A 57,671-nucleotide genomic window follows, 5' to 3' on the forward strand; every position below is an offset into this window, starting at 1 on the left:
GCTTTTGTAGCGCCCACGGTCTTTACCAACTGCACCGATGACATGCGCATCATGCGCGAGGAGATTTTCGGTCCGGTCATGTCCGTCACCACCTTTACTGACGAGGACGAGGTGGTGGCACGCGCCAACAACACCGAATTCGGTCTGGCCGCCGGCATATTCACGCAGAATCTGGCACGCGGGCACCGGGTCATCAGCCGTCTGGAGGCCGGAACGTGCTGGATCAACAACTATAACATCACACCAATTGAAATGCCGTTTGGTGGCGTAAAGCAGTCGGGGCTTGGGCGGGAGAACAGTCGTCTCGCCCTGGAACACTATACACAGGTGAAGAGTGTATATGTCGCATTGGGCAATGTTGATTCACCTTACTGATCAAAAGGAAATTCATTGTGTCCGAATTCGATTACATCATTGTGGGCGCAGGGTCGGCGGGCTGCGTTCTGGCCAACAGGCTGACCGAGACCGGTAAGGACAAGGTTCTGCTTCTCGAATTCGGTGGCAGCGACCGCTCCATTATTGTCCAGATGCCAAGCGCGCTGGCCATGCCCATGCATGACCGCCGCTTCAACTGGTTTTATGAAAGTGAACCCGAACCCCATCTTGGCGGCCGCCGTATGAATACCCCACGGGGCAAGGGGCTGGGTGGTTCTTCATCCATCAATGGCATGGTCTATGTCCGGGGAAACCCGCTGGACTATCAGGAATGGGAAGATTCCGGTGCGCAGGGGTGGGGATACCGTCATGTCCTGCCCTATTTCCGGCGCGCCGAAGGGTGCGATGATGGGGACGGGGTCTATCGCGGCCGTTCGGGGCCACTGCACACCCAGTACGGCACGCTGGATAATCCGCTACATGAAGCATGGATGAAAGCGGGTGAGCAGGCAGGCTATGTAAGGACATCGGATTATAACGGCTTCCGGCAGGAAGGCTTCGATAAAATGGCCATGACCGTCAAGAACGGTCGCCGCTGGAACACAGCCAACGCCTATCTGCGCCCTGCCCTGTCACGCCCGGGCCTGAAGGTGGAAACGCATGCGCGCGTCACCCGCATCCTGTTTGAAGGCAGGCGTGCGGTGGGGCTGGTCTACCGTCAGGGCGGGAAGGAAACAACCGTCCGGGCGCGCAGGGAAATCATACTCAGTGGCGGGCCGGTCAATACGCCCCAGCTTCTCAAACTGTCGGGTATCGGTCCGGCGGCGGAATTGCGCGAACATGGCATTTCCGTACTGGCTGACCGCCCCGGCGTAGGCGAAAACCTTCAGGATCATCTGGAGTTTTATTTTCAGGTCGCGTGCAGAAAACCGATCACGCTCTATTCCGCCATGAGTACGCTCGCCAGGGCGCGGATTGGCCTGCGCTGGCTGCTGCGCAAGGATGGGCTGGGGGCAACCAATCATTTTGAAAGCTGCGGTTTCATACGCAGCCGACCCGGCATCCGCTACCCGGATATCCAGTTCCATTTCCTGCCGCTTGCTGTCACCTATGATGGCAAAAGTCTGGCTACGGGCCATGGCTATCAGGCGCATGTCGGGCCCATGCGCTCGAAAAGCCGGGGATGGGTGCGCCTGCGTTCCGCCGATCCGGAAGACAAGCCAAGGATCTTTTTCAATTATATGAGCCACCCCGAAGACTGGCAGGATATGCGCAACTGCATCCGCCTGACGCGTGAAATCTTCGCCCAGCCCGCTTTCGATCCCTATCGTGGACAGGAAATACAGCCCGGCGCGCAATGCCAGACTGATGAACAGATGAATGCCTTCATCCGCGATAAGGTCGAAAGCGCCCTGCATCCCTCGTGCACCTGCAAGATGGGACGAAGCGATGATCCGATGGCCGTAGTAGATGCCGAAACGCGGGTCATCGGGGTGGACGGACTGCGTATTGTGGATTCATCCATCATGCCGCGCATCACCAACGGCAACCTGAATGCCCCCACGGTCATGATAGCGGAAAAAGCCGCAGACCATATCAGGGGCATACCGTTGCTGGCGGCCTCCAACGCTCCCTTTTATGAAGCCCCGGACTGGCAGACCCGACAGCGGTAAGGCGGATACGGCCCGCCCTGAATACCGTTGGAAAAGTAGAGAAGTTTTGGGTGCCGTCTTTATTTTAAAGGCGGCACCCAAAAACTTTTATCCATACATGCCTATCTGGTCCTTACTGCGCCAGATAGCCGCCATCCACGGGCAGGACCGCGCCGGTGATGAACGATGCCTCGTCCGATGCAAGGAACAGGATGGCGCTGGCCACTTCCTCGGGCCGTCCCATCCGGCCCAGCGGGTGCATGGACACGACCTTCTCAATCCCTTCCTTGCCCATCTTGGCCACGGCTGGCGTATCGATCGTGCCCGGTGCGACTGCATTAACGCGCACACCCTTGTCAGCAAGGTCGATGGCCAGATGCTTGGTCAGGCCGGACGCCACGAATTTCGCCGGTCCATAGACCGCCTGCCCCTTCTGGCCCGCGAATGCGGAAATTGAGGACAGGCAGACGATCGCCCCCTTTCCTGCCTTCACCATCTCGGCTGCCGCGTATTTGCAGCTCAGGAACATGCCACGTCCATCAACGGCCATGGTGTGATCCCACAGATCGGCGGTAGCCGATGCCAGATCGGCTTCGGGAATGACACCGGCATTCGCGATCAGGATATCAATCCGGCCAAAATGGCGCACGGCCTCGTTCATCAGGCGCTGGACATCGGCCTCACTGGCAATGTCGCCAGCAACCGCCAGAACGTCACAGCCCCGCGCCGTCAGTTCACCCGCAACGGCATCCAGTTTTTCCTGATCCAGATCCGCGAGCACGAGTTTTGCACCCTCGGTCGCAAAACGTTCCGCCGTGGCCCGTCCCATCCCGCTGGCCGCACCGGTTATCACGGCAACCTTGTCCTGTATCCGGCCGCCGGTGGAAACTGTGTTGGGACGTGAGTGTTCTGACATCCGTTTCTCCTGATATCTGTTGTGCACAGCCCCCCAACGAACGGGAGGCCGAGACGTTGACTGCTATTTTTCCCATGCCTTTATGAAACAGGTCGTGCCAAAGCACGCATTCCGTAGACAGCATGGACCGGAAGGGTGGATTTTCCCAACGTCCCCCGGATGCCTACAACACGGTGCGGCCAAACGCCATACGGGCAGATCGTGCCGGTGCCCGTGACGCGATGCCCGATGACGCCTGTTTACGGGGCGCGTGGGCTGCGTAATAAGGGCGGAACTTTCCGTCTCTCCCTTTCAGCATCCGGGGTTCCATGATCCGTCTCGACAATATCAGCAAGCATAACGGCCATCGCGTGATCTTTATCGAGGCGTCGGCTGCGCTTCAGAAGGGGGAGAAGATCGGTCTGGTCGGGCCGAACGGCGCGGGCAAGACCACCCTGTTCCGCCTGATTACAGGGCAGGAAGAACCGGATGAAGGGCACGTCCTGACCGACCGGGGCGTGACAATCGGTTTCTTCAACCAGGATGTAGGCGAGATGGCGGGCCGCAGTGCCGTAGCCGAGGTGATGGATGGCGCCGGACCAGTCGCCGAGATCGGAACGGAACTGGCGGCACTGGAAGCCGCGATGTGCGACCCGGAGCGGTTCGACGAACTCGAAACCATTCTGGAGCGTTTTGGCGAAGTTCAGGCACGGTTTGAGGAACTGGGCGGCTACGCCCTTGAAGGCCGCGCGCGTGAAGTCCTGCACGGGCTTGGCTTCAGTCAGGAAATGATGGATGGCGATGTTGGCCGTCTGTCCGGCGGGTGGAAGATGCGTGTGGCGCTGGCACGCATCCTGCTGATGAAGCCTGATGTGATGCTGCTGGATGAGCCCAGCAACCATCTTGATCTGGAAAGCCTGATCTGGCTGGAACAGTTTCTGGCTACATATGACGGTGCGCTGCTGATGACATCGCATGACCGGGCCTTCATGAACCGGATCATTAACAAGGTGATCGAAATTGACGGCGGCGTCCTGACAAGTTTTTCGGGCGACTATGAATTTTATGAACAGCAGCGCGCCCTGAACGAGAAGCAGCAGCAGGCCCAGTTCGACCGGCAGCAGGCGATGCTGGCGAAAGAAGTCGCCTTTATCGAGCGTTTCAAGGCGCGTGCCTCGCATGCAGCGCAGGTACAGAGCCGGGTGAAGAAGCTGGACAAGATCGACCGGGTCGAACCGCCGAAGCGTCGGCAGGCGCTTTCCTTCACCTTCCCGCAGGCACCGCGATCGGGCGACGCGGTGGTCAACCTGCGTAACGTGGACAAGCGTTATGGCAGCCGAGTGATCTATCAGGGACTGGATCTGCTGATCCGGCGGCAGGAACGGTGCTGCGTGCTTGGCGTCAATGGTGCGGGCAAATCGACACTTCTGAAGCTGGTGACAGGTACGACTGAACCCGATGCCGGGACGGTGACGCTGGGGGGGAGTGTCAAAATGGGCTACTTCGCCCAGCACGCCATGGATCTTCTCGATGGCGAACGCACCGTGTTCGAAACATTGAACGACGCGTTCCCCCTGGCGGGTCAGGGTTCGTTGCGCGCGCTGGCGGGTGGGTTCGGTTTTTCGGGTGATGACGTGGAAAAAAGCTGCCGGGTATTGTCGGGCGGCGAGAAGGCGCGGCTGGTAATGGCGCTTATGCTGTATGATCCGCCGAATTTTCTGGTGCTGGATGAACCCACAAACCATCTGGACATTGCAACCAAGGAAATGCTGATCGCAGCGCTGTCGGATTATGACGGGACAATGCTGTTTGTCTCCCATGACCGGCATTTTCTGGCCGCGCTGTCAAACCGGGTTCTGGAACTGGGTCCGGACGGACTTCACCGCTATGACGGGGGCTACACGGAATACGTGGCCCGGACCGGACGCGAAGCGCCGGGGCTGCATCAGTAAGGCGTGATAGAACGGGATTTTACAGACAGCGGGCTGTAAGCCCTGTCGCAGGGAATACTACGGCAGCATCACAACCAGACGAAATGGCGCTACCCGGCCCGGTGTTCTGGCAGGACAATAAAACCTGTTATCCTGCCGGACATCCCGACGCTTGCAAGGGCCGTGATCGGGCCTGTAAAGACATAATACGCGGTTGTCACCTGCGGTATCTGATCGCATTCAGATACCGCGATCACAACCGTTCCCTGCCAGCTACCATCTGCGGTATGGCGCTGCCATCCTCAATGTCGGCGAGATGACCACTGCCCCAATAAGATGAAGGGCGTATCGGGAAGTGAGGTAACGCCCCCCTCCTCTTCTCTTATATGAGAAGGCAAGAGTAAGCGCAGGGACGCAGTGAAGCGGTCAATGCCTATCCGGTACCACATGAATGTATGAAACATTCTGGATCATTGCGCCGGTACGAAAAACTGATGATGATGATCGCCCCATCACTCATAACCGTTTAAAATCAATCAGTTCGTTTTTTGATTATCGATAATTGCAACGGTGCAATTCCTGCTTATGAAATCTCCTTCGGACGGATGGCGCATAAAAAATACCATCACTCAAACATTGGGTACGGCTCAGGACAACAGGCCATCGCGGACTGCGCTGTATTTCCCTATCTCGCACCTGCCCCGAGGGCGGCATTGACTGTACATCTTGCTCTGCCCTGCGACGCGACCTCGACCGGGTCCGTGCGCTGCCCGGTTTCATACCGATGCCGGGCCTGTCATGATGCAACATCATCAATGCTGGCGCATGCCGGGCAGGTTGGTTAGCGATTACATCCCGAAGCTACGTGCCTCTTGCAGTTCGTCCTTCAGTTTGCCCATGAGCTGGTCTACTGGCATGGCCCGGGCCAGAGGCGCTCCCTGTCCGGCCCAATAAGCACCAAAACCGCTTTCACCACAGTTTCTGGCAGCTTTATTAAGTGCTTTTCCCGCATCATAGGCAATGGGGTAGTCTGGAAGCGGTGGTATGCCTGCACTGTCACCCAGCCGAGTAAACCGGTTTGCAAGACAGCGCGCAGGTCGTCCTGAAACAAGATCGGTCATGCGTGTATGAAACGCGGCTGGTCCCTCCAAGACCTTTCGGTAAGATTCATCCGCGCCTGTCTCCGGGCAAAGAATGAAAGCCGTGCCCATCTGTGCCGCGACGGCGCCCAAAGCAAGGGCGGCCGCAATCCCTGCACCGTCCATGATACCGCCCGCAGCAATCACAGGAATGCGGCATTTCCGCACAAGAAGACGGATCAGGGCAAATGTTCCCAGCGCATCGTCGCGACCCGCGGGATCGAAAATGCCGCGATGACCCCCCGCCTCAATCCCTTGCGCTACAATCGCGTCCATCCCTGCGGCCTCGGCGGCGCAGGCTTCCTCCAGACTGGTTACCGTTGCCACCAAAATTGCACCTGTCGCCTTCAGGACCGAAATTTTCTCGGCCACAGGCAGTCCGAAATGGAAACTGACGACCGGTGGCTTCATATGCACAAGCATGTCGAGCATTTCCGGGTCATCATTGAAGCTTCGGTATATAGGATGCAGTCTGGCCGGCGGTACTGCATTGAACTCGGTGAACAGCGGTTTCAGCCACGCCAGCCACGCTTTGTCGCAGACAGGATCAACTTCCGGCGTCTTGTGTACGAACAGGTTGACGTTGAAGGGAGCCCCTGTCTGCTGCCTTACCTGGCAGATCATCTCGTGCGCGACTGTCGCACCGGCAGCCCCTACGCCAATTGAACCAAGACCCCCGGCCTGAGATACAGCAGCAGCAAGTGCTGGAGTAGAGACGCCTGCCATCGGTGCCTGCACCAATGGAATCGTCAAGCCGAGTTGTTCAGGCCAGTTCATCACCACGTCCCATCGTGCAGGCAGTTTTCTGCCTGTTCTGATGGTAGCCCATATCGCTGATCATAATATTCAAAACCATATTATCGCGCTTGCCTCCACTATGGCTTATGCGCAGGGAGGATGGACCGATGTTCGCCCATCCGGGACAGAACCGTGGCTCAGGACTCATTCTTTGATAGGGAAGATGAAGGTCGCTACGCTCTGGATGGCAGACATGAATGTATGAGCGCGCCGGTCGTATCTGGTCGCAACACGTCACTGGTCTTTGATTTCTGCAAACATGTTTCCGATAAGGCGGCGCTTTTTATATCAGGTGTCCGTTGTAAGACCGCTTTAATTTTCTGTTCTTCTTCGGTGGAATGCTGGCGGAATGGTCCAGTCTGCAAGCGCCCGCCTGTCCCGTCAGGAGGGCTGCCAGCCGAACATCGGCCCCTTTGAAATCACCGATCATCGCTCAGTCCAATAAACTGAGGAACGCCAAGCCTAAATTGCGATGTAGCTTTTATACGGAGCATTGTCTGGATGCTTGGACGGCCAGTGGCCGACCTCATAATTCCCGGCCACTCCAGAACCAGTTCTTTGCGAAACCTGCCCCGCTCTATCGTATTAGAAGTCAGAAATGCGGAAGACCAGTCGGGTTTCTGTCGTTAATTGCACCGGTGCAATTAGCATCTCACAAACGCCATCTGTCCTGCCCGTGCGCTAAATGAAACGTGGACAGATCATCTCACTTTCTATCGTCACAATCTCCCGCACAGGCTGAAGATGGCTTCCAGACGGAATAGCCCGATGCCCGGAAGCCCTGTTCCTGGCAAAACCGGGTCCGTCGTCTCAATTCCACATCGCCTGAAATCATATGGCCTATCCTGTTATGACAGGATGCGGCCAACCAAACGCACTGCCACAGAAGATTTTATCGCGGTCATTATTCTCTCTACCTTCCTGCACCCATCACTTTCATTCTTCATGGTGCCGTCACCATAATGTCCATTCCGCACCCGGATCTGGTAAGGGTTTTATTCGGCATCTTCAGCACCCACCCTGACAGTAGTTTCCAAATCTCCAGACCAAAGCTTCAGGGCTGAAGCAAACTGAATTAAAACGTTGCCGGTTTGAATGTTTTATGAGACAAAAAATATCTAAAACATTCAAATCATAATGGTCCCTTTAAAATGAGCGAATTTATCAGCCATATAGGCGGACTGGCCGAAGCAGGTGAGCGCATGATCGAGCGCCTGCGGAAGAAAGCATTCCTGCCGGAAAGCCGAAAAGGGCTGAGTGTTCGCATCGGGATCGCCGAGGTCGCATCGCTACTCGGCTGCTCGACCAATCGTATCCGGATGGCTGAAGAAGATGGTCGCCTTCCCAGCCCCACACCGACAACAAATGGCCGTCGCCCTGGTTACAGCATCGAGCAGATCCTTCATATGCGCAAGGTACTGGGCGCAAGCCCGGCACGCAGCCCTATGGATGAACCCGCGATCATCGCCGTGCAGAACTTCAAGGGGGGCGTAGGCAAGTCCACGGTCACGACCCATCTGGCCCATTACCTGGCGGTGCAGGGTTACCGTGTTCTGGTCGTTGACTGCGATAGTCAGGCTTCCACCACCACCCTTTTCGGTTTCAATCCGCATTTCAATATTACGCGCGACGAAACACTATATCCGTACCTGTCCATTGATCCCACGCAGGAAGATCTGCGCTATGCGGTCAAGCGCACGCCATGGCCCAATGTGGACCTGATCCCGTCCAATCTTGAACTGTTCGACGTGGAATATGAACTGGCTGCCGCCGGTGCAGATGGTCAGTCGGTGCTGACAGCGCGCTTTCGCAAACTGAAGCAGGGGCTGAACGAACTTGCACGCGACTATGATGTCGTTCTGCTTGATCCCCCACCTGCTCTGGGCACCATCTCCCTTGCCGTCATGCAGGCGGCAAATGCCCTGCTGGTGCCGCTGGCCGCAACCACGCCCGATTTCTGTTCAACAGTACAGTTCCTTTCCATGATGGATCAGGTCCTGCAGCAGCTTCTGGCGGCAGGCATTGCTATTGATTACAGTTTTGTGCGCCTGATCTGTTCCAAATTCGACAGCAATGATCCATCCCATGCCCTCGTCCGGGCCTTTATGGAACAGACCTTTGGCCCGGCGCTGCTGCCTGTGCCCATTCTGGAATCAGCCGAAATCAGTCATGCTGCAATCCGCATGATGTCCGTTTATGAACTGGCAAAACCCATTGGCACATCCAAGACACATAAACGGTGTCGCGCCAATCTGGACGAAGCACTGGGACAAGTGGAGCAGCTTATCCGGCAGAGCTGGGGCAGGGTGGCTCCCGCAAGCGAGGCAGAGGCCATCTATGCTGTCTGATAATATAAGTATGTGCGGCAGTCCTGCTGCCTGTGAACGGGATGCCGTCTGATGGCCCGTAAACAGAGCGACTATCTGAAAGAACTTCTCAGTTCCGAACCCGATGGTCCCGCCACACCTCCTGCCGCCGAAAGGGTAAGGCCAACAACCCTGCTGAGCAGGGAGTCAGCGCTTGCACGCGTACAATCCGGCCAGACCCGGCAGGTGACGCAACATCTTCTGGACCCGGCACGCGTTCGCGTCTGGCCCGGAAACGCCCGTATTTATGCGCAGCTTAATGAGCAGAACTGCCGCGAACTGATTGATTCAATCATCGCGGAAGGCGGCCAGAAAGTGCCCGCAGTCGTAAGGCGCGTTACCGACGATCCCGCTTACGATTATGAAGTGGTCGCCGGAACCCGGCGGCACTGGTCCGTGCAATGGCTGCGCAATCATTCCTACCCGGACCTCAGGTTTCTGGCCCAGGTTGCCAATCTGGATGATGAAGCCGCCTTCCGTCTGGCTGATCTGGAAAATCGTGCGCGACAGGATGTATCCGATATCGAACGGGCACGGAATTACGCATCGGCCCTGACCCTGCATTATGATGGCAAGCAGAAACGGATGGCCGAACGCCTGCGGGTCTCCCCCGGATGGCTTTCCAAGATGCTGCAGGTCGCCAATATACCTGACAACATATTGGCGGCATTTTCCAGTTGGCATGATGTCCAGCTCAAGCCGGCCTATAACCTTGCGCGGGCGCTAGGGAATACGGATGCCGCGGAACGGATAGCCGTGGCCGCGACCCGACTTGCACAGGAACAGGCCGAAGCCAGAAAGCAGGGACACGAAGGACCGAGTGCATCCGAAGTCATGCGTCGGCTGCTTCATGCTGCCCGGAACGACGCCGCATCCATGAACGAAGCCCCCATAGAAATCCGTTCGGCTCTCGGCCGCGTGGCCATGAGTGTGCAGAGTGTAAACCGGCAGGGGATTACGGTCCGGCTCCATACCGGTGCTGGTGCCGATACTGATGAATATCTTTCGGGCCTGAAAGATATCCTCGAACGGCTCAGGGCATCGGGGAAAATATTCTGAATGCGTGCCGGTTTCCCCGGGGAAATTTCCATGCGGGCCCTATCCCCCCTATCGGGCCAAAGTTTCCCCGGGGAAATTCAATTGCGCCACTTCATTAAACTTCCTGTCGGCCCTTCCTGATAATTTCCCCGGGGAAACTTCCATGATGAACAAGCGTGAGGAACCGAAAACGGATCAGATTGATCTGTTCCTCCCCTATCTCGCGGATCTGCCACTGCGCGACCAGCGGGAAATGATGGAGCGGCCTTTCTTCAGCCTTGCAAAATCAAAACGCCTGAAACCCATCGATTACAAAAGCCCCGATGGAAAGCTCTGGGTGCATGTTTCCGCCAATCCGGATTATGGAATGGCGACGATCTGGGATGCGGACCTGTTGATCTACTGCGCCAGCATTCTGGCGGATATGGCCCGGCGCGGACAGAATGATATTCCCCGCAGACTTCATCTGATGCCCTATGATGTACTCAGGGCAATCGGCCGTCCTACAACCGGGCGGGCTTATGAACTGTTGGGGCAGGCACTGGATCGCCTTGTCTCAACAACCGTCAAGACCAACATTCGGGCCGAAAACAGGCGGGAAGCAACATTCTCATGGCTGGATGGCTGGACCCAACTGGTGGACGAAAAAACCGAACGCAGCCGTGGCATGACCATAGAACTGTCGAGTTGGTTTTATGATGGCGTACTCATGAACGGGGGCGTCCTGTCGATAGACAAGGCCTATTTCAACATCACCGGGGGACGGGAACGATGGTTATATAAGGTCGCCCGCAAACATGCAGGTGGCGCGGGCGAAATCGGGTTCTCCATTTCCCTTCCCACCCTGTTTATCAAATCCGGAGCTGAGGGAAATTACAGACGGTTCAAATTTGAAATCGGCAAGATTGCCGCGCGCAATGAGCTGCCCGGCTTCGCACTTGAAATCGAGATACCAGCCGGAAAATCCGAACCCCTGCTCCGGATGCGAAGAAGACAGGATAACCCGATCCCGGATACATCACCGCTTCCGAGCGTGAAACGCCGCACGACTTCAAGGAAAAAAGAAAGTCCATCCCTATCTTCCGGCGAACCGTCGCATCTGGATGGGGCAGGGACGGGTTCCTTTGCCGATGCGGACCTGACTGCGGATACTTTGGCCCTTTTGCGGTCTGAATGTCCGGGATGGGATTTTGAATCCTTGCATCAGGAATTCCGTCACTGGCTTTCCCAGGACCAGAGCCGGACCCCTGCAAACTATCAGGCCGCCTTTATCGGCTTCGTCAGACGTTACCATTCTAACAACAAGCACCAGCTCGGTCTTTAAAGACATTGGCAAGGCCCATCGCGCTGACCTGTTTCTTTTTTTGGAATATCCAACGGTTTCCTTATCCCATTAGCTGGTCTGTATCCCTGTATCATACGGATATGGCCGCCAGACCTGATCACGGCATTTCTGCCCCCATAATCAGGCAGCAGGCCGGGATTCCGTAGCAGGGGAGGCATTTCCCTTGATCGGATTCTGGTTCATCTACCGATATCAGCGCAAGAAAAGCCTTCCCCGATGATCAGGATCTCGCTCCCCGGATCAGATGGCCCTTGATATTGACCCAGCCGCCCCCTGTTCCAGACCAGAATTCCATGCAGGTGTTCCCGAAGTGTCGGGTCTGCTCTTGCCACCTGCAATACGATGCGAATGGAGTGATATCAGCTTGAAAAAATTGAACGTGGTTTTTGCTTCTTCCTGAAAAACTGATTCAAGTGAGCGGATAAAATAGCCCCTTGATCCATGCTTTCGACATATTGGGAACGGCCCTCGATCCTTCGGGAACAGTAACCCGACACTTCAGGAACACCAGAGCCGACACTTCAGGAACGGATTCACGACACTTCGGGAACAGCCAGACCTCTCTATCCCGCTGTGTTCCGGGCATTTTTCAGCCTGTTTGTTCCCTTAACCTTTAAACTCTTTCTTTTAACCTTCTAACTTTCTTGTGGGCGTTCGACAGAACAGGATTTCAAGAGGGTTTATCTGTGTTTAAAACGCGACATGTGGACGCCAGCACAGCGGGGCCATATGGCCAGCATTCCCGCAGGACGAGATGCTGGCCCTCTAAATCCGACCGATAAGGAATAAAGGCGCATAACATCCTGCTGACGACAACGAACCGGTTTGGCCGGAAACAAGCGACCTATGTCCGTAAACCGTCAATACGCTTCGCTATCTTGTCCGATCAGGTTCTGGCTGGGAAATGTTATGGTTCATTTTCGTCCATTGCAGACTATCTGTTCGTGGTTTCGTAGACTGATGCGCCGTTTCCTGCTTCAGCCCATCCATGATGTTCACACTGATAGTCAGAGCATCAAGACACCCCATGCAAAGAAAGGTGGTTGGCGCTCTATCAGCGATCCCATCATTGGATGGATGCGGACTGCTTCGAAGTGTGGGTGTCTAATTTTCGTATTGCCTTTAACCGCAGGGCGGTACCAATGGCAGCCACTCTGAACAGTCAGACGTTACATCCGACGCCAAAAAGTGATCCTTACTCCGAACATGCTGGAAGCATGCGTTGGGACACTACCTTACAGATGAGAGGTCAGAAATCTACCCGGTTTGCCCAATAAGGATCTCGTGACACATCAGCACAGTGGGAAATGAACCCATAGCGTTATGGTTTCATTTAATCACGCATTCAGTTTCCTATGACCAGAACTGTGAATATAACAGAGCTGCGAGAAGTGCCCGATCGGCATGCCTCATATCCATATGAATAACAGAGGTAGCTGGAAACAGGAGATAACGGCCAAATATTTCTCGTGTGGGTATCAATATTTTTACCTGTCTATATTCATCCATAACCAGACATGGCCTGCTTATATTCCACTTATAAACGCAGGTTATGATCTTATGTATAATCTGTCTTGGACGTCATATGTCTGATTGATCTACTACCATTTCCAAGACACCTGAGCATGTATCTGTCTTTCAGGCCAGAGCATTGCTTACGGGACCACTATGCTGGGAAGTATTTATTTCTCTCGCATAAGTTTTGGAAAGTATCGATGCAGTACGCACATGACCCGGCGCTCCTTCTGGCGCGCTTTCAGTTCGCCTTTACCGTAGGCGTCCATATCATCTTTCCAGCCTTTTCAATCGGACTGGCCGCCTATCTGGCGGTTCTGGAAGGGCTGTGGCTCAGGACAGGACGGCCTGTATTCCTTGATCTGTACCGATACTGGATCAAGGTGTTCTCCATCGTTTTTGGCATGGGCGTCGTCTCGGGACTGGTCATGTCGTATGAGTTCGGCACGAACTGGTCGATCTTTTCCAAAAAGGCCGGGCCAATTACAGGCGTGCTTCTGTCCTACGAAGTCATGACCGCCTTCTTTCTCGAAGCAGGCTTCCTTGGCGTCATGCTGTTCGGCATGAACAAGGTGGGGCGCAAACTCCATTTTGCGGCCACATGCTGCGTATCGGTAGGCACCCTGATTTCCATGACGTGGATACTGTCTTCCAATTCATGGATGCAGACGCCACGCGGCTACACAATTGACCCGGCCACGGGACGGTTCATGCCGGCGGACTGGCTGGCCATCATCTTCAATCCGTCCTTTCCGTTCCGTCTGGTGCATATGGGACTGGCGGCTTTTCTGTCCGTCGCCTTCATCGTGGGCGCCACGGGGGCGTGGCACATGCTCAGGGCACGCAAGGCCGGGAAGATTTCCAGCGAACCCGTGCGGGTCATGTTTTCCATGGCCATGTGGATGGCGGCCATTGTAGCACCCCTGCAGATCCTTGCAGGCGACGCGCATGGTCTTAATACCCTGAAGTATCAGCCGGTGAAAATCGCGGCAATGGAAGGGGACTGGGATACAGAGGGGCGTGCCCCGGAACTGCTGTTCGGCATTCCCAACATGAAAACCGAACATACGGATTATGCCGTCAGGCTGCCACTGGCCGGATCGCTGATCCTGACACATAGCCTGAATGGCAAGGTGCCGGGCATGAAGGATTTCCCGCGCGACCAGCGGCCGCCTTCGCCGGTCATCTTCTTCTCTTTCCGCATCATGGTCGCCCTCGGCATGCTGATGATGCTGGTGGGGCTGTGGTCCCTGTGGCTGCGGCGGAACAGCACCCTGTTCACCAGCCCGGTTTTCCACCGTGTCGCGCTGTGCATGGCCCCTGCGGGGTTTCTGGCGCTGCTGTGCGGCTGGGTTACGACGGAAGTCGGCCGCCAGCCGTGGACGGTCTATGGCCTGCTGCGCACGTCTGACAGTGTATCACCCGTCGCCCTGTCCTCCATGGCGTTTTCGATGACGGCGTTCGTGGTGGTCTACGTGCTCGTATTCGGTTCCGGGATGGGCATTCTCGTCCGCATGCTGGGCCGCGCGCCACAGGAAGGCGAGCATGATGCCAGCCCTGCCCACGCTCCCGAGATTCTGGCAGCCCGCATGCATCCGGGCGTGATTGACCCCTCTACTGGCAAAGGAGCCTGAGGCATGATGGACTTCGCATACTGGCTCCCCATCGTGTGGGCCGTCATACTGGTGGCCGCCATTTCGATCTATGTCGTCCTTGACGGCTTTGACCTCGGCATCGGGATGCTGTTCGCACTTGAACGCCATCCGGGCCGTCGGGATGTGATGGTCAACACCATCGCACCCGTATGGGACGGGAACGAGACATGGATGGTGCTGGGTGGGGCCGTGCTTTACGGGGTTTTCCCCGGCGCATACGCCACTTTGCTGCCCGCCTTCTACCTGCCGATCGTGCTGATGCTGCTGGCGCTGATCTTTCGCGGCGTGGCGTTTGAATTCCGTGTCATGACGCGTGGAACGGGAAGGGAAGGGGTGTGGAATGTCGGCTTCATGGCAGGTTCCGCCATCGCCGCATTCTGTCAGGGCGCGATCCTGGGCGGCGTGGTGCAGGGGATCAGGGTCGTTGACGGGGCCTTTGCCGGCGGCCCGCTCGACTGGCTGACGCCGTTCAGCATTCTGTGTGGCCTGGCGGTCATGTGTGGTTATGCCCTGCTGGGGGCGACATGGCTGATCTGGCGCACCACTGGCGTGCTGGAAGCATCATGCCGCCGCTGGGCTGCCCGGCTGGCTGTGGGGCTGTTCCTCGGCATCGTGGCGGTCAGCCTGTGGACGCCGCTGCTGCACGCGCCTTACCTGCGCCGCTGGACCGACTGGCCGAACATTCTGTTTGTCGCTCCAGTGCCCGTTCTGGTTGCCGTGCTGGCCGTCCTGTTTGCCATCGGGCTGCGCAGGGGACATTCCAGGGGGCCGTTCCTGTGTGCGCTGGGCTGGTTCTTCCTGTGCCTGTCCGGTCTCGGGATTACGCTGTGGCCCTATGCCGTGCCGCCGGGCCTGACGTTGTGGGATGTGTCTTCTCCGCCATCCAGCCAGTTCTTCCAGTTGATCGGCACCGCCATCCTGCTGCCGATCATCCTGACCTACACGATCTATTCCTATCACGTCTTTCGCGGAAAGGTGACGGAAACCGATGGGTATCACTGAGATTGTCCATGGGAACGGAGATGACGCACCCCCGCGTACCGGTGCCCGGATCGCATGGTTCGTTGCGATCTGGTCGCTGAGCACCACTGTATTTTTCGGGGCGGCGTCCCTGCTTCACCTGATCGTTCCCAGATAAACCGGGCGGCATGACCGCCTGACACTTTCCTCCCTCCAATAAGGGATATGGTTCAATGCTTTTCGACTTTGAACGTGACTTTGCAGGCTCCCTGCGGTGCATTCCAATGATCGCGCGGCAGAAGCTTGATATCGTCGGCATCAAACTGAGCCTGCGTCAGTGGAGCCGGTTTACGCGCGACGAAAGGGGCCAGCTTGCCGACCTGCCGTGCGAAACCGCGCCCGAACAGGCAACCTACCGCGAACTGGTCGCACACCTGATCGCAACCCGCAGTGACGAACCGTTGCGCCCGCTTGCAAGTCGTGGGCTGGAAGCCTGGCGTGATGCGGACCGGATGCCCGATACCGTAAAGACCCAGGCACAGGCTGATGGGGTCGCGCCGCCTACGGCTGCGCAATGGGCAAGCCTGCAACCACTCCAGCGATTTGCTTTGGTGAAGCTTGCCCGCTCGAAGCATGAAAACGAAAATTTCGTGCCCGCAATGCTGGAGTTCGGCCTGCTGCAACCGCATGCCGGGCTGCTGCATGACGCAGGTGCTTCCCCCAATCCGACAGTCGTATCGCGTGGCCACACACGCATGCCCAACTGAATAAGCCACGAGGGTTGAGATCATGAGCAACGAAAAAACGCCTGAATACAGACCCTATCATCATCCGGCTGGCGGGTGGGGTGCGGCAGGGGCGACCGCGAAAGTGCTGATGGAACAGAGCGTGCTGGTCAAGGGATCACGCGGGCTGCTGTCCATGAACCAGCCGGGCGGTTTCAAATGCCCCAGTTGTGCATTCCCTGACCCCGACCATCGCAAGACGCTGGAGTTCTGTGAAAACGGGGCCAAGGCTCTGGCGCATGAAGCGACAAAGGGACGTGTGACGCGGGAGTTCTTTGAAAAATACACCGTCACCGAACTGATGCAGAAAAGCGATTACTGGCTGGAAATGCAGGGCCGCCTGACCGAGCCGATGCGCTATGATGCACAAAGCGACCGTTACGTGCCGGTGGCGTGGGATGATGCGTTCGCGCTGATCGGTCAGCACCTGCGCGCCCTCGACAGCCCGCATCAGGCGGAGTTCTATACATCGGGCCGCACCGCGAACGAGACCGCGTTTCTTTATGCAATATTCGTGCGTGAGTTCGGGACCAACAACTTCCCCGACTGTTCGAACATGTGCCATGAGCCGACCAGTCGGGGCCTGCCACCCGCCATCGGTATTGGCAAGGGCACGATCGTCATGGACGATTTCGAGCATGCAGAGGCGATTTTCGTCATAGGGCAGAATACAGGCACCAATTCCCCCCGGATGATGACAAATCTGGTCGAAGCCCGTAAACGCGGCGTGCCGATTGTCCTGATCAACCCGATGCCCGAACGCGCGCTGATCCGCTTTACCGAACCGCAGGACGTGCTTCAGATGGGCACGTTTGGTTCAACCCCCATTTCCAGCGAATTCGTGCATGTGCGCATCGGTGGCGATCTGGCCATCTTCAAGGGCATGATGAAGGCTCTTTTTGAGGCGGAAGCCCGTGGCGAGAAGGTGCTGGATCTTGATTTCATCCGTGAGCACACGGCTGGCCTGGAAGCCCTGCGTGATGATGTCATGGGGTGTAGCTGGGCGGACATCACCCGTATTTCGGGCATAGCCGAGGACCAGATCCGCCGGATTGCGGATATCTACATGAAGTCCAATGCCACGATCATCTGTTACGGCATGGGGCTTACGCAGCATCAGGAAGGCTCACGCCTGCTGCAGCAGGTGGCGAACCTGCTTCTGCTGCGCGGCAATTTCGGCAAGCCCGGCGCCGGTATCGCGCCGATCCGTGGCCATTCCAACGTGCAGGGCGACCGCACGGTCGGCATCGACGAAAAACCGACCGATGCCTATCTGGACCGCGTGCGTGACGCCTTCGGGTTTGAACCGCCGCGTGAACATGGACATCACGTGCTGGAAGCGATCGAGGCCATGGAAGCGGGCACCGCCAGGGTGTTCTTCGGCATGGGTGGCAATTTCATCCGCGCCGTGCCGGACACGGACCGTTCCTATGCCGCCATGCGCAACCTCAACCTGACGGTTGGCGTGGCGACCAAGCTGAACCGGGGGCATCTGGTGCATGGCAAGGATGCGCTCATCCTGCCGGTTGTCGCCCGCTCGGAAATCATCCGCACGGAAGCGGGCGAGCAGTTCGTGACCATTGAGGACGCCATGGCGAATGTCACGGCATCGCGTGGTGTGTTCGAACCCGTGACCGAACATGTGCGGCCGGAAACGGAGATCGTCTGCCGCATGGCCATGGCGACGCTGCCCGCCTCCCGCACGCCATGGGCGGATTATATGGTCGATTACACATTGATCCGGGACAAGATTGCCGAGGTTTATCCTGAAATTTATGCTGATTTTTCCGAAAGGATCAAGAATCCGCATGGGCTGCACCTCGATATTCCGCCCCGTCGCCGCGTATGGCAGACGCCCAATGGCAAGGCGAATTTCCTCGTGCTGCCGGGGCTGGAAGTCAACGTGCCGGTCAGGGATACGGCCATGCTGCGTCTGGCGACCATCCGTTCGCACGATCAGTACAACACGACCATCTACAGCAACAGCGACCGTTACCGCGGGGTGTACAATACCCGTCTTGTCATCTTCATGAACAGGGATGACATGGCCGAACGCGGCCTGGCGAATGGTGATGTGATCGGGCTGGAAACCTACAGCGATGACGGGGTCAGGCGGTATGTCGATGGCCTGAACGTGCTTGATTACCCGATGCCGCGCGGCGCCATTGCGGGATATTACCCGGAACTGAATCCATTGCTGCCGTTGGATTACTTTGACGGGATCAGCGGAACGCCCGCGGCGAAATCCATTCCGGTAAAGGTGGTGGAAAGTGTTGCATTCGCGCCCGCAATCCGGATTGCGGGCTGACAGGGCAGGGGGCCATGAATGACGAGAACAGCAGCCGGTCGGTCAGTCCCGTGCCGCCTGTCGACAGGCATGGCCGCCCGCTGCGTGACCTGCGCATTTCGGTCATGGACCGGTGCAACTTCCGGTGTCCCTACTGCATGCCGGAAGCCACCTATCATGAAGCCTTCCGGTTTCTTGGTCCCGGGGAACGGCTGGATTTTAACGAGATCGAACGGGTGGCGCGTATCGCCGCGGAACTGGGTGTCACGAAAATAAGGCTGACCGGTGGGGAACCCCTGCTGCGGCCCGGCCTGCCTGATCTGGTCAGTCGCCTGCGCGCCCTGCCGGGCATTGAGGACATCGCCCTGACAACCAATGGTATCCTGCTGCCACGCTTTGCGCCAGCGTTACACCAGGCGGGACTGCGGCGCGTGACGGTCAGTCTCGACAGTCTTGATCCAGCCGTATTCGCCCATATGAGCGGCGGCAGGGGGGAACTGTCCGCCGTGCTGAAGGGCGTTGATGCCGCCCGTGCCGCCGGATTTGAAGGCGGCGTCAAGATCAATACCGTGGTCCAGCGGAGCGTGAATGACGCGGGTGTGCCGGATATCCTTGCACGCTTCCGTCATACTGGCGTTGCAGTCCGCCTTATCGAATATATGGACGTTGGAAATCGCAACGGGTGGGACCGTGCCGATGTCGTGCCCTCAGGCGAACTGCGCGCGCGTATTGCAGCCCTCTGGCCCCTTGAACCATTGCCGCCCAGGTATCGTGGTGAGGTGGCGCGCCGCTATCGCTACGTCGATGGGGCGGGCGAGATCGGGTTCGTCTCATCAGTCAGCGCGCCGTTTTGTGGAGCATGCTCCCGTGCGCGCCTGTCTTCAGACGGGAAGCTCTACACCTGTCTTTTCGCAACGACTGGCACGGATCTTCGCGCGCTTTTGCGTGACAGTGCCGGTGATGCCGAAGGCGACCAGCAGTTGCGGGCCACCCTGTCACGGATATGGCGACAGCGGACGGATCGCTACAGTGAGGAACGGGCGCGTCATCGCATATCCCCACACGGCGAAGAAAAACCATCCCGTCGGGAAAAAATAGAAATGCATTATATCGGGGGATGAGGTGAGAAGATATTCGCCCGTTCAAATACCCGCCTGCCTGATCTGAACAAAACAGGGGTGCAGGGAGCCACAAACATGCCCGACCGAACGGGTCCGGATGCCATGTTGCCTTGTGCCCAAAAAACAGGAAGTAAAATGCTGAATATAGATCTACAGTATTTCGCGCAATTGCAGGACGCCGCAGGGCGGGCGCATGAAATACGCACGACATCGGCCCCTACGGCAGCCGCCCTGTATGATGAACTGCGTGATGTATACAGCTTTGCGCTGGAACCCGCCTGCATGCGTGTCGCCATTAATGCGGCGTTCTCCCCATGGGAGCAGCCGCTTCGTGATGGGGATCATGTTGTCTTTATTCCGCCGGTTACTGGCGGATGAGTGACTTTATCATGGCAGATGCGCCGGTGGATATCACCACCCTGCGCAGGGTGCTGCTTGTTCCCGAAGCGGGCGGGTTCTGCGCCTTTGAAGGGTGGGTAAGGCAGACCAATGACGGGCGTGCTGTTACCGGCATTGATTACAGTGCGTTCGTGCCACTCGCCCGGACGGAAGGGCAGGCGATCGTGCAGGAGGCAAAACAGCGTTTCGCAATCTGTCATGCAACAGCCATGCACCGGACCGGCTATCTGTCCGTAGGGGAAACGGCGGTATGGATTGGCGTGGCTGCGGCACACCGCGACGCCGCATTCAGTGCATGTCGCTATATTATTGATGAAATCAAGCAGCGCGTCCCGATATGGAAAAAAGAGCATTACGCCACCGGTGTAACCGAATGGGTGCCCTGCCACACCCGCTGACCATTGAACAGTGCCCACGTGACTGCCCGAGGCTGCCGTAATGTCCGCTCTTTTCTATCCGTTAGATGTTGCTTCCCTGTCCTGTCCGGATGAAAAATTCAGTCTGAATGTGGCCGAGGAAGTGCCGGTCAGCCTCATGTTCAACGGAATGTTTCCGTACGGCACGATGATGATGACGCCAGCAGACCTGAAAGATTTTGCCTACGGCTACTGCATAACCGAACAGATCGTCAGTTCGCCTGCGGAAATCCGCTCGGTGGATGTTGTACCGGCGGAAGATGGTCTGACCATCGATATTTTCATAAAGGGAAGGGCGTTGACGCGCCTCATGCGCCGGAATGTCCGCATGCAGACTGGTCATTCCAGTTGCGGCATATGCGGGAGCGAAACAGTGCCGGCCTGCGACGCCGTGGCGGGCGCACCGTTTGGGGATGGTCCCCGCCTGTCCGTAACGGCAATACGCAATGCGCTACATGAACTGCGCAAATGGCAGACACTGAATGCAGCAACACGTATGGTCCATGCGGCTGCATGGGCAAATAATAGCGGCAATATTCATATGATCCGTGAAGATGTGGGAAGGCACAATGCGCTGGACAAGCTGATTGGTGTACGCGTCTGCCATCCTGAAGTTTTCAACGATGGCTTCTGTCTGCTTACGAGCCGGTATTCATTTGAAATGGCGCTCAAGACGGTGCGGGCGGGTATTGCAGTAGTGGTCGCAATTTCAGCCCCGACACATCGCGCCTTCCGCACGGCTGAAAAGATGAACCAGACCCTGATCGCGATTGCGCGTCATGATGAGCAGACGCTGTTCTGCGGTGGAAAGCGCCTTGTCATGTAGTATATCGATATTTCTATAAAATAAAGACTCTCCCTCTTTCTGGTCATTCACGAATAGGGGGATCATAACATTCACATATGAAAATGACCCGGCATGGCAACTGTGAGACAGACAAGGGCACCGTATCATGGCCCCCGTTTCCGCATGCCACATTCGTCGCGACGGCAGCTTTGACGCAGGCTGGGAAATGCCAGCGCAGTTTCTATTAGTCGAAGCACGCGTTACAGGCGGTTTATCGATGTCAGTTTCCAGATTGCAGACTTAAGTCCGGCTTTTGGATCACCCCTGCCGGTATAGTTTCCAAAAAATAAAACTACTTAAAAAATCCATAAATGGAGCAGTCAATGCCTGAGTCCTGTCCTGCGTTTCCTGATGGTCATCATGATCTTCTGAAGCGAACGGTAAAGATCGTTGTATCATATATAAGTAATAACAAAATACCGGTGCAGGATATGGGTAAGCTGATCAAATCCGTTTACGATGCCCTGAACGGCGCTCATTCGGTGGAACACGAAAAGGAACCCCAAAAGAAACCTGCTGTTCCTGTTAACCGGTCAGTTTTTCCGGAATATATTATTTGTCTGGAAGATGGCGTCAGGCGCAAGATGCTGAAACGCTACCTGCGTAATTTCCATGGCATGACAGTAGATGAATACCGTAAACGGTGGGGATTGCCACAACATTATCCCATGGTCGCACCAAATTACGCAATACGACGGTCATCCATAGCGCGGCAGGCCGGTCTGGGTCAGACGGTTACGCACGACAGCACTGACCGCACGGGACCAGACAACTGATCTTCGATGGCTGCCCGGTGTCCAGTCACTGATGTATTGTCCATGATCCGTTTGCCCGCGTGTTCAGGTGCCCTCAATAACCCTGTTTTCAGCGTGATCGGTGCTCTGGCGCATCATGCCTGTGTTGTCGGGATCGGCAGTCCGATCCCGCAAAGCCCGCCCTGTAACGCCCCGTCAGTGGATGCTGGCCCGGTAACCGAACCGGGCGAATAAAGGGCGTCTTCCCCTTAAAGACCACAGGTCGGGCGGGCATGCAGCGCCATTACCGCCATGCGTTAACTGGACGACACAACCCGGTTCTATTGAGCAGTCTCAAGCCTGTACGCACCGGATGGAACAGTATCCAGTGCGGCAATCGGTTGCGTGGGTATGGGATGCGGCGTGTCCTTTCCCGCCCATACTTCTGGATTGGCCTGAAGGGTGAAGGACTCAATAAGCGTATTGAGTTGTTCAGCCTCGGTGGCAAGGCTGCGGCCTGCGGCCGAGGTCTGTTCCACCATGGCTGCATTCTGCTGTGTGTTATGGTCTATGGTGCTGACAGCGGCGTTCACATCCTGCAATGCGGCGGCCTGCTCGGTGGATGCTTCTACAATGACGGATATATGCCTGTTGATCTCGGCAACGTCGGTGATAATTGTCTTGAGCGCCTTGCCGGTTTCCCCGACCAGCGCCACACCGGACCTGACCTCCTCCCGGGACTTTGCAATCAGCGCCTTGATTTCCCGCGCCGCATCGGCGGAACGCTGGGCCAGAACGCGGACTTCAGCGGCGATAACCGCAAACCCCTTGCCCGCATCGCCCGCACGGGCTGCTTCCACGCCTGCGTTCAGCGCCAGAATATTGGTCTGGAAAGCCACTTCGTCCATGACATCGGTAATGCTGCCAATGGAACCGGACGACTGCTCGATTGCCCCCATGCTGGCGATGGCTTGATGAACAATGGTTTCCGACTGCTCTATACCTGTCTTTGAACGGTCCACCAGCATGCCCACTTCCTCGGCACGCTGCGCGGTGGAACGGACGGTGGCGGTGATCTGGTCAAGGGCTGCAGCCGATTTTTCGACCGATGCCGCCTGCTGGAGAGTACGGCGCGACAGGTCATCGGTGGCGCAACTGATTTCCCGGATGGCAACGTCAATCGACGCTGTAACCTGGGCCACGGATTGCAGCGACTGGCGCAGGGTACCCATCGCATTATTGAAATCGGCGCGTAGCGGATGGTACGCTTCCGGCAGGGCGGTATTGATCTCGCTGGTCAGGTTCCTGTCCGCGACTTCCGCCATGGCCTTGCCAAAGCTTTCACATACCAGACCCTGTTCAGCGGCGATGGCCGCCGCCTGACCGGCAAGCTTGGCTTTTTCCGCTTCGTCCATATAGACGGAAAGGGCGAGATCCATGTCCAGAACCACAGCCTTTACCAGACTGCCCAGCGTGTGGCCGAATTCTTCACTACTCATGGTGGCATTGGCGAACAGGCGGCGTTTGGGAAACACTTCCCTGACGGCGGCCTTGATCAGGTGGTCAAGGATGATGGCGTAACCGCCCATATACCACCGGGGTTCAAGTCCGATACGCGCATGCACGGTGCCAACCGTTTGTGCCCTGCGGGCATAATCCTGACTGAAGTCGCCGTTGGATATATTGTCCCAATGCACGGCCTGCGCGCTTTTTGCGGTATCAATATCCTTTTCAGATGAGAAAAATCTCATCATTTCCGGTGTCTTGCGCACCTGCGCGTAGAACTGGTCCAGTGCGACAGGCAGTTCGCGCTGCAGCATGTCCTTGAGCGAGCGGATCGCCATGCAGTCCTGTGGGGAAAGCTGCATGAAATCCAGCCGTTCGCTGACGGCACGGATATCGGCCTGGGTTCTGTCTGCCGCGGTCGTGCGGTGCGGGTGTGGCATGAGACACTCCGAAAAAGGTTTCGAATGCTCGGGGCAGGATCGCAACCCATCATCACCGTCACCATAAGGCGGCCATGATGGGGCACTTGCCGGTATCCGTTGCGATCAGATCGTGCTGGGGCCGTTTCTGATCATCTTCGGCGAACACATTAATGAGAGTATCGGGTAACGCAGTAAAATTATGAACGCAAGGTGGAGGGTTCGAAAAACCCTCTGGTATTGAGGTCTGCTCTGTGATTCCATTTTCCTTGCGTTGATTGGAGTATGGATCATGAAGCAGGCGGGATTTTTTGACGTTGAAGAGCGGCTTGCCCGGCTGAGCGGGCTTGGTGATCAGCTCGAAGCATTTTCCCGGACTGTGGATTTTGAAATCTTCCGCCCTGACCTGGAGAAGGCTCTGGCGTATTCTGACGGAAGCAAAGGCGGACGACCGCCATTTGATCCGGTGCTGATGTTCAAAATTCTGGTGATCCAGACGCTCAACAATTTGTCTGATGAGCGGACGGAATATCTGATCAACGATCGCCTCTCCTTTATGCGTTTCCTTGGGCTGGGACTTTCAGATCGGGTGCCGGATGCCAAAACGGTCTGGCTGTTTCGCGAGCGTCTGACCCAGGCGGGTGCGATCGATGGGCTGTTCAACCGCTTTGATGCGACCCTGCGCAACGCCGGGTATTTGCCGATGTCAGGCCAGATCCTGGATGCCACACTGGTAGCGGCTCCAAAGCAGCGGAACACCAACGCAGAGAAAGCCGATCTTCGGGAAGGACGTATGCCTGAAGACTGGCAGGACAAGCCGTCAAAGCTGTCGCACAAGGATCGTCATGCGCGCTGGACGCTAAAGTTCACCAGAGCGAAGCGGCAGGATGATGGAACCATGCCATCCAGTGATCTCGCCATCCCGTTCTTTGGCTATAAATCGCATGTTTCCATCGATCGGAAATACCGGTTCATCCGGAAATGGAAAACAACGCATGCCGCCGCCAGTGATGGCGCGAGATTGAGAGAGGGGCTGCTGGATAAAACCAATACGGCCTCAAGTGTCTGGGCTGACACGGCCTATCGCTCAAAAGCCAACGAAGACTTCATGGAAAAGCAGGGATTTGTTTCCAAGGTTCATCGCAAAAAGCCGCATCTCAAGCCTATGCCCCGGCATATCCAGAAATCAAATGCTGGAAAGTCGGTCATCCGCTCGCGTGTCGAGCATGTCTTTGCCGATCAGAAGTCACAGACGGGGCTGTTTGTCCGGACTGTCGGTATCACCCGAGCCACTATGAGGATCGGCCTGGCCAATATCGTCTACAACATGCGCCGCTTCCTCTTCCTCGAAAGATTGAACGTGAGCGCGTAATCATTCAGCAGGGGACAACACTCGATCTGCTCAAAACGCAGATCGAATGCTACCCCAGATAGCGTCAATCAGCACGCCAAAAGCCCAAAATCAAAACCAAGGTACATCGACCAATAGTTCTTCGATCCCTCCAGGTTAATGTTCATATTTTGTAAATATATTTCTGAACAGCGTGTTACAGAAATTGTTTACTATAAATATTAAAACAATACAAAAATGGTTCTATTTGTTATAAATAGGAAAATGTTCTGGTAATTTATATTGCGAATACCGATTTCGTCTATGTATCATCCCTGATGTCCATAGCTAACGAAGGTATATTCTAACAGCGTCAGGATTATTATCCTATTTCTGGATTTGTTCCTTTTCGGCAACATTGTTGCCGTGTTGTTATCGGCTGACGCTGAAATCTAGACCGTAAGATGCCTGATCGGGGGAGCGCCGCTGCTGCTGGATATGAATGGCCGGATCATGGGGCAGCAGGCCATTGACCAGATATACCGTATCGGTCCCGGCACCATGATTCGCATAAACCAGTCGATACGAACCCGGTATCAGTTCCACATTCGCATCAAGGCGCAGGATGATCGTGCCGTTTCCCGTCTGCATGGTCGTGACAGGGGGAAACAGGGTTTCCGCTACGGTCAGGGAAAGGGGATGGCCGTTCAGGTCCAGTTGCAGGCCCTGTCTGACCCGGTCCGTATAGCGCTTCTGCTCCTGCGCGGACAGGATGCCGTCCGCGTTGCTGTCAATCTGGCGGATGACACCCGATGCCATATCAACCCCCGGTGTCAGGCGCACGGTGACGGTGATGTGCCTGCGTGCCACGTCAATGACTGTGGCCTGCATATATTCATCCAGCCTGTGCGCGCGGGCGGATCCAATGGCGGCCATGAACCCGATGGCCGCCAGCAGCAGCGACCGGCCGTGTCTCATGGCCGGGTGTACCGGCTGCCATAGCTGTTGGTTGGGTCACGATAGACCGTATGTACATGCATGGTGGGATCATCGCCCACACCCTGCGGCGAGAATTCGATAAGTAGCTGCGGCCCCTGTATCCGGTAATAGGACGATCCGTTACGCCCCGGCGCATGGGTGGTGGGACCACTCCACGCGAACCATGTGCTGTCCAGATCCTCCCTGATTTCTTTTAGCCGGGGGGCGGCATAGGCATCGTTTATGATTCCCGCCCATTCCCCGATTATACCCATCAGCAGGTCTTTCTGGGTGGCAGTCAGGGCAGACCCTTTTATCCCTTCGGGAATGATTGTCTCGCCATCATGCCCCGGCCCCTGAACAAGGTCTTCCACCTTGTAGGGCAGGATGGCCTGCTGGCGCTGCGTGGCATCCAGCGCATCCAGCAGGGCGAAGGCGCGGTCGTTTTCCCCCGCCAGAACGCGCACGGTTTTCCCATCTGCCTGATAGACCGCCGGCTGCGCGCCGGTCAGGGTGGGCGTCATGACGCCGTGAACCCCGTCGATCACGATATTGAGTCCCAGATGATGGCCACCGAACTGCACCATCCATGGCTTTGCCGCGTCCGGTTCGCCAAAAATCGCGATGGTATAGACCGACCGGCCAGAAGCGAAAGGCGTTCCTTCATCCGACAGCGCCTGATCCGCCCCCATGATATCCAGCACTTTCTGGTATCCCCGCGGGCTCAGCACTGTCTGTAGCAGGTGCAGGGCCGCCGCGTGCTGGATCGGATTTAACTGCCCCATCTGCAGACCGGGGCGTAGTACGTCGCTGACCGGAAAATTGGACCATACCGCGTCACCGTAGCGTTCCCCGATAAAGCCCCCCGGCGGCCCCATGCCCGGCCCGCGAGCGGTGGGGGCGGTCGACTGTGCATCTGTTACGGGCTGGACAGGCTGTCCCGGTGCGCTGCGGCGGAAGCGGGCCAGACTGCCTGATTCCTGTATTTTGAAGGGGAACTGCACCTTTGCCCGACCGGCCGCGTCAAAGGTTGCAAGAAAGGACTGCGCGGCTGCGACCACTGCCTTCGTGCGGGTAGCTGGCATGTCTTCTCCCGTAAGGAGCGTAGCTGTGGACGCCATGGCCGGAACGTTCCCTGCCATAACGGGTATCAAGGCCATAACCAGCCCGCCCGCTGCCAACGAGATTTTTTGCATCAGTCCTCTGCTCTGTCCCATCTGGCGATCGCCTGCCCGGATAAACACTGCATGGCCCATGCCATGAAAGCAAGAGATCAGCATTATCAGGCGGATAAAAAGGGCATGTCAGTTTGCCGTGCGGGGCGTGTCTGTATTGATGGTTTGCGGTTCTGTCCCATGGCCTGCGCGCGGTAATGGAACCGCTTCTTGTAAATACGACCGGAACCGGCGGATCATGATGATAAAGTCTGATCCGGTCGATTTCTGGCGTACCGGTCAGGCTTCATCGTTGGTATGATTTTGCCTTGAAGTCATTATATTGATAATCTGACCGTATGGCTGTCTGAAAGCCATATCAATAATATCCGCATGTATAGTCTATGGATATTGCAGGAGTGGGAATAAAATGAAAATCAGTGCACGTAACCAGATTGCTGGCAAGATCGTTGAAATCATAAAAGGCGCCACGACTTCGCATGTAAGCATTGATATCGGTGGCGGCAACATCATCACCGCGTCCATCACCAACGAAGCCGTGGATGATCTGAAGCTGTCGGTGGGTGAAAATGCCACGGCCCTTATCAAGGCGTCCGACGTGATGGTTGGCGTTTAAAAAAACGGCCCCTGCCTGCATGCCATGTCAGGCAGGGGATACTGCGCAATGGTAAATGACTGAAAGTATTACTGGGGTACTACCCAGTCGATAACGGCTTCCGTCTCCCCCATGCCGATATGCTTACATAAGGGCGTCAGGATATTCCGGGCGGTTTCGTCAAACTGGAAGGGCGGATTTGCAATCAGCATGCCGCTGCCATTCAGTCGTGTCGGGTCAAGGGGCGGGCGTATCGTAAGTTCCACAGACAGCAGATTGCGCTGTCCCGCATCCTTCAGCGTATTGAAGAAGGCGCGCACAGGCGCACGATGCTTGATGGGATACCATGCAGCGACAATGCCGGTGGCAAAGCGGCGGCGTGCCGTCATGATGGCATTGGCCAGTCGGGAAAATTCGTCTTTCCGTTCAAAGGGAGGGTCGATCAGCACCAGTCCCCGCCGGGCATCTTTTGGGGGGAGGAGTGCTGTAATCGCCTCGTAGCCGTCGCGTGCGTGAACAGATACGCCGCGATTGCGGCGGAACAGACGCTTCAGGCTCAGTTGATCCTCCGGGTGAAGTTCGCAGCAGGTCAGGCTGTCACCGGGGCGCAGCAGGCGCGCGACGAGGTCAGGCGAACCGGGATAGAAAATCTGCCCTTCATGTTCACGGATGACGGTCCGCACAATGTCCAGCCAGTTTTGCACGGCGGCCATGTCGGGTGCCTGTTCAGGAACCTGAAGCAGTCTGCCGATCCCCTCGCGCCATTCTCCCGTTGACTGGGCCTGGGGGCCAGACAGATCGTACAGCCCGATGCCAGCATGGGTGTCCAGAACCGAAAAAGGTGAGGGCTTACGGCAGAGGTTTTCAATTAATGCCGTTACCAGGGCATGTTTCATGACATCGGCAAAATTGCCCGCATGATAGCTATGTCTGTAATTCAATATCCGCTGGCCTCAACTCTGGTCATCCCGCGCGCAGGCGCTTCCGGTGCCTTTTAAAGCATTGGCATGGTCTTTTCCATGGCGGTGTCGGGATCATGACATGCCGCCCGGCACAGGACAGCGGCATCAAATCTACGATGAAACCACCGCAGAAAGAATGAGAGCCGCAGGCATCCATGCCGATATCCGGGCTTATTATGAATATTTTCCTGTTTCTCAGACTAGACAGGGAGTGCGGGCCACCAAATTCCAATGTGGTTGCGATATAGTGCCGCGTCCATGGTGGATGATTATCGGTTGCATGCTGGTAACGCCCGTATGTCTACCGGGCAGATCGTTCCAGACGCATCTGATTTATTAGAAAATCAAATATAATTGTCCGATGATTATCATGTGATTTCTTCATTGCCATTTTAGACATTGTGGACTAAAGGTGCCCGGATTGGTTGCTGTGTTTTTTTATTTGTTCTGGAGGCCGGTATATTGAGTATTGGTTTGGCATACAGAAATATTAAACTTTAATACCGAAATAGAAGAGTATTGATATGTCGGGGTTCAGAAAGGTTGTTTTCAGGGGTGCGGTTGCACTGACGGGTTTATTTGCTATCGACTGCATTGTCGCGCCTGACCATAAGCTGATTGTGGCAGCCGGGGCGCAGACTGCTCAGTTGGTCCACGACGCGCAGGAAGAAGCCGAGCACGAGGAGCAGGACCCCAATGGTGACGACCATGCTTCGACCCGGCCGTTTAACGATCCGATCGAAGGTTACTGCCTGCCAACCTCACATATGAGCAGGGGGCCGGTTCAGGCGGTTGAGGAAGTCGCGCATCCTTACGGTTATATGGCGGTTCAACTGCATGACCGGGTGGTTAGTGATGGTACCTGGATACGGTGTGAGTCTGCTGCGCGGCGTCCCGAACCTGATGGCTCCGTGACAATCCGGTTTGACACCACGAACGGTCCCGTTGACATAACGATGCAGGAAACCGCTCCCGACAGCCAGAAATATCGTATCTCCAGAGTATGGAGTCCCCGCATACCGGATGCGAAGGTCGTGGTCGGAAACTGCATGACGCCCAACAACCTCATTCAGTGCGCCGCCCGTCTTTCCGTAAGGCATGGTAGCACTACGCCTGAACTGAACTATTTCATCAACTATCACACGAGCGATATGTGAAAACCCCACAGAAGCAGGTTGGGGAACTGGACAGTCAAGGGCATGGGCAACGCGTTCTGAAAAAAATATCAGAAATAAACATGCGGGCATTATTTGAAAAATACTGTCGGTTCATCCGATCGTGCCCCGCACGGCCTGCATGAATGCTTCCGCAGGCTGTGTGGGGTGGCGCTTTGCGTCAGTCGTCAGTTTTTGTAATCAGGCTGCTCCCGGTCAAGCTTGCGGCGGAGCGCCTGCCAGATCAGTTGGCCCTGATCGGGATCTTCATCGAACTGGGCTTTCGTCCGCATGATTTTTTCTTCCGACGGCATATTGAGCGGTACACCCGTGGCCTGTGCCGCGATCTGGATACGGCATGCCTGTTCCAGATAATACATACGGTAAAATGCCTGTGCGATGGTGCTGCCAACCGTAAGCAGGCCATGGTTTTGCAGGATCAGGGCATTTCTGTTGCCCAGATCGCGGACCAGTCGTTCACGTTCGCTCAGATTGTCATCTGCCGCGATCCCTTCATAGGCATGGAAACCGACACTGCCATAAAACTCGATATTGATCTGGTTCAGGGGCAGGATACCATGGTCCTGTGCCGCCACGACCATACCCGGCACGGTATGGGTGTGCATGACGCAGGCCGCATCGGGGCGACTGCGGTGAATGGCCGAATGGATGACAAAACCCGCCGGATTGATGGGATAGGATGTCTGCTGTCGCGGGCGGCCATCCGCATCGACAATGACGAGCGAACTTGCCGTGATTTCCTCAAACAGGAAGCCATAGGGATTGACCAGATATTCATGCCGATCCCCCGGCAGGCGAACGGACAGATGCGTATAGACAAGGTCCGTCATGCCGAAATGGGCAATCAGGCGGTAAGCCGCGGCCAGTTCTTCACGCAGGGACTGTTCCGTAGGGGGAGAGAGGGTCATGGAAAATCCTGTATATTCGTCCGGTAGGGTATAATACCGGACTGTATGGCGTCCAGTTTCCGTGGATCATATATGCGGCAGACGGCCCGCTCAGGAACCGCTCTTGCCACCAGTCATGACGCTATGTTCAGCATCGGATCATCTGGTCCAGAAAGGCGCGGGCCCGTTCCGTGCGGGGATTGGTGAAAAACGCATCGGGCGGGGTGATTTCAAGTATGCAGCCCTGATCCATGAAAATGATCCTGTCGGCGATATGCCGCGCGAAGCCCATTTCGTGGGTTACGCACAGGGTTGTAATCCCCTGCGCCGCCAGATCGTTGATGATGCTGACCACCCCGGAAATGGCTTCCGGGTCAAGGGCCGCCGTCGGTTCATCAAACAGCATCACGTCGGGCCGCATGCACAGGGCACGCGCAATGGCCACGCGCTGCTGCTGCCCGCCGGAAAGCTGGATCGGGTATTTATTGGCCTGTTCCAGTATGTTGACCTGTGTAAGGAAACGCCGGGCCATGTCCTCGGCATCGTGTCGGCTGGTCCTGCGCACCAGACGGGGGGCCAGCGTGCAGTTATCCAGAACGCTGAGATGCGGAAACAGGTTATAATTCTGGAACACCATCCCCACCATGCCGCGTAAGCGGGGCAGGCTGGTATGATCGTTGATGATCTGGCCGTTTATGGTCAGGCTGCCGCTGGAATGGGGTTCGATACGGTTGAAGCAGCGGATCAGCGTGGATTTTCCCGATCCGGACGGCCCGAGAATGACAATTTTCTCCCCCCGCTTCACATCGAAGTTCAGCCGGTTGAGCGCAATGAAATCCTTGTAAAGCTTGCTCAGGTTGCGCACCGAAATCATGATGGAAGGGTCAGTATCCGGATCAGGGTACATTGGCGGATGCCCTGTGCCGGTCAGCCCATGTAAAGCGCCGTTCAACCCGTTTTTGCACAAAGAGGAAGAAGAAGACCATCGCCAGATAATAGACCAAGGCTGCTGCGTAATATTCGGTAAATTCAAACGTACGCGCAACCTCGATCTGTGTCACCGACAGCAGTTCCTGTAGCGAGATGACGGAAGCAAGTGATGTCGTTTTCAGCAGGTTGATGAATTCATTGATGGTTGGCGGCAGGGCGATGCGCAGGGCCTGCGGGAATATGACGTGAAAATAGACCTGCCGCCGGTTCATGCCCAGCGCGTCGGCGGCCTGTTCCTGCCCTTTGTCCACGGCGGAAAGGGCAGCGCGGTTGATTTCCACCTGATAGGCGGATTCATTGACCGACAGCGACAGCCATGTTGCAAGGAAGGGGGTAAACCATTCCTCCCGGAATATGGGAAAGAACTGCGGTAGCGCGTTCCATATGAACAGAAGCTGCAACAGCGTCGGCGCGCCGCGAAAGATCGAGACATAGGTCCGCAGCACGACCTTGAGGATGCTGTCCCGCCCGTTCAGCGCCATGGCCATGGGAATGGAGATGACAATGGCGGTGATATGCGACAGGACCGCAACCGCCAGCGTAATCAGCGCCCCCCGGGCAAAGGCGGGGGATGTCAGCGCCGCGAAAAATGTGTCCCAGCGGAAGGCGGGCACATGCCCTGCCTGGGCAAAGGCCTGCGTGCTGCTGGTGCCGATGCCCCATTTCTTGCGGATGGTCGCTAGAGTACCATTGGCGTCCAGCGTCCCGATGGCGGCTTCCACGCTCTCGCGGTCATGGGCGTTCTTGCGGATATAGACCGCGAAATGCCGGTATTCCGGATAATCCGATCGCAGGATGACGCTGACTTTACCGTGGAGCTGCTTCTGCCGGTAATAAAGCTCCACATCCTGACTGGCGAAGGCAAAGACGCGTCCGATCAGCACCTGCTGGACGACCGCGTCCTCGGTCGGGTACTGCTGGATCGTGATGGGCGCACGCCCGGCGGCAAGCAGGGCCTCGTCTTCCCGTGCGATGCGGGCCGCATAGCTGGTGCCCGACTGCACGGCAACCGTCCGGCCCGACAGGTCAGCCATTGACGTGATCGGGGGCGTGCCCGCGCGCGCGACAACAACCAGTGCGGTATCCAGATAGCTTATGGCGTCGAAATTCCGCTCCCGCGCCGGAAGTTTGATAAGCCCGCTGATCACCATGCCGCAGCGCTGCGCCGCCAGACTGGGGAACAGCCCGACAAAATCCATCGGCGTCGTGACCAGCTTTACCTTCCAGTAATTCGCCAGTGCCTGCGCCAGATCCAGATCCACCCCCGCCATGGCCGTGGTGTCCGTCCCGTTCACGAATGTCATGGGGGGCAATGTCGGGTTGGTGCATACGGCCAGCGTGCCATCACGCACGAAATCCGGCGCGTCCGCAGCGCGGGCGGACAGCATGGGAACCGCAATCAGGGCGAGACCGGCCACAACGCGCAGGCATTGCCGTACGAACGCGCGGCGGCGGGGGAAGGTCATGAAAACGCTACTCCATGGCCGGGGTGGCCGGCGGGGCTGAAGCCCGTGGGCGGAATCCTAGCACGCATTTTCAAGAATGGTCCGGAACGTTTCCACCATCAGTCCTGTTTCGGGCGAGGAACGGACAAGGAAATGGAAGCTGGTGATCAGGTGCAGGTCGTCAAAGCTGATATGGCGCAGCAGTCCTTCGCGCACCAGCGGCTGGGCGAAGGGTTCGGGCAGGAAGCCGATATAATTGCCGGTCAGGATCAGCAGGGCGCGCGAATCAACATTTTCTGCCGTGGCGGTAAAGACCATCTGTTCACGGATCTGGTTCCACCGGGGCGACTGCGCCGCGTCCGATACCTGCACCATGTTCTGCGCCGCCAGCAGTTCCAGCGTGATGTCGGATTCCGCCATGGCGAACAGGGGATGGCGCTGGCCGCAATACAGGTTCAGGCGCTCGGTAAACAGGGTGGTATCCTGCATGTCCGGCTGGTGATGGGGGTAAAGCGTGATACCCGCCGTGGCCTGCCCGTTCAGCACCGCGAATTCCACATCCCGTGTCGAGCCGGAGCGTACATCCATGAACACGTCCGGGTGCCGGGTGGTGAAGGTTTCGATCGCGCGGACAATCGCCGTTTCACCATGGACCTGCGTATTGTCGGGCACATACAGGCAGAACCGCCCGGACAGCACGCCGCTGGCATCATTTATGCGCTGCTGGAAACGGCTGATATCGGCCTGGAGCTGCTCGGTCGCTTCCAGCACCATGCGCCCTTCGGCGGTCAGGGCGAACCCGCTGCGCCCGCGCTGGCACAGCTTCAGGTTCAGCCGGCTTTCCAGTGCCGATATATCGATGCTGATGGAGGATTTGCTTTTGCCCAGCGCGATTTCCGCCGCCGCAAAGCCGCCCCGTTCGGCCACCACGCGGAACACGCGCAGCAGCCGCAGGTCCACTTCGGCAATCTGGCCGTGAAAGCCACCGGGGCGGTGATTGCGGGCCGTGCGGCGCGGCGGAAGGGACTTGGCCGATGCAGCAGGTGGCGGGGCGGTCATGTGCGGGGTTTCCTTGGTTGGGCGGTCCGGGTGTCTTGTTCTTAAGGAGTAATAAAGCGTATGGGGGTGATTGGGAAATCTCATTGACAAAAATTGTTAACGGGCTGTCCTGATTATCCCCTTTCGTAACGATCTCGGGAAGGGCAGGGCGGCGACAGATGCAGATATCGGCATGCACGCGGAACACGCACGCCCCGCGCCCGATGCTTGCGGTTCTTACCGGGGGGGTATGGGCACACGGACCCTGCGGTGCATGCCGGTTATGGATTTTGGGTCTGGTAACGGCGCACCGCGAAAGCTGACGGCCCATCAAGAAAATCGGTTTTCCATCGGCGTATACCAAGGTCGCGGGCTTCCCCCGCGCCTTGCGGTCACGGACAGGCCCCCAGCGTCTACCGCCACGGGCAGCGGGAACCCATGGCGCTCCGTCCGATTAATGAAAAGGCAAAGTAAAGTACGGACGATTGATATTTTGGCGGACCGGTACGATCGGGTATCGTTCCGGCATCCAGAGGATAATCAATCCGGTCATTGCTGAGGATTTCGAGATAATGGTAGCGAACCGCTGGTTTATTGACAGTGAAACCGGGGATCTGGCTGACGTCCTGCTGTGCGCGCCTGACTATTATTCATGGATTCCCAGCAATGATATCGCGATCCAGAGCATGGCGAACGGTATCACCATCGACCGCGCGGCGCTGAAGGCGCAGTTTGGCGAACTGGTCGGCGCGCTGGAAGGGGCGGGGGCAAGCTGCCATTACCTGACGCCCAAAGAAAACATGCCCTATGAGGTCTATACCCGTGACAGTTCACAGACGACGCCGTTCGGCACGGTCGTAACCCATCTGTCGCGCAGTGAACGCAGGCCCGAGGAAGGGCAGGTCCGCGCCTTCTACAACCCTGACGAGATATGGAAAACCTGTACCAGGGGGAATATCGAAGGCGGCGACATCCACTTCATCCGCCCCGGCCTGCTGGCGGTTGGCGTCAGCGGTGGCCGCACGGATGAAGCGGGTGCGGCCGAATTTATAAGCTGGTTCGAGGAAGCCGGATGGACCTGCCGGATGATCCGCTTCCCCGAGCATTTCCTCCATCTGGACGTGATTTTTACCATGGTGGCGGATGATCTGGCAATCGCGGCGGTGGATGTCCTTTCTGATGAGGATCTGGAGTGGTTCCGCCAGCAGGGCATTCGCCTGCTGCCGGTTTCCTACAAGGAAGCCATGCGCGATATGGGCTGCAACGTCCTGGCGCTGGGACGCGGGCGTATCATCAGCCCCCGCCATTCCACCCGGATCAACCAGATGCTGCGGGCCGAGGGCCTGACGGTCCTTGACCCCGAACTGGACCAGTTTTCGCAGGGCGGCGGCAGCGTCCACTGCATGACCATGCCGCTGCGTCGCAAGCCGCTGCATTCCGCGTAAAGCCTGCTCATCCCGCGTTTCAGCACTGGGAAACCAACCCGGCGGCAGCGCCACGTCGCATCAGATGCAGCCGGTTCGGATTGCGGCCCGATCCGTTGCCGTCTGGCCTGATGCGGACATGATGATACCGCCGTTTTCGGGCTTCCCCATTATGTATTAAGGTGGCGGGCATACGGCCACCGTCAGGGGAATGCGGGAGAATGGCCGGTATATGGGAACCGGGATAAAAAATTCATGGTCAGGCTGGTCATAAGCGCGGATGGTCCCAGGGCAGCGGGGGACTGGTACGATGCCTTCCGTTGCGTCGCGCCGGAACTGGATGTCCGTTCGTGGTATGAACCGGGTGTGGACATCGCCCATGCCGATTACGCGCTGGTATGGGAACCCACGTCGGACGACCTGCGCCGCATGGGGCACCTGAAGGCCATCATCTGCGTTGGGGCCGGGGTCAACCACCTGTTGCACGATCCAGGTTTTCCCGTGCATGTGCCGCTGGTCCGCATGGGCGGGGAACAGACGGCGGCCCTTATGGCGGATTATGTGCTGTGGGCGGCACTCGGCCTGCTGCGCGATGCCCGGACATGGACCGTGCAGCAACAGCGCGGCGTGTGGAAAAACAACCCGGTTTCGCGGACCTGTCGTGAGGCGCGGATCGGTATCATGGGCATGGGACATCTGGGCGCGCATGTCGCCCGGAACCTGCATCATGTCGGCTTTTCGGTGGCGGGGTGGCGACGGACCGCGCGTGATGTGCCGGGTATTACGGTTTTCACGGGCACGGATGCGCTGCCGGACTTTCTGGCGGATCTGGACATACTGGTCGATCTGTTGCCCAGCACCCATGCAACGCGGGGCATCATCAATCATGCCCTGTTGCAGCACCTGCCGCGTGGGGCCGGGTTCATCAATGTGGGGCGGGGCAACCATGTCATTATGGACGATCTGCTACGCGCGCTGGATGAAGGGGCGTTAGGGGCTGCGGTCCTTGATGTCACGGAGCCTGAACCCCTGCCCCCCGGTCATCCATTATGGCGGCATGAACGGGTTACGATCACGCCCCATGTCGCATCACAGGCCTCCTATGAAGCGCAGGCCCGTTATGTCCGCGATGTCATCATGCAGATGGAACGCCACGAACGGCCAGCCCTGCTGTGCGACCCGATGCGCGGCTACTGAACTATAATGCCGGGACGGGGCAAAACGGGGGGAGACAGGATGCGCCAGACCAATCTTGCGATAGACGGCACCGCCCTGTGGTGTGATCTAATGGAAACTGCCGTCTTTGGTGGTACGCCACGCGGCGGCATACGGCGTCTTGCCCTGTCGGATGCGGATTTTGCCATCCGGGACTGGTTTCAGCGTACATGCACGGGTCTTGGGTGTCACGTCACTCCTGATTCAATGGGCAGCCAGTTCGCCCGCCGTGGATTTTGACCCGGTCTGTGTGGAATGCGCGCGTCATGCCCACGGCGATGATTTTCGGCCCCTGTCCGGGCGGTGTCAGCCATAACGGGGACGAAAGCGCCGAAGCGGGTGACATTATGGCTGGCATAAATGTCCTGCTCCATGCCGCGCTGGACGCCGATTGCAGGTTTGACCGGGGCTGAGACTTTCCCCCATCTGGCATGGGTGGCGGGTGTTCAGGATGAATAATCCAGCCCGATATCCATGACACGCACGGTATGCGTCAGCCAGCCGAGGGAGATCAGGTCAACGCCCGTCTGTGCAACCGCTGTTACGGTTTCCGGTGTGATGCCGCCCGATGCCTCGCTGATCGCGCGACCGTCAATCAGGCGCACCGCCTTGCGCAGCAGGTCGGGCGGCATGTTGTCCAGCAGGAAAACATCCACCCCGCCGACATCCAGTCCTTCGCGTAGCTGTTCCAGCGTGTCCACTTCCAGTTCGATCCGGACCAGATGGCCCGCCGCCGCGCGGGCGCGTTCCACAGCCGCGCGCACCCCCCCGGCGAATGCGAGATGATTGTCCTTGATAAGGATGGCGTCATCCAGCCCGAAGCGGTGATTGTTGCCGCCGCCTGCCCGCACCGCGTATTTCTGGATCGCGCGCAGTCCCGGCATGGTCTTGCGGGTGCAGGTGATGCAGGCGCGATAGGGGCGGACAAGCTCCACAAACCGCGCGGTGGCGCTGGCGATCCCGCTAAGGTGGGACAGGAAGTTAAGCCCCACCCGCTCCCCCGACAGGATACCACGCGCAGGCCCTTCCACCGTGGCCAGTGGCGTGCCTGCCGTCACTGTGCTGCCATCGGCCAGATGGGGGGTAAATTTGATGCGCGGGTCCATGAGCGCGAAGGACAGCCGCGCCATGTCCAGCCCCGCGATCACGCCATCCTGTCGCGCGGCCAGCACGGCGCGGACATGGGTGTCGGCATCGGCGATCACCGCATCGGTCGTCAGGTCGCCCGCGCGGCCCAGATCCTCCAGCAGTCCCGCGCGCACAAGCGGTTCAAGCATGATATCGGGCAGGGGATGGATCATGTCGGCACTCTTTCATGTCTGGATGGAATGGATGCATCCTCAACGGCCATGATATCGGGCAGTTGTGCCTGCATTTCCGCCAAAGTGAACCGCGATGGCGTGGCATGGGCGGCAGCATCGGGATGATCGCTGCGGAAATGGCCGCCCCGGCTTTCCTGCCGCATAAGTGCCGCGTACAGTATGGCGACGGATGCAAGTCCCGCATCCGTCTGCCGGGCGTGGGGCAGCAGGCGGCGCAGCCCTTCGCGCAGGTCGGCCCCCGTGCGGACCACGCCTGCGTAACGGCTCATGATCCTGCGCAGTTCGGCGGGTGGTGGTGACGAAAACCGTCCATCGGGTGTGACGTGTCCGGTCAGGGACGGGGCATTGAGCGTGCAGCCATCCAGATCCTGCCCCACCCATGAACCCAGAAGAACGGCTTCCAGCAGGGAATTGCTGGCCAGCCGGTTGGCGCCGTGCAGTCCGGTGCAGGCGACTTCGCCCGCCGCCCACAGGCCGGGAATGCCCGTACGACCCTGGGCGTCCACAACAATACCCCCCATGTGATAATGGGCGGCGGGCCGGACCGGAATGGGCTGTGTGACCGGATCAATGCCATGGCGCTGGCACAGCGCGGTGATGGCAGGGAAATGCCGGGGGAAATCAGCGCCCACCGCCGCGCGGGCATCAAGGTAGACCGTATGCCCGTCGATCATGTGCTGCCACACCGCCCGGGCGACACTGTCGCGGGTGCCAAGTTCGTGGGTAAAGCGTGCCCCGGTTTCATCAATCAGGATGGCGCCTTCGCCGCGCACGGCCTCGCTTATCAGGCATAGCCGCTGCCCGTCCGCCCCGGCGGATAGCGCGGTGGGATGGAACTGAACAAATTCCATGTTTCCCAATACCGCACCCGCGCGGGCGGCGATGGCAAGGCCGCTGCCGGTCGCGCCCGCCGGGTTGGTGGTATCAGCGAACAGGCCACCCGTTCCCCCGGTCGCCAGCACGACCGCTGCTGCGGGCAGGGTTACGTTTCGCCCGGCGATGGATACATGCAGGCCAGCAACCGCGCCATCATGCAACACCAGATCAAGGGCGCGGGCGTGTTCAATCACCGTTATGCGTGGCGTGTGCCGCACGCGGGTCATCAGGGCCTGCATGATGGTGGCCCCGGTGGCGTCTTCCCCCGCATGTACGATGCGACGGCGGCAGTGGGCGGCTTCCAGCCCCAGTTGCAGTGTCCCGTCGGGCGCGCGGTCCCATGCCACGCCAAGACTGGTCAGACGGGCGATGGCATCCGGTCCGTTTGCGGTGATGCGCGCGACGGTTTCGGGATCGCATAATCCGGCCCCCGCCGCCAGCGTATCCGCCGCGTGCAGGGCAACGGTATCGTCGGCACCCATCGCGGCCGCCAGCCCGCCCTGTGCAAGCATGCTGGCGCATGGCGGGCTGGCCACGTCCACAGGCGTACCCGCGCACAGCACAACGCAGGGGCGGGTGGTGGTCAGGGCGGTCATGATTCCCGCCAGACCCGCGCCCGCAATCAGTACCTGACCGGCCAGCCGGTCGGGCCGGGGCAGGCCGGTCATACCGCCAGCATGCGTTCAACGGCGCGGCGGCCACGGCTGGACAGTTCCGGGTCCAGCGTGACTTCATGCGTCATGGTTTCCAGCGCATGGCGGATATTGGCCAGCGTGATGCGCTTCATGTGCGGGCACATGTTGCACGGGCGCACGAAACTGGTCTGCGGATATTTTATCGCCAGATTGTCGCTCATGGAACATTCGGTCACCAGCAGGATGCGGCTGCCGCTGCGTTCGCGCACGAAATCGTCCATCATGGCGGTCGAACCGCTGAAATCCGATGCCGCCACCACTTCGGGCGGGCATTCGGGATGGGCGATCACGACCAGACCGGGATTGTCCGCGCGCATGCGGGCGATCTCGTCGGGGGTGAAGCGTTCATGCACTTCGCAGTGACCGGCCCATGTAATCATCTTGATGCCGGTTTCGGCTTCGATATTGCGGGCCAGATATTCATCGGGGATCATGATGACCCGGTCGGTGCCAAGGCTTTCCACCACCCGTTTCGCATTGCCCGACGTGCAGCACATGTCACTTTCGGCCTTCACTTCCGCCGAAGTGTTGACGTAGGAGACGACCGGCACGCCCGGATGGCGTTCACGCAGCAGCCGGACATCGCGCCCGGTAATGGAATCCGCCAGTGAACAGCCCGCCTGCATGTCCGGGATCAGGACCGTGCTGGCCGGATTGAGCATCTTGGCCGTTTCCGCCATGAAATGGACCCCGGCCATGACAATCACATCGGCATCGGTTTCCTGTGCCTCACGCGCAAGGGCAAGGCTGTCGCCGCGGATGTCGGCCACACAGTGAAAGATTTCAGGCGTCTGGTAATTATGGGCCAGAATGACGGCGTTGCGTTCGCGCTTGAGGGCTTCGATCGCGCGGATGTCCTCGACAAAGGTGTCCCATTCCATTTCGGGGATCAGATGACGCACCCTGTCATACAGTCCGTCGGTCCGGTCGCGCATAGCAATCTGGTTCATGTCCCTTTTCCTTCCCATTCCTGCCAAGCCCTTTATGCTCATATTGAGCATAAGTCACGCAGCAGGGACCGGCCCGACACTTCCAGAGCGAAATACGCTGTTTGTCAATCAGGATTTTCGTGAGGTCCGCCGCACCCGTTACGGCACCGCAAGGGGAATCTTGGTGCCGGTGAACTGGCGCGCCTGCCGTACCTCGCCACAGAAACGGAACAGGCGGGCGGGCCTGCCGCCGGTATTTTCCTCCATGGCGCCGGTTTCCTCAACCAGTTGCTGCTGCGTGATCAGGCGCCGGAAATTCTGCTTGTGGATATGAATGCCGGACAGGCTTTCCATCACGCGCTGCAGGTGCAGCAGGGTAAATTCTTCCGGCATGAGTTCGAACACGACCGGGCGGTAGCGTATCTTCGCCCGCAGTCGCGCCATGCCGGTGGCCAGGATGCGACGGTGGTCATGATGCATGGGCTGGCCCGGCACCGCATCCGCCGCAGCACAGCCGGATTCCGGCACAAGCCCGGCTTCATACAGCAGTTCGTAGCGTTGCAGCACCAGCTCATCATCCCACACCGCCATGTCCCCGATGGCAAACAGGCTGACACAGCGCTGCCATTGCGCGATGCGTGTGGCCGGATTGTCCATGCCCGCCACCCACTGGCACAGCCTGCGTTCGATATGGGCGCGGCATGTCCGGCCTGTATCCGACTTGGCGTTCTCCCACGGGAAATAGTCGTACCAGTCCCGCCAGCCGGTTTCGCCCGCGTGGCTGCGGGTCAGCGCAAGGTAGGATATGGCGATGGTCCTGACCTGTTCCGTCGTCAGCATGCGGCCATGGTCGGCAAAGGTATAAAGCTGTTCGACATGGCCGATGGGGTGGCCCGTCTGGCGTTCCACCCATGCCCGCACCCCGGCCTGAAGGGAGCGATGCGCGTTTTCCAGCGGGCCGGACGGCAGGGAACGCCCGTGGTCAATGGTCATGACCTGCGGGGTGTCATCCCGCACTGCCGTAAGGACAGCAATCAGTTCGATCAGTATCTGGGTCGTCATGCCGGAACCACCCTAGCATCCAACCCGACGGTTGGGGAGGGATTTCCACCGCGCGCAGGGGTGGACAGGGCTGCCCTCTTTCCCCTGGCGGCCATGCAGCCCATATTACGGGACCGGAACCCGCAAAGAAGGCCCGTTTTCCATGCCCCGTATCCTGATCGCAGCCGGTCTTGTCCTTGTGGTCGCGGGGATATGCTGGCCCTTTCTGTCCCGCCTGCCGCTGGGTCGGCTGCCCGGTGATATCCTGATCCAGCGACCCGGTTTCACCTTCTATGCCCCGATTACGACCGGCCTGCTGATCGGGGCCGTCATATCCGCGCTGATGTGGCTGTTGCGGTGGTGGGGAAACGGCGGGGCGACATAGGCGCGGGATTACGGGCCAGCGGGGCGGAGTGCCGGTCGCCATTTTCTTCCCGGCGGCGGGGACGGGTTAACGTGCTGTCAACTCCCTGCCTCTAGCGTGATCCCCTGTCGGGGCAATGGGTTGCGGCAATGCGCAGCCCTGCCCGCAGCCGACGGCAAAGCGGGGGAAAGGTGTCAAGAGAACTGATCAGTCTGGGCTGGCGTTGTGACACGGCCTTTGAGTTGCGCATGCACGGCAGGGAAAACGTGGCGCATTTTTTCGACTGGCTGGCCACGCCCTTTTCCGGCCTGTTACGGATACTGGAAGCCGATTTCGATGTTTTTCATCCTGAAAACCTGATCCTGCGCACGGATCTCGATCCGCATTGCGTGGAGGACGTGCCGACCGGCGTTCTCTTTCATCACCAGTTTCCGCTTTATCGGGGGCATGTACAGCCGGATTTTCTGGTTCATTATCCCGATTTCAGTTCCAAGTTCCGCCATCTCGCCGCGCGTTTCAGGCAGTACATGGCGGACAGGCCGGTGACACTGGTGCGCCAGGAGATCACGCGCGATCAGGCCCTGCGGCTTGAGGATGTTGTGGCGGCGGCGTTCCCGGCGGCTGATGTCCGGTTCCTCTATCTCAACCCGGACCCGAAGGAATTCATAACCCCCCGTGGCCGTGGCCGCGCCCTGCGTAATGACGGCACACTGGGCGATCCCGCCCAATGGGCGCGGGTACTGGGGGAGGAAGGGTTGATCGGTCAGCCCTACCGACACGCCACGGCCGAGATTCTGGGCGCGGATCACGGCAGCCATAATCTGGCGACGGATAACCGATTTACGGATGCGCAGTTGCACGCGGCGATTACCCATAACCCGCATAAAACCGCCTTCCGTCTGGAACGCGCGCAGCTTCATATGCTGCATGGGGCATGGTCACAGGCGGAAGAGGAAGCCCGCGCCGCGCTGGCCATGGCCCCGGATGATCCTGCCGCGCGTTATGTCGCAACGCTGGCGGCATGGCGGGCGGGGCACATGGCGGTGGCGGATGCCGCGCGTACGATGCGCAGCCTGATGGAAGGGGGGCATGCGCCTTCCGGCTGGGCGGCCCAGGCGGCGCAGGTCATGCTGGCGGCGGACGATGCGCCATCTGCCCTGCGATATGTCCGCCGCGCGGTTGCGGCGGCGCCGGACCAGTCCGGCCTTTATCATCAGCAGGCCGAGATCCAGTACCGGTTGCGCGATTTCGGTGGTATTGTCAGCACGTTACGCATGGCGGCCCGTCTGGCCCCCCTGCCGGGGCATTACGAGCACATGCTGGCCAATGGGCTGGAAGCCATCGGCGCGCTGGAGGAAGCCCTTGCCGCATCCGAACGCGCCGTGGCGAGCGGGGAGACATTTCACTACCATTACACGCGGGCGGGGCTGCTGCTCGCCCTTGGCCGCCCGGCCGAAGCACTGGCCGCCTGCCAGCGGGCCGTTCCACTGGCCGGGGACCTGCTGCCCGCACTGGAACAGCGCATTGCGCAAATCGGGGCGCTGCTTGCCCCGCCAGCCGAAAGCGTAAGGCTGGTCATATGGGATCTGGATGAAACCTTCTGGCGGGGCACCCTGACCGAAGGGGGCGCGCAACCGGTTGCGGCCCATGTGGACCTGCTGCGCACCCTGTCGCAGCGTGGCATCATCAATGCCGTATGTTCCAAGAATGATGAGGCCGCCGCGCGGGATCTGCTGCGTGCATGTGGCGCATGGGACCATATCGTGTTCCCGCGCATCGCCTTTGCCCCCAAGGGGCTGCTGATCCGCGATATTATCGAAAGCGCGCAGTTGCGGGCCTCCACGGTCCTGTTCATCGATGATAACCCGATGAACCTGAACGAGGCCGTGCATTACAATCCCGGCCTGCAGGTGGCGGATGCGGAATATGTGGCGCAGCTTGCCGATGATCCCCGCATGCAGGGCAAGCCAGACCCCGACATGACGCGGCTTGCCCATTACAGGGTTCTTGAACAGCGGCAGGCGGAACGCAGGCTGGCGGGCGACAATCTGGATTTCCTGCGCCACAGCAATGTGCGGGTCAGCCTGCATTATGATGTCATGGCGCAGTTTCCGCGCATACTTGATCTGGTCAACCGTACCAACCAGCTCAATTTCACCAAACGCCGCTGGCCCGAAACGGCGGAGCAGGCCCGGGATTTCGCGGCAGCGGAACTAAGGGAATGTTTCAACAGCCATGCGGGCTACGTAAAGGTTGCCGATCGGTATGGACAGTATGGCATATGCGGATTTTTCCTGATCCGCGAGGGTGTCGCGCATCATTTCCTGTTTTCATGCCGCGCGATGAATATGGGGATCGAACAGTTTGTCTGGCACCGGCTGGGCTGCCCACGTGTTGACATCAATGGCGCGGTCAGCGGCAGCCCTGAGGGGCCCGATCCGGACTGGATCATCCTGACGGAAGATGCCGATGCGGACGGCGCGCCCGTCGCCAGTCGCGCATCGCGGCCTGTGATCTGCGTGCGCGGCGCCTGCGACCTGAGCATGATGACCCATTACCTGCGGGTGAAATACGAAACGATCGAGGAATTTCCATACCCGTATCAGGAATGGTCCATCCATCCACTGGCGCGTTCCGTCGCCCTGCAACGGGAACTGGATACCCCGGCGGGGCGGGACCTGCTGGCGCGCATTCCGGTGCGTGTCGGCAGCGCGATCAATGACCGCAGCGCGGATGTTTATGTGCTTTCCTTCTCATCCGAAGTATTCGGCACTTTGTACCGTTCGCGCAGCACGGGCCTTTTGCTGCCATTCAACAGCAGTGTCATACCCGATCAGGATTTCGGGCGGATCGGGTATGAGGACATAGCCCGGCGTCTGGGCCATGCGCCGGATTTCAGCGCCGAGGACTGGCGGTTCATGCAGACGGAATTTACCTGCCACGGCCCGCTTGACCTCCAGCAGCTTGAAAATGATGTGACAGCGATGTTCGAGACGCTGCGGGGCAGGACCGTCATCGTCCTCATGCTCAATACGCGGGTGGGCGGCCAGTCATGGGTGCTGGATGCGTTTGCGAAGATCAATGCGGTCGTCCGACCGCTGGTGGCGCGTTATGGTTATCTGAGCATTGACCTGGCCGATTTCGTGCGGACGGTGGCGGATCTGGACAGTCCCGATGACGTGGGCGTGCATTTCAGCCGCGCGGTCTACAGGCGGCTGGCGGAACAGGTGGAGGCATTGTGTTGCACCCCGGCCCGACAGCTTCCGGTTCCCGCATGACGCAGGCAGACATGCTGATTGAAACGGACGCGCTGGAACAGGTCCGAACGATCCCGATCACCCCATCGTTCCAGTATATGAGACCGCCGAGCATCTATGATCCGCACCTGATGCCCCCTGATGTGGCCCGGATATTGCGCAGGCGCTGGAACCTGTCGAAACACGTCATTCCGCCAGTGGCGTTTCATCTGGCGCGCGATGTCTATGTTGTGGAAGAAGGGCTGGTGTTTACGGGGGACGGGCATCTTGTCGCCGCCAGCCAGGCTGATGTCCCGGCGCATGAAATCGTGCGGGCCCGTGCGACATTGCAGGCCAGTCTGGCGCAGCCCGCATCCATTCCGTCGCACCCGCGCGCCATACTGTGCAAAAAGCGCGGGGCAGGAAATTACGGCCACTGGCTGGCGGAAATGCTGCCCCGGGCATATGTGGCCAGACAGTACCTGCCGGACCGGGACTGGCCCGTCGTGATCCACGCGGTGGAGGGCACATTGCGCACCGTCATGCGTGAATCGCTGCATGCCGTCGGCATTACGGAAAACAGGATCATTGAATCAGGTGGCGCGCCGGTCCATTTCGGCGAACTGCTGGTGCCCAGCGGCCTGACCGCCCATGCCGTTTTCCTCTCCCCCCTTGTCATGGAATGCATGGACTTTATCGCCGATCAGGTGCCTCCCGCCGATATCGACGCCCTGTACATACCACGGGCACCCGCGACCACCCGTGATTTTGAAGATGAAGCCGCGGTCAGGACCGTCTTTGAACAGCACGGATACACCACGTTCGCGGGCAGCACCGTGCCCTTTATGGAACAGGTGGCGATGTTCCGTTCCGCGCGCCGTGTGGTGGGGGCGATGGGAGCGGGGCTGAGCAATACGCTTTTCTGTCGGCCCGCAACCGAAGTGCTGGTTTTCATGCCCGGTAATGCACTGGAACTGTTCTACTGGCTGATCGCAGAAGGCCGGAAACTTGATTACCACGAGGTCCGGACCCCGCAGAGCGGCAGGATGCAGGGCAGCCTTCCATGGGACCGGCAACTGGCGATCACGCCTGCGGAAGTCGAACGCATGCTGGCGCGACTGGAAGCCGGGAAACCCGCGTTTCAATTGACTGATTTTTAATTTTTAGACCCCAGAATACCGTTTTGGGTGTGGGAGAAACAATGATTCCTTATTCTGTTGTTGAATCCAGCATGAAAAGACAGGACAACGCCGTCATCATACCTGAGGCGATGTTCCGTTTCCTGATAACTGAATATCTGCGCAGCCTGCCGTTTGATGAAGCAGCCTACCTGAAAGCCAACCCGGATGTGGATGCCGCCATCCATCGTGATGAGTTCAGCAGCGGCAAGGAGCATTTTACCCGGATCGGCTTCTTTGAAGGGCGGGATGCCGGGGGCGATGAATTCGATGAAAAATGGTACCTGAAGAACAACCGCGACGTCGCCAGTTCGGTCAACCGGGGCGACTGGAGTTCAGGGGAGGAACACTGGCAGCGGATCGGACGCAATGAATTGCGCGCGCCATGCAGGGCGCAGGTTCCGCTATATGATATCTGGCATGCGTTTTTGAAATCCGGACAGAACAGGCAGCCATGAAAACCAGTAAAAGCCCGAAGCCGTTCTGAAGTATAACGGTATGGCTCCTGATACTTTATCGGGGGGGAGCGGATATGTTCTTTCCCATACCCTGTCGCTGTAACCCCGTCAGTTGCTGTCCATATCCGACAGAAGGGAAGTAATGCCATTTTGTGGAAATGGTAGGGAAACGGAATTATTGATGAGGCTGAATAATGGATGACCCATACATCAATAGTTTCGTGCTGGAGGAAACCCGCCGCTATATCCTGACCTTAACCGGAAAGTATGAACAGCTTGCCCCCGTGGCGGGTGACGTGCCTGCCTGCCTGCGTCGGCTTCTGTACCTGCAGCGCACCCATCCCAGCGCGCATGATATCATGCTCGGCATCGGGCTGTGCCGTCTGGTAACGGGCGATCCGCGCGCTTCCGAAGCCCTGGAATTTCTGGCGGGTACCGTCATATCGCCCGTTGCGCGGTTTTTTCTTCTCATGGCGCGGATCAGGGCTGGCGCGTACGACAATGCGTTTGTCGAGATGAAGTCGCTCCTGCGGGAAACCGCCGTGCTGTATTTCGATGTCTTCCATCGCCTGTGCGATATGGTTGTAAAGGCGGTCAGGTGTAACGGCTGGTGCGGCATGTTGCCGGATGGGCAGATTGTTGTCGGGGTCCGGACAAGACGCCAGCCATCCATTACGATCCGTACGGGTGGGAACGAAATCGCCGCATCCGTGTCACTGCTGACGGATCAGGGGGAATACGCGGTCTGGAAGGTGGATAATGTTACCATCCCCCCTACGCTATGTCCGGTACATGTGCATTACAAAGGCAGGCAACTGGTCGGTAGTGGTCTGGAATGCAGGAGCATCTGGCAGTTTCAGGGCTTTGTTGAAGAATGTGCCGAAGGGATCAGCGGGTGGTGCCGCTACCCTAACAATATCGCGGCGGAAAACCGTCTGGTCGTGCGGTCGGAGCGGACGGATGGGGTGATCTGCGAAAAGGTATTCGGGGTTGAGGATGCCGGTCGGTTATCCCCAGAACGCAGCCGCACGGAATTCTGCATTACATGGGCTGATCTGGCGGATTGTGCTGCTGACCCCATCAGGATAACGGACCCGTTCGGGCAGGATCTGTACGGAAGTCCCCTTACACCGCAGGCGGGCGCACAGTATGCCCGCCATCAGGCGGAACGGGTCGCCATGGCCTTTCCGGCCGCCTGCCCGCCGGAAGCGCCTGCCCATTGCGTTCTTCCCTATCCGGCCCTCCATACGCCACGGTTTTCACCCCATCGCGGTAAAGACGTGCGTGATCCCGCGGTCAATCCGGTCGTTATCGTCATTCCCGTTTACAAGGGACTGAAAGTGACAAAGGAATGTCTGTCACTGGCCCTGAAATGGCGGGAAGCGGATACGCGGATCGTGGCGGTTAACGACTGTTCACCCGATCCTGCCATTGTCGCCTATCTGGAAAGTCTGGAAGGGCGCGAAGGTATTCAGGTCCTTCATAACGAACGCAATCGGGGCTTCACCTACACCGCCAATAGGGGCCTGCGCGAAGCGGGGCGCGATGAGGACGTTATCCTGCTCAACAGCGATACGCTGCTGCCCAGGGGGTGGGTTTCGTGCCTGCGGGCAACCGCGTACAGCGCGCCCGATATCGGCACGGCAACACCCCTGTCCAATGCTGCGACCATTTTCAGTTACCCACGCAATGACGGGCAGAACACCATTCCCCGTTATGACGAGGTGGAGGAGCTGGCGGCCCTTCTTGCCGGGCTGGGGCGTACGGATACGGTGGATGTGCCGACAGCCCATGGCTTCTGCATGTATATCCGCGCGGAATGTCTGCGCCAGACCGGCGTACTGCGCGAAGACGTTTTCGCGCAGGGGTATGGAGAGGAAAACGATTTCAGCCGCCGCGCGCTGGCGCTGGGGTGGCGGCATGTGGTGTGCCTGAATACTTTCGTGGGACATGTGGAAGGGCAGTCGTTCAGCGCGTTTCGTGGTGACCTCATGCGCCGTAACCTGCGTATACTGAACGGACTGCATCCGGGGTATGACGCGGTTGTGCAGGCATGGCAGAAAAAGGACCCGCTGGGGCCGTTCCGCCGCCTTGTTGACATGACCCGCCTGACCGCGGACCTGCGAGGCCGGACGACAGTCGCCCTTGTTACCCATAACCGGGGCGGGGGCGTGCAGAAATTCGTGCGCAGGCGTGCCGCGCAGATTACGGATGAAGGAAAACTGGCGCTTGTCATATCCCCGCTGACAGCAGGGGAAAAAGGCGTGCCGGCACGCTGGCATGTCCTTCCCGCGACACTGGAGGACTATCCCAACATCCTGTGCGATACCGAGGGCGACGCATTGCAGGACATCCTGCTTGCCCTGAACTGTGAGCGCATCGAGATGCACAGCTACATAGGCGCGGGTATTGCCGCAATCGGGCGCGTGGCGCGGTGTGGCATACCCTATAACGTCTATCTGCATGATTATTCGTGGTTCTGTCCGCGTATTACGCTTGTATCCTACAACAACATTTACTGTGGCGAGCAGAGCGAGGACGCATGCGGGCGATGTGTCCGTGACCTCGGTGCGTTGAATGAGGATGACCTGACCGCCAGTGACCTGCGTGGTCGAAGCCGGGATATCCTGAACGGGGCGACGGAAATCATCGCATCATGCAGGGACGTGGCCGCCCGATACCGGCGGCAGATGGGTGTTTCCCCCATAATCCATCAATGGGAAGCGCCAACGGCGAATGAACGGATTGCCTTTCGTCCCAAACTGGACAGCGAGGTCAGGCGCATCCTGCTGATTGGCGCGATCGGGATGGAAAAAGGTTATAATGTCATCCTTAAACTGGCGCGTTATGTGGTGGAAACCGGCCTGCCGCTGCGGTTCGTGATCGTGGGCTTTACCTGCGATGATGAACGCCTGCTGGAAACGGGTGTTGTTGAAATTACGGGGCCGTACGGCGATGACGAACTGCCCGCCCTGATATCCGAACAGGGCTGTGATTGGGGTTTCCTGCCCGCGCAATGGCCCGAAACGTGGTCCTATGTCCTGACGGCGTTCTGGCGGCAGCAGATCCCCGTCGTGACGTTTGATATAGGCGCTCCCGCGCAGCGGGTAAGGGAATGTGGGGGCGGGATGGTCATTCCCCTTCATCTGCGCATGCCGGAACTGGCGGCCCTTCTTATGGACCCGGCGGTCTTTTCCTATGGATGATATGAAGTATTCGTAATGAAATATCCATAATGGAAACATTTAAAATAGCATCATATTTCAGGTAAGGTGGAGGATATTCTGGAACTTTCGGTAAAAAAAGACTGGTCAGAGTTTGATCCTGAATGGTACCGGCAGGAATATAACAGCCTGTGCGTTCTGGCCGTTCTGGAAAGCGGCGATGAAATATACGAATTCTATAAAACATGCGGGGTTCAGGCAGGTCATAGTCCCAACTGTTATTTTGATGAAATATGGTACCGCCGTTTTTATTATGATGTAGATCGGCTCATACAGGAAGGTGAATACCAGTCCGGATTTGACCACTACTGTAACGCAGGATACCGGGACCGGAATCCCAATCCTTTCTTCGACGAAAAATTTTATCGCGCGAACGAACTGAAACTCTCTGATGGGGAAATGTCTTCCCACGGACTGAAAAACGGTTATGACCATTATCTGAATTATGGCGCACATGAACAGCGTGATGCGTCGTTCTATTTTTCCACGAAAACATTCATATCGGAAAATCCCGATTTTTTATTTGATGAACAGGATGGCCCTTTCATCGCTTTTCTGAAGTCCCGTCATCATCCCCGGACCATGCGGCGTCGCCTGTCATGGTATTTCGATCCGGCATGGTATCGTGAAACCTATCCCGATACGCAGGCGGAGCGGATATATCAGGAGCATCCCCTTGCTGACTATCTGGTCAATGCCGGGGCCTTAAACCATGATCCCAACGCCTATTTTTCAGAAGAATTCTATCGCAGCAGCAACCCTGACGTTACAGCAGCCATCGATGCCGGTGTGTTCCACAATGCTTACGAACATTTCCTCAATTACGGCCTGACCGAGTTACGCAGGCCAGCACCACAGGTCGATCTGGAACGTTACGCCAGGGACCCCGCCGTTGCCCATGATGTGCGCAGGCAGACCTATCCCACCGTTTTCGCGCAATACGTGGCCCTTGCGGGTGCCTTGCCCCATGAATACAGCACGGAACAGGACGGTGAACTGGCCTGCAAGCGGGCCTTCATGCGGCTGGCGTCTGTCTATGCGGCTATCGGCGGCCCAAAGTGTCCTGATTTTACGTGTGACGTACCCGATGTCAGCATCATCATGGTGGCCCATAATCGGTTTACCTTTACCATGACAGCCCTATCGACCTTACGCGCGCAATATGCGGGGGCCATGCAGGTCATACTGGTTGATAGCGGATCATCGGATGAAACGCGCGGTATCGAAAATAGCGTTAGCGGCCTGGAAGTCATCCGCACCGAAGAAAATGTGGGCTTCCTGCGTGGCTGCAATATGGCGCTGGAGCGGGTCGTCTCTCCCTTCGTCCTGTATCTCAATAATGATGTGGCGATCATGCCGGGTGCGATCAGTGCGGCCCTGCGCAGGATGGGCATGGACCCGCAGGCGGGGGCGGTAGGGGCGCGGATAATCCGCACCAACGGCTTGCTTCAGGAAGCAGGCAGCATCATCTGGCGGGACGGGACAACGTCCGGATATCTGAGGAATGCGGAACCAGACCGGCCCGAAGCCAATTATGTACGGTATGTTGATTTCTGTTCGGGTGCTTTTTTACTGGTGCGGACAGAAATAGTAAAACAGATCGGGGGCTTCGACCCACAGTTTGCACCGGCCTATTATGAAGATACGGATTTGTGTGTGCAGATCCACCGGCTTGGATTCAGAATTGTTTACGACCCGGATGTTGTCATGGTCCATTATGAATTCGGCACTGGCGACCGGGCGGAAATAGATGGACTGCTTGAAAAGAACATAAAGATATTTTGTGACAGGAACAGGGACTATCTTAAATCAAAGCTGCATCGGGAAAATGTAAATATCCTGTCGGCCCGCTCATCCATACCAGATGAAAAACGCATCCTGTTTATCGAAGATTATATACCGCAGCGTAGCATTGGCGCCGGTTTTCCGCGCTCCAATGATATAATCCGCACCATGGTATGCGATCTTGGGCTGCATGTGACGGTCTATCCCGTCTTTCCGCCCCGTACCCCGCCGCATGGGCGCTATCCTGACCTGCCTGACCGGGCAGAGGTGATATGGGACCGGGGCCTGGGCGAACTGGCGCGGTTTCTGACCGACAGGGCAGGGTATTACGATATACTCTGGCTGGCCCGAACCCATAATGCCGAAAGACTGCGGGAAATTATCAATACATGCCGCGATGCCCTTGGTCACTGCCGTATTGTTCTGGACACGGAAGCCGTGGCCAGCATGCGTGACATGGGCCGGAACCGGGTGCTGGGCCGGGAAAATCCGCTTTCCTTGCCCCGTATGTTGCAACAGGAGTTTCAGGCAACGGATTTTGTGGACCAGTTTATGGCGGTAAGTGAAACCGAGGCCAGTATTATTTCGGACCATCTGGGGCGTGACGTATCGGTTCTTGGACATGTCCAGCCACCACTGAATAACGGACCGCAATGGGCCGATCGTCGTGATCTGCTTTTTGTTGGATCAGTACAGAATGACGCATCGCCAAACTGGGATGCGCTTATGTGGCTGAATGACTGTATCCTGCCGCTGCTGGATACCGTATTGCCGCCTGAAATCCGCCTGCGGGTTGTGGGGCATACGGGGCCGGGAATTGATCTGGCGGCTGCACTGACCCATTGGCGCATTGATGTTGTTGGCGCGGTGAAGGATCTGGCGCCCTATTATAACGCGCACCGTGTATTCGTGGCCCCGACCCGGTTTGCGGCAGGCATCGCGTATAAAATCCATGAAGCTGCTGCCCATGGCCTGCCGATAGTTGCAACGCAGCTTTTATGCGATCAGGTCGGCTGGATCAGCGGAACGGATATGATGACAGCCGCCATTGAAGACCCACAGGCATTCGCGCATGCACTGGTCCGCCTTTATAATGACGAAACATTATGGAAGCAGATACGCCGGAATGCGCTGCATCGGATATTTGTTGAAAACAGGCCGGATGTCTATGCGGACAGGATAAAAAGGATCATTTGCCCAGAATAAAATGCAGCCTTTATGAAATACAATATATGACCCATTCGTTTCACGGTGCGCAAAACTGTTGGTAAGAAAATACTGGAGTATTTCAGGGTAATTTAGTAATTTCAGTTTGTAGCGCAGTTATTGTGTGAATGGTGTGGCTGCACCGGCCATATGTTGACCTTCCGGAGAGGATGTTTGAAAAGTCTGTTCGGAAAACATCCAGAAACCATAAAGAAGTTTTGGGTAAAGATTTTTTCAAAAAGCTTTGAAAGACATTGATTTTGTGAAAAAAGCGCACCAAAATATTTTCCTGTCCCCTATCAAGTATTGTGTTTCAAACAACCCCCTATATGTACTGGTTTTTCGGACAGGAACAGTCCGGCACAAAACAACTGACACTCTGACAGCAGGAAACGCAGGCAGATACAGGATTTTTCAGAAAGAATCATGAACGGCGCAGCCTGCTGGGCGTTACAGACCCTTTATGGGAAGTCCGGGGGACCTGATCTCTGTGATGTGGGAAAATGTGCCGCAGCTTATGGATCTGTTTATCGCGTTCATACTGTCTGGCCTGATCGGACTCGAGCGGGAATATCGCCAGAAAAGCGCGGGGTTGCGGACATACTCGCTGGTCGGGTTATCGGCTGCCCTGTTCATGCTCATATCAAAACATGGCTTCGATGATGTGATTGCGAGCGAGAAGGTCATTCTGGACCCATCGCGTGTAGCGGCGCAGGTTGTTTCGGGAATTGGGTTTATCGGCGCCGGTGTCATTTTCATGCGCCGGAATGTGGTGCGCGGGCTGACAACTGCGGCCTCGGTATGGTTGACGGCGGCCCTCGGCATGGCGGCGGGCGCGGGGCTGGTCCAGCTCGCCATTGCGACAACGGTGGCCTATTTCATCATCATGTTCGTCTTTCCGCTGCTTACGCGGAACCTGCCGCAGGCCGGTCGCAGTGCAACCCGGATGGAAATTTCCTACCGGGATGGCAGGGGCGTGCTCAGGCTTATTCTTGTAACCTGCACACGGCTGCGTTTCATCATCGATCACGTGCAGATCAACCAGAACGGCCATTACGAGGAACATTCCGAAATCGCACGGGGCCAGGAAGATGATTTTGACGACCGGCTTGTCACCCTGTCCATGCAGGTGAAGGGAAAGCGCCCGGTATCACATCTTATCGCCGCGCTGACGACTATTGAAGGCGTGCAGAAGGTGGGGACAATGGACGATACTGCGCTGGACTAACAGATATTGCTGTATTGAGCTGATCAGAAAAAAGAACGCCTCTACACGCATGTCAGTCAGTCCCTGCCTCTGCGCAAGGATCGTTACCGACGCGGCCCCCTCAGATCATTCAGCACGGTGCAGGCAAGGATGGCCAGAACGATTTCAATACTGATCCATCCGGGCCACGTGATCAGGGCAATGACCGGGGCCTGTGCCGCGCGTAGCTGAAGGACAAGGCTCAGGACCAGCAGCAGCATGCCTGCTGTCTGAATGCTCCGGCGCAGCAGGTGGGACAGGCTCCTGCGTAATATAATGTCGCTGCCCCGTATCGATCCGGCAGCCAGCAGCAGCATGCCGCATTGCCCGCAAAGGATTGCCGCAGCCATCATGCCCGCCGCGCGGTCCGGAACGCCGCGTAGCCAAATGCCCCGCCCAGCATGAGGGCAACAATGGCCGTGCCGCGCATCACCACGTTCGTCCACGGCAGGCCAGACAGGGCTATGGCCAGACAGGCCAGCGCATTGCCGCCCAGAAGCTCGGGCCACGCGCGATCGGGCCGCCGGAAAAGGGCGAATGTAATGCCCAGCGCCCATACCGCAAAAACGGTCTGTACTTCATGCACGGCCCTGTTGGCCAGCGTAAGGGGAAGCAGACGGTTGGCAAGGAAATAGGTGGCGAAGGCCAGCGGTGTTCCGGCCAGTATTCCGGTATTCATGCGGCAGACAATACGCTGCCCCATGTGGGGCTGCTGACGCAGGCGCTTGAGGGTCCACAGGTGCATCCCGCTGCCGATAACGGCCGCAAGCGCAAGACCGGACAGAAAATAGAGCCACCGCGTAACCGCTGGCGCAAAACGTGCAACATGCAGTCCGTAAAGGAACGTGTAGAGCCGGATGACAGGGCGCGTTTCGGTGTGCGCGTTTATCAGTTGGCCCGTGGTCCCATCGAATGTCATGACCCCGGTGGTCGTGCTGACCGTATGGTCGTTACCGGCAATGACCGTGACAAGGGCGGCGTGATCGGACGGATTGAAAATATATACCTGCTCGATGCCCGCCCCGCCGAAATGCCTGTCCGCTTCATCAAGCAGGGGACGGATGGGCACAAGATGTCCCGGCTGGCCACCGGCGGGGCGGGAATACAGGGCCGGGTTCAGGTCCGTATAGGATGCCATCATGTCATGGTGATAGACCGCCTGCGTACTCCACGGCAGCAGCAGCGACCCGAGCGTGACCGCGCCCGTAAACGAAATCATGAGGTGGAAGGGAAGGGCTGCAACCCCCAGAAGGTTATGGGCATCAAGCCAGCTTCTGAGGCCCCGCTTCGGCCTGAACGTGAAAAAATCGGCAAATATGCGCCGATGGATGATGATGCCTGTCACAAGGCCCACAACAAGCGCAAGTGCCGCCATGGCCGCGATCAGCCTGCCCCATGGATAGGGAAGCTGTAGCTCGAAATGGAAACGGTAAAAGAACTCGCCCCCCAACGTGTCGCGCAGGCCGTCAGGGCTGCCGGTCTGCGGGTCCAGAATACGCTGGATATACGTGCCTTGCGCATCGGGCCATATGGCGGTCGGAAAGGGTGCTTCCGCTGTCGGGCTGGTTACGTACCACGCTGGCGCTGACGGTGCATTATGGGCCAGCCAGTCGACTGCACGGCTGGTGGCCTCAAGCGGGTCAACGCGGGGGGGATCGCGTTCGGGATGCATCCACAGGGTGATGGCCTGACGGAAAACACTCAGGGAGCCGGACAGCGCAATGGCGAACAGCACCCAGCCGGTAACAAGGCCCAGCATGGAATGCAGCCATGCCATCGTGACCCGGAACGATCCCTTCATAACCCCCGGCCCGCGGCAAAGGCTATGATGGTGAAGGACACCATGCAGCCCGCAACCACCATCACCAGCCGCCAGATACCGGACACGCCAAACGCCGCCATGAACACGGTGGGCCATAGCAGCAGCCCGAACAGGATGCCCGCCATCGCCCCGTCAGCACGCGACAGGGGCAGCCACAGGGCAAGCGCCACCCCGCCCAGTGACGCAACACCGTACCCGCCCGCAAGGCCGACAAGGGTGCGCAGGGCGATATTCAGGCGGGGCCGCCGGGGTGGAACTGATTTACCAGGTGAAGCCAATGCTCGCCTGCGCATTCCGGCGCTCACCATAATAGCACCATTCCTGTCCATAGGATGCGTAGCTCAGGCAGTTTGCGATGTAATCCTTGTCAAACAGGTTACGCACACTGGCCGCGACGGTCCACCCATGCAGCGACGGGGAAAGGTTCGACAGGTCATAACGGGCGGACGCATCGAACACCGCGTATTGCGGCACCCAGACGCTGCCATAGCTGGCTTCGCCGCCATAGGATTTGTTGGAATAGCGCATGCCGCCACCGAAACCGAGCCCTTTTACCGGGCCCGAAGGCATGGTGTAGAACGCGAACAGGGAGGCATTGCCCGTCCCGGCCTGGATCAGCGGCTTGCCGGTTGAATCATCATGGACCTTCTGCACGCTGACCGCCGCCGTAATCATAAGGTTCTTGTACGGTTCGGCATGTGCTTCGAATTCGAAGCCGTCCGAATGTACTTTTCCGCTTTCGTTGCTGTAGCCCAGATTGCCCACCGCAACCAGCACGTTGGTCTGTTCGATATGGAAGCCCGCCGCCGTGAACAGGAGTGACGTGCCCGGAAGCTGGTATTTCAGGCCACCCTCAAGCTGCTTGCCAAGGGATGGATTGGCCTGACTGAAG

At 58.0% G+C, this 57,671-nt stretch carries 46 protein-coding genes and 1 pseudogene (2 of these 47 running past the window's edge); 29 read left to right on the top strand and 18 right to left on the bottom strand.

Annotated features, from left to right (window positions below; translation table 11 throughout):
* Together betB and betA are read left to right on the top strand one after the other, a co-directional pair.
* A protein-coding gene (gene betB / locus KSAC_RS14780) for a betaine-aldehyde dehydrogenase (RefSeq protein ID WP_243705386.1) crosses the window boundary here: on the top strand, window positions 1-375 show its 3' portion. It extends 1,704 nt beyond the left edge of the window; 375 of the gene's 2,079 nt are visible here — the last part of the coding sequence; its start codon lies off the left edge, out of view; the stop codon is at window positions 373-375.
* A gap of 14 nt (window positions 376-389) precedes the next feature.
* Window positions 390-2,048, top strand: coding sequence for a choline dehydrogenase (betA, locus tag KSAC_RS14785; RefSeq protein WP_132306444.1), 1,659 nt, complete (start codon window positions 390-392; stop codon window positions 2,046-2,048).
* 112 nt (window positions 2,049-2,160) lie between these two features.
* On the opposite strand, the gene KSAC_RS14790 is transcribed toward betA, so the two are convergent.
* Window positions 2,161-2,943 carry an SDR family NAD(P)-dependent oxidoreductase gene (locus tag KSAC_RS14790; RefSeq protein WP_110547716.1) on the bottom strand — a complete coding sequence of 261 codons (783 nt, stop codon included), beginning with the start codon at window positions 2,941-2,943 and terminating at the stop codon, window positions 2,161-2,163.
* Window positions 2,944-3,251: 308 nt separating this feature from the next.
* Between KSAC_RS14790 and KSAC_RS14795 the strand changes: the two genes are divergently transcribed.
* Window positions 3,252-4,874: an ABC-F family ATP-binding cassette domain-containing protein gene (locus KSAC_RS14795; RefSeq protein WP_132306446.1), complete on the top strand. Its 1,623-nt coding sequence runs from the start codon at window positions 3,252-3,254 to the stop codon at window positions 4,872-4,874.
* A gap of 827 nt (window positions 4,875-5,701) precedes the next feature.
* On the opposite strand, the gene KSAC_RS14805 is transcribed toward KSAC_RS14795, so the two are convergent.
* Window positions 5,702-6,769: an NAD(P)H-dependent flavin oxidoreductase gene (locus tag KSAC_RS14805; RefSeq protein ID WP_132306448.1), complete on the bottom strand. Its 1,068-nt coding sequence runs from the start codon at window positions 6,767-6,769 to the stop codon at window positions 5,702-5,704.
* A 1,172-nt stretch (window positions 6,770-7,941) separates the two neighbouring features.
* On the opposite strand from KSAC_RS14805, the gene KSAC_RS14810 reads away from it, so the two are divergent.
* The 12 genes from KSAC_RS14810 to KSAC_RS14870 all read left to right on the top strand — a co-directional run bounded on the left by KSAC_RS14810 (window position 7,942) and on the right by KSAC_RS14870 (window position 22,300).
* Window positions 7,942-9,138 carry an AAA family ATPase gene (locus KSAC_RS14810; protein WP_110547719.1) on the top strand — a complete coding sequence of 399 codons (1,197 nt, stop codon included), beginning with the start codon at window positions 7,942-7,944 and terminating at the stop codon, window positions 9,136-9,138.
* Between the two features lie 51 nt (window positions 9,139-9,189).
* Window positions 9,190-10,215, top strand: coding sequence for a ParB/RepB/Spo0J family partition protein (locus tag KSAC_RS14815; RefSeq protein WP_132306450.1), 1,026 nt, complete (start codon window positions 9,190-9,192; stop codon window positions 10,213-10,215).
* A 142-nt stretch (window positions 10,216-10,357) separates the two neighbouring features.
* Window positions 10,358-11,518 (top strand): replication initiator protein A, encoded by a 1,161-nt coding sequence (locus tag KSAC_RS14820; RefSeq protein ID WP_132306452.1) that lies wholly within the window; start codon window positions 10,358-10,360, stop codon window positions 11,516-11,518.
* A gap of 1,736 nt (window positions 11,519-13,254) precedes the next feature.
* Window positions 13,255-14,688, top strand: coding sequence for a cytochrome ubiquinol oxidase subunit I (locus KSAC_RS14825; protein WP_132306454.1), 1,434 nt, complete (start codon window positions 13,255-13,257; stop codon window positions 14,686-14,688).
* Window positions 14,689-14,691: 3 nt separating this feature from the next.
* Window positions 14,692-15,711 (top strand): cytochrome d ubiquinol oxidase subunit II, encoded by a 1,020-nt coding sequence (cydB, locus tag KSAC_RS14830; protein ID WP_118963744.1) that lies wholly within the window; start codon window positions 14,692-14,694, stop codon window positions 15,709-15,711.
* A gap of 191 nt (window positions 15,712-15,902) precedes the next feature.
* Window positions 15,903-16,436: a nitrate reductase associated protein gene (locus KSAC_RS14840; RefSeq protein WP_132306456.1), complete on the top strand. Its 534-nt coding sequence runs from the start codon at window positions 15,903-15,905 to the stop codon at window positions 16,434-16,436.
* A gap of 22 nt (window positions 16,437-16,458) precedes the next feature.
* Window positions 16,459-18,762 (top strand): FdhF/YdeP family oxidoreductase, encoded by a 2,304-nt coding sequence (locus tag KSAC_RS14845; protein WP_132306458.1) that lies wholly within the window; start codon window positions 16,459-16,461, stop codon window positions 18,760-18,762.
* A gap of 14 nt (window positions 18,763-18,776) precedes the next feature.
* A complete protein-coding gene (moaA, locus tag KSAC_RS14850) occupies window positions 18,777-19,862 on the top strand; it encodes a GTP 3',8-cyclase MoaA (protein WP_132306460.1) in 1,086 nt (361 codons plus the stop codon).
* 135 nt (window positions 19,863-19,997) lie between these two features.
* Entirely contained in the window at window positions 19,998-20,240 is a 243-nt protein-coding gene (locus tag KSAC_RS14855) for a MoaD/ThiS family protein (protein WP_110548386.1), read from the top strand.
* Window positions 20,237-20,659: a molybdenum cofactor biosynthesis protein MoaE gene (locus KSAC_RS14860; RefSeq protein ID WP_132306462.1), complete on the top strand. Its 423-nt coding sequence runs from the start codon at window positions 20,237-20,239 to the stop codon at window positions 20,657-20,659. Before KSAC_RS14855 ends, KSAC_RS14860 begins: the two co-directional genes overlap by 4 nt.
* Window positions 20,660-20,699: 40 nt before the next feature.
* Window positions 20,700-21,503 carry a formate dehydrogenase accessory sulfurtransferase FdhD gene (gene fdhD / locus KSAC_RS14865; RefSeq protein WP_132306464.1) on the top strand — a complete coding sequence of 268 codons (804 nt, stop codon included), beginning with the start codon at window positions 20,700-20,702 and terminating at the stop codon, window positions 21,501-21,503.
* Between the two features lie 344 nt (window positions 21,504-21,847).
* A complete protein-coding gene (locus KSAC_RS14870) occupies window positions 21,848-22,300 on the top strand; it encodes a MucR family transcriptional regulator (RefSeq protein ID WP_132306466.1) in 453 nt (150 codons plus the stop codon).
* 299 nt (window positions 22,301-22,599) lie between these two features.
* Here KSAC_RS14870 and KSAC_RS14875 read toward each other — a convergent pair whose 3' ends face one another.
* The gene (locus KSAC_RS14875) at window positions 22,600-24,204 is read right to left on the bottom strand and encodes a globin-coupled sensor protein (protein ID WP_132306468.1); all 1,605 of its coding nucleotides are present in this window, start codon (window positions 24,202-24,204) and stop codon (window positions 22,600-22,602) included.
* 268 nt (window positions 24,205-24,472) lie between these two features.
* Here KSAC_RS14875 and KSAC_RS14880 point away from each other — a divergent pair, with 268 nt between their 5' ends.
* Entirely contained in the window at window positions 24,473-25,555 is a 1,083-nt protein-coding gene (locus tag KSAC_RS14880; RefSeq protein ID WP_165927363.1) for an IS5 family transposase, read from the top strand.
* A 390-nt stretch (window positions 25,556-25,945) separates the two neighbouring features.
* Here the strand turns inward: KSAC_RS14880 and KSAC_RS14885 are convergent, their stop codons facing one another.
* Complete coding sequence (locus tag KSAC_RS14885; protein ID WP_132306472.1) at window positions 25,946-26,491, bottom strand: hypothetical protein; 546 nt, start codon at window positions 26,489-26,491, stop codon at window positions 25,946-25,948.
* Entirely contained in the window at window positions 26,488-27,687 is a 1,200-nt protein-coding gene (locus tag KSAC_RS14890) for a DUF3500 domain-containing protein (protein WP_132306474.1), read from the bottom strand. The genes KSAC_RS14885 and KSAC_RS14890 overlap by 4 nt, the downstream gene beginning before the upstream one ends.
* A gap of 388 nt (window positions 27,688-28,075) precedes the next feature.
* On the opposite strand from KSAC_RS14890, the gene KSAC_RS14895 reads away from it, so the two are divergent.
* Window positions 28,076-28,282, top strand: a complete 207-nt coding sequence (locus KSAC_RS14895) for a TOBE domain-containing protein (RefSeq protein WP_110547397.1) — start codon at window positions 28,076-28,078, stop codon at window positions 28,280-28,282.
* Between the two features lie 68 nt (window positions 28,283-28,350).
* On the opposite strand, the gene KSAC_RS14900 is transcribed toward KSAC_RS14895, so the two are convergent.
* Window positions 28,351-29,202, bottom strand: coding sequence for a 23S rRNA (adenine(2030)-N(6))-methyltransferase RlmJ (locus tag KSAC_RS14900; RefSeq protein WP_162900543.1), 852 nt, complete (start codon window positions 29,200-29,202; stop codon window positions 28,351-28,353).
* A gap of 545 nt (window positions 29,203-29,747) precedes the next feature.
* Here KSAC_RS14900 and KSAC_RS14905 point away from each other — a divergent pair.
* On the top strand, window positions 29,748-30,380 hold the full coding sequence (locus KSAC_RS14905) for a hypothetical protein (protein ID WP_110547396.1): 633 nt from the start codon (window positions 29,748-29,750) through the stop codon (window positions 30,378-30,380).
* Window positions 30,381-30,565: 185 nt separating this feature from the next.
* Here KSAC_RS14905 and KSAC_RS14910 read toward each other — a convergent pair whose 3' ends face one another.
* From KSAC_RS14910 to KSAC_RS14925, 4 genes are all read right to left on the bottom strand, one after another.
* Entirely contained in the window at window positions 30,566-31,306 is a 741-nt protein-coding gene (locus tag KSAC_RS14910; RefSeq protein ID WP_110547395.1) for a class II aldolase/adducin family protein, read from the bottom strand.
* A 127-nt stretch (window positions 31,307-31,433) separates the two neighbouring features.
* Window positions 31,434-32,192 (bottom strand): amino acid ABC transporter ATP-binding protein, encoded by a 759-nt coding sequence (locus KSAC_RS14915; protein WP_132306476.1) that lies wholly within the window; start codon window positions 32,190-32,192, stop codon window positions 31,434-31,436.
* Complete coding sequence (locus KSAC_RS14920; RefSeq protein ID WP_132306478.1) at window positions 32,182-33,741, bottom strand: ABC transporter substrate-binding protein/permease; 1,560 nt, start codon at window positions 33,739-33,741, stop codon at window positions 32,182-32,184. Before KSAC_RS14920 ends, KSAC_RS14915 begins: the two co-directional genes overlap by 11 nt.
* A 57-nt stretch (window positions 33,742-33,798) precedes the next feature.
* Complete coding sequence (locus KSAC_RS14925; RefSeq protein ID WP_110547392.1) at window positions 33,799-34,779, bottom strand: LysR family transcriptional regulator; 981 nt, start codon at window positions 34,777-34,779, stop codon at window positions 33,799-33,801.
* Between the two features lie 551 nt (window positions 34,780-35,330).
* Between KSAC_RS14925 and KSAC_RS14930 the strand changes: the two genes are divergently transcribed.
* From KSAC_RS14930 to KSAC_RS14945, 4 genes and pseudogenes are all read left to right on the top strand, one after another.
* Window positions 35,331-36,203, top strand: a complete 873-nt coding sequence (locus KSAC_RS14930; RefSeq protein ID WP_110547409.1) for a dimethylarginine dimethylaminohydrolase family protein — start codon at window positions 35,331-35,333, stop codon at window positions 36,201-36,203.
* Window positions 36,204-36,437: 234 nt separating this feature from the next.
* Window positions 36,438-37,379, top strand: coding sequence for a 2-hydroxyacid dehydrogenase (locus KSAC_RS14935; RefSeq protein ID WP_132306480.1), 942 nt, complete (start codon window positions 36,438-36,440; stop codon window positions 37,377-37,379).
* 39 nt (window positions 37,380-37,418) lie between these two features.
* Window positions 37,419-37,628 (top strand): annotated as a pseudogene (locus tag KSAC_RS14940) (Zn-dependent hydrolase); the annotation flags it as partial.
* A gap of 35 nt (window positions 37,629-37,663) precedes the next feature.
* Window positions 37,664-37,810 carry a M20/M25/M40 family metallo-hydrolase gene (locus KSAC_RS14945; RefSeq protein ID WP_132306482.1) on the top strand — a complete coding sequence of 49 codons (147 nt, stop codon included), beginning with the start codon at window positions 37,664-37,666 and terminating at the stop codon, window positions 37,808-37,810.
* 33 nt (window positions 37,811-37,843) lie between these two features.
* On the opposite strand, the gene nadC is transcribed toward KSAC_RS14945, so the two are convergent.
* The 4 genes from nadC to KSAC_RS14965 all read right to left on the bottom strand — a co-directional run bounded on the left by nadC (window position 37,844) and on the right by KSAC_RS14965 (window position 42,281).
* The gene (gene nadC, locus KSAC_RS14950; RefSeq protein ID WP_110547390.1) at window positions 37,844-38,698 is read right to left on the bottom strand and encodes a carboxylating nicotinate-nucleotide diphosphorylase; all 855 of its coding nucleotides are present in this window, start codon (window positions 38,696-38,698) and stop codon (window positions 37,844-37,846) included.
* A complete protein-coding gene (locus KSAC_RS14955) occupies window positions 38,695-40,263 on the bottom strand; it encodes an L-aspartate oxidase (RefSeq protein WP_132306484.1) in 1,569 nt (522 codons plus the stop codon). Before KSAC_RS14955 ends, nadC begins: the two co-directional genes overlap by 4 nt.
* A complete protein-coding gene (nadA, locus tag KSAC_RS14960) occupies window positions 40,260-41,240 on the bottom strand; it encodes a quinolinate synthase NadA (protein ID WP_118963729.1) in 981 nt (326 codons plus the stop codon). Before nadA ends, KSAC_RS14955 begins: the two co-directional genes overlap by 4 nt.
* Before the next feature lie 138 nt (window positions 41,241-41,378).
* Window positions 41,379-42,281 carry an NUDIX hydrolase gene (locus tag KSAC_RS14965; RefSeq protein WP_181417384.1) on the bottom strand — a complete coding sequence of 301 codons (903 nt, stop codon included), beginning with the start codon at window positions 42,279-42,281 and terminating at the stop codon, window positions 41,379-41,381.
* 142 nt (window positions 42,282-42,423) lie between these two features.
* On the opposite strand from KSAC_RS14965, the gene KSAC_RS14970 reads away from it, so the two are divergent.
* From KSAC_RS14970 to KSAC_RS15000, 7 genes are all read left to right on the top strand, one after another.
* Window positions 42,424-42,645, top strand: a complete 222-nt coding sequence (locus tag KSAC_RS14970) for a DUF2905 domain-containing protein (RefSeq protein WP_110547387.1) — start codon at window positions 42,424-42,426, stop codon at window positions 42,643-42,645.
* Between the two features lie 170 nt (window positions 42,646-42,815).
* Complete coding sequence (locus KSAC_RS14975; protein ID WP_165927358.1) at window positions 42,816-45,902, top strand: DUF1796 family putative cysteine peptidase; 3,087 nt, start codon at window positions 42,816-42,818, stop codon at window positions 45,900-45,902.
* The gene (locus tag KSAC_RS14980; protein ID WP_132306488.1) at window positions 45,899-47,020 is read left to right on the top strand and encodes a glycosyltransferase family 61 protein; all 1,122 of its coding nucleotides are present in this window, start codon (window positions 45,899-45,901) and stop codon (window positions 47,018-47,020) included. The genes KSAC_RS14975 and KSAC_RS14980 overlap by 4 nt, the downstream gene beginning before the upstream one ends.
* 71 nt (window positions 47,021-47,091) lie before the next feature.
* Window positions 47,092-47,496, top strand: coding sequence for a hypothetical protein (locus KSAC_RS14985; protein ID WP_118963725.1), 405 nt, complete (start codon window positions 47,092-47,094; stop codon window positions 47,494-47,496).
* Window positions 47,497-47,690: 194 nt separating this feature from the next.
* On the top strand, window positions 47,691-50,702 hold the full coding sequence (locus KSAC_RS14990; RefSeq protein ID WP_132306490.1) for a glycosyltransferase: 3,012 nt from the start codon (window positions 47,691-47,693) through the stop codon (window positions 50,700-50,702).
* Between the two features lie 417 nt (window positions 50,703-51,119).
* Window positions 51,120-53,711, top strand: coding sequence for a glycosyltransferase (locus KSAC_RS14995; RefSeq protein WP_132306492.1), 2,592 nt, complete (start codon window positions 51,120-51,122; stop codon window positions 53,709-53,711).
* Window positions 53,712-54,204: 493 nt separating this feature from the next.
* On the top strand, window positions 54,205-54,939 hold the full coding sequence (locus tag KSAC_RS15000) for an MgtC/SapB family protein (protein WP_243705405.1): 735 nt from the start codon (window positions 54,205-54,207) through the stop codon (window positions 54,937-54,939).
* Between the two features lie 83 nt (window positions 54,940-55,022).
* On the opposite strand, the gene KSAC_RS15005 is transcribed toward KSAC_RS15000, so the two are convergent.
* The 4 genes in view from KSAC_RS15005 to KSAC_RS15020 are tightly spaced (each overlapping or abutting the next) and all read right to left on the bottom strand, a layout consistent with a single transcriptional unit that may run on beyond the window.
* On the bottom strand, window positions 55,023-55,310 hold the full coding sequence (locus KSAC_RS15005; RefSeq protein WP_243705387.1) for a hypothetical protein: 288 nt from the start codon (window positions 55,308-55,310) through the stop codon (window positions 55,023-55,025).
* Window positions 55,307-56,758: a PepSY-associated TM helix domain-containing protein gene (locus KSAC_RS15010; protein ID WP_132306496.1), complete on the bottom strand. Its 1,452-nt coding sequence runs from the start codon at window positions 56,756-56,758 to the stop codon at window positions 55,307-55,309. The genes KSAC_RS15005 and KSAC_RS15010 overlap by 4 nt, the downstream gene beginning before the upstream one ends.
* Complete coding sequence (locus KSAC_RS15015; protein ID WP_132306498.1) at window positions 56,755-57,057, bottom strand: hypothetical protein; 303 nt, start codon at window positions 57,055-57,057, stop codon at window positions 56,755-56,757. The genes KSAC_RS15010 and KSAC_RS15015 overlap by 4 nt, the downstream gene beginning before the upstream one ends.
* A protein-coding gene (locus KSAC_RS15020; protein ID WP_132306500.1) for a TonB-dependent siderophore receptor crosses the window boundary here: on the bottom strand, window positions 57,041-57,671 show its final stretch. 1,571 nt of this gene lie beyond the right edge of the window; the window shows 631 of its 2,202 coding nt (coding positions 1,572-2,202); its start codon lies off the right edge, out of view; it ends in the stop codon at window positions 57,041-57,043. The genes KSAC_RS15015 and KSAC_RS15020 overlap by 17 nt, the downstream gene beginning before the upstream one ends.

The sequence above is a fragment of the Komagataeibacter saccharivorans genome (assembly GCF_004348195.1).
GTDB lineage: Bacteria > Pseudomonadota > Alphaproteobacteria > Acetobacterales > Acetobacteraceae > Komagataeibacter > Komagataeibacter saccharivorans.

Excerpts from the sequence above, each read along its gene's own strand:
- KSAC_RS14790 (WP_110547716.1), bottom strand. The coding sequence starts at position 2,943 with ATGTCAGAACACTCACGTCCCAACACAGTTTCCACCGGCGGCCGGATA.
- KSAC_RS14795 (WP_132306446.1), top strand. The coding sequence starts at position 3,252 with ATGATCCGTCTCGACAATATCAGCAAGCATAACGGCCATCGCGTGATC.
- KSAC_RS14805 (WP_132306448.1), bottom strand. The coding sequence starts at position 6,769 with ATGAACTGGCCTGAACAACTCGGCTTGACGATTCCATTGGTGCAGGCA.
- KSAC_RS14810 (WP_110547719.1), top strand. The coding sequence starts at position 7,942 with ATGAGCGAATTTATCAGCCATATAGGCGGACTGGCCGAAGCAGGTGAG.
- KSAC_RS14815 (WP_132306450.1), top strand. The coding sequence starts at position 9,190 with ATGGCCCGTAAACAGAGCGACTATCTGAAAGAACTTCTCAGTTCCGAA.
- KSAC_RS14820 (WP_132306452.1), top strand. The coding sequence starts at position 10,358 with ATGATGAACAAGCGTGAGGAACCGAAAACGGATCAGATTGATCTGTTC.
- KSAC_RS14825 (WP_132306454.1), top strand. The coding sequence starts at position 13,255 with ATGCAGTACGCACATGACCCGGCGCTCCTTCTGGCGCGCTTTCAGTTC.
- cydB (WP_118963744.1), top strand. The coding sequence starts at position 14,692 with ATGATGGACTTCGCATACTGGCTCCCCATCGTGTGGGCCGTCATACTG.
- KSAC_RS14840 (WP_132306456.1), top strand. The coding sequence starts at position 15,903 with ATGCTTTTCGACTTTGAACGTGACTTTGCAGGCTCCCTGCGGTGCATT.
- KSAC_RS14845 (WP_132306458.1), top strand. The coding sequence starts at position 16,459 with ATGAGCAACGAAAAAACGCCTGAATACAGACCCTATCATCATCCGGCT.
- moaA (WP_132306460.1), top strand. The coding sequence starts at position 18,777 with ATGAATGACGAGAACAGCAGCCGGTCGGTCAGTCCCGTGCCGCCTGTC.
- KSAC_RS14855 (WP_110548386.1), top strand. The coding sequence starts at position 19,998 with ATGCTGAATATAGATCTACAGTATTTCGCGCAATTGCAGGACGCCGCA.
- KSAC_RS14860 (WP_132306462.1), top strand. The coding sequence starts at position 20,237 with ATGAGTGACTTTATCATGGCAGATGCGCCGGTGGATATCACCACCCTG.
- fdhD (WP_132306464.1), top strand. The coding sequence starts at position 20,700 with ATGTCCGCTCTTTTCTATCCGTTAGATGTTGCTTCCCTGTCCTGTCCG.
- KSAC_RS14870 (WP_132306466.1), top strand. The coding sequence starts at position 21,848 with ATGCCTGAGTCCTGTCCTGCGTTTCCTGATGGTCATCATGATCTTCTG.
- KSAC_RS14875 (WP_132306468.1), bottom strand. The coding sequence starts at position 24,204 with ATGCCACACCCGCACCGCACGACCGCGGCAGACAGAACCCAGGCCGAT.
- KSAC_RS14885 (WP_132306472.1), bottom strand. The coding sequence starts at position 26,491 with ATGAGACACGGCCGGTCGCTGCTGCTGGCGGCCATCGGGTTCATGGCC.
- KSAC_RS14890 (WP_132306474.1), bottom strand. The coding sequence starts at position 27,687 with ATGCAAAAAATCTCGTTGGCAGCGGGCGGGCTGGTTATGGCCTTGATA.
- KSAC_RS14895 (WP_110547397.1), top strand. The coding sequence starts at position 28,076 with ATGAAAATCAGTGCACGTAACCAGATTGCTGGCAAGATCGTTGAAATC.
- KSAC_RS14905 (WP_110547396.1), top strand. The coding sequence starts at position 29,748 with ATGTCGGGGTTCAGAAAGGTTGTTTTCAGGGGTGCGGTTGCACTGACG.
- KSAC_RS14910 (WP_110547395.1), bottom strand. The coding sequence starts at position 31,306 with ATGACCCTCTCTCCCCCTACGGAACAGTCCCTGCGTGAAGAACTGGCC.
- KSAC_RS14915 (WP_132306476.1), bottom strand. The coding sequence starts at position 32,192 with ATGTACCCTGATCCGGATACTGACCCTTCCATCATGATTTCGGTGCGC.
- KSAC_RS14920 (WP_132306478.1), bottom strand. The coding sequence starts at position 33,741 with ATGACCTTCCCCCGCCGCCGCGCGTTCGTACGGCAATGCCTGCGCGTT.
- KSAC_RS14925 (WP_110547392.1), bottom strand. The coding sequence starts at position 34,779 with ATGACCGCCCCGCCACCTGCTGCATCGGCCAAGTCCCTTCCGCCGCGC.
- KSAC_RS14930 (WP_110547409.1), top strand. The coding sequence starts at position 35,331 with ATGGTAGCGAACCGCTGGTTTATTGACAGTGAAACCGGGGATCTGGCT.
- KSAC_RS14935 (WP_132306480.1), top strand. The coding sequence starts at position 36,438 with ATGGTCAGGCTGGTCATAAGCGCGGATGGTCCCAGGGCAGCGGGGGAC.
- KSAC_RS14945 (WP_132306482.1), top strand. The coding sequence starts at position 37,664 with ATGCCCACGGCGATGATTTTCGGCCCCTGTCCGGGCGGTGTCAGCCAT.
- nadC (WP_110547390.1), bottom strand. The coding sequence starts at position 38,698 with ATGATCCATCCCCTGCCCGATATCATGCTTGAACCGCTTGTGCGCGCG.
- KSAC_RS14955 (WP_132306484.1), bottom strand. The coding sequence starts at position 40,263 with ATGACCGGCCTGCCCCGGCCCGACCGGCTGGCCGGTCAGGTACTGATT.
- nadA (WP_118963729.1), bottom strand. The coding sequence starts at position 41,240 with ATGAACCAGATTGCTATGCGCGACCGGACCGACGGACTGTATGACAGG.
- KSAC_RS14965 (WP_181417384.1), bottom strand. The coding sequence starts at position 42,281 with ATGACGACCCAGATACTGATCGAACTGATTGCTGTCCTTACGGCAGTG.
- KSAC_RS14970 (WP_110547387.1), top strand. The coding sequence starts at position 42,424 with ATGCCCCGTATCCTGATCGCAGCCGGTCTTGTCCTTGTGGTCGCGGGG.
- KSAC_RS14980 (WP_132306488.1), top strand. The coding sequence starts at position 45,899 with ATGACGCAGGCAGACATGCTGATTGAAACGGACGCGCTGGAACAGGTC.
- KSAC_RS14985 (WP_118963725.1), top strand. The coding sequence starts at position 47,092 with ATGAAAAGACAGGACAACGCCGTCATCATACCTGAGGCGATGTTCCGT.
- KSAC_RS14990 (WP_132306490.1), top strand. The coding sequence starts at position 47,691 with ATGGATGACCCATACATCAATAGTTTCGTGCTGGAGGAAACCCGCCGC.
- KSAC_RS14995 (WP_132306492.1), top strand. The coding sequence starts at position 51,120 with ATGTCTTCCCACGGACTGAAAAACGGTTATGACCATTATCTGAATTAT.
- KSAC_RS15000 (WP_243705405.1), top strand. The coding sequence starts at position 54,205 with ATGTGGGAAAATGTGCCGCAGCTTATGGATCTGTTTATCGCGTTCATA.
- KSAC_RS15005 (WP_243705387.1), bottom strand. The coding sequence starts at position 55,310 with ATGATGGCTGCGGCAATCCTTTGCGGGCAATGCGGCATGCTGCTGCTG.
- KSAC_RS15010 (WP_132306496.1), bottom strand. The coding sequence starts at position 56,758 with ATGAAGGGATCGTTCCGGGTCACGATGGCATGGCTGCATTCCATGCTG.